The sequence below is a fragment of the Polaribacter sp. L3A8 genome (genome assembly GCF_009796785.1).
Taxonomy (GTDB): Bacteria; Bacteroidota; Bacteroidia; order Flavobacteriales; family Flavobacteriaceae; genus Polaribacter.
Map to the genome: position 1 here is coordinate 1,257,672 of NZ_CP047026.1, position 57,671 is coordinate 1,315,342.

Here is a 57,671-nt window from a genome sequence, read left to right on the forward strand (position 1 = left end):
CAAAGTGCTGCAGTTAATAGCGCAAAAGGAAACATCAAAGCATTGTTAGATGTTCGTCCTAAAGAAGCCAATGTTTTTAGAAATGGCAACATCGAAAGCGTAACTCCTGAAGAGGTTGGTATTGGAGAGAAAATTCAGGTTCGAGTAGGAGAAAAAATCCCGTTAGATGGAATTTTAATTTCAGCAAAAGCATCATTAAATACTGCCGCATTAACCGGAGAAAGCAAACCAAATACTATTGTAAAAGGCGATACTGTATTTGCTGGAAGTATTAATTTAGAAAACGTAATTGAAGTTGAAGTAACCAAAGAATTTAAAGATAGTTCTATTGCTAGAATCTTAGATTTGGTAGAAAATGCGACAGCTCGAAAATCTAAAACGGAGTTATTTATCAGAAAATTTGCACGAATTTATACGCCAATTGTGGTGTATCTTGCAATAGCAGTAACCTTATTACCCTACTTTTTTGTTGATAATTATGTGTTTGCAGATTGGTTATATAAAGCCTTAATATTCTTGGTAATTTCTTGTCCTTGTGCTTTGGTGATTTCTATTCCGTTAGGTTATTTTGGCGGATTAGGAGCAGCTTCTAAAAACGGAATCTTATTTAAAGGTGCTTCTTTTTTAGACACCATGACCAAAATAAATACGTTGGTTCTAGACAAAACAGGAACCGTGACGAAAGGTGTTTTTAAAATTAAAAACATTAAAACGATTGGTTGGGAAGAAAAGGAATTTATGAAATACCTCTTTGCCATAGAAGAACAATCTACACACCCAATTGCCAAAGCTATTTTAGAATATAAAGCAGGTGCTACACATTTTAAAGCAACTGAAGTCACTGAAATTGCAGGAAAAGGTTTAAAAGGAATCGTGAATGGAAAAACTGTTTTAGTTGGTAACAAAGCTTTAATGATGGCTAATAAAATTGAAGTTCCTCAAGAAGTTGAAACCATTGTAGAATCGATTGTTTTAGTTTCCATTGATAAAATATTTGCTGGCTATGTTGTTATTGCAGATGAATTAAAAGACGATGCAAAACAAACCATTATCAACCTACATAAAATCGGTATTGAAAACATTATAATGCTTTCTGGTGATAAAGATTCTATTACTCAAAAAATAGCATCAGAATTAGGTATTAAAATCGCCAAAGGCGGATTATTACCAGAAGACAAATTACATGAAGTAGAACTTTTAAAGCAAAATACTGCAAATAAAATTGCTTTTATAGGTGATGGAATTAATGATGCACCTGTTTTAGCTGCAAGTGATGTTGGTATTGCAATGGGCGGTTTAGGTAGTGATGTGGCTATTGAAACTGCAGATGTTATTATACAGACAGATCAACCCTCTAAAATTGTAAAAGCGATAAAAATAAGTCGTGCTACTCGTAAAATTATATGGCAAAATATAGCACTCGCTTTTGGTGTAAAATTAGTTGTAATGATTTTAGGAACTTTGGGATTAGCAACCATGTGGGGAGCTGTTTTTGCTGATGTAGGCGTAGCTTTATTAGCTATTTTAAATGCTGTTAGGTTACAAAAAATGCAGTACGATTAAGCATCGTAATTACTTATAAAAACAAGATAAAGGACACTATCCTAAAAACTGTGTAAGTTCAAAAAATCAGGGTTAACTTATTTATAGTTTAATCCTGTTTTCAAATATAGCTAAAAATTGGTTTAGAATAATTCCCCAATTTCTAATTGGCATTTTCCATTTTTTAGTGCTTTCTCTTACTGCTAAATATACAGATTTCATCACTGCATCATCAGTTGGAAAAGAGAGTTTATTTTTGGTGTATTTTCTAATTTTTCCGTTTAGATTTTCTATTAAATTTGTGGTATAAATAATAGTTCTAATTTCCACTGGAAAATCAAAGAATACGGTAAGTTCATCCCAGTTATTCTCCCAACTTCTAATGGCGTAAGAATATTTAGATTCCCATTTGGTTTTAAAGTCTTTTAAGGCAGCTCTTGCAGCTTCTTTTGTTGGAGCTGTATAGATTTGTTTCATATCTTTTGTAAAGGCTTTTTTATCTTTCCAAACAACATAGCGACAAGAGTTTCTAATTTGATGAACTACACAAATTTGAGTAGTTGAATTCGGGAAAATGGTTTTTATAGTGTCTGTAAAACCGTTTAAATTATCGGTTGCAGTAATCAGTATATCTTGAGTTCCTCTGGCTTTTATATCAGTTAAAACACTCATCCAGAAAGCAGAAGATTCATTTTTACCCAACCACAAACCTAAAACTTCTTTTTTGCCATCTGTTCTAAGCCCAACAGCAATGTAAATGGTTTTGTTAATTACTTTAGAGTTTTCTCGTACTTTAAAAACAATTCCATCCATCCAAACAATTAAATAAGTAGTCTCTAATGGTCTATTTTTCCAAGCGATAACATCAGTGGTGATAGCGTCAGTTATTCTTGAAATTGTGGAAGTAGATACATTAAAAATTATAGAGTTCTCGGATTTGTTCTTCGATATCAATATTGCTCATCCCTTTGGCATACAATGAGATAATAACATTTTCGACACCATCCGCAGTACTTTGTCTTTTCTTTATAATCATTGGATTAAAAGAACTATTACGATCTCTTGGCACTTGTATTTCTGTCTACCCTAAAGTAGTTTTTAGCTTCTTTTTAGTGTAGCCATTTCGTAAGTTATTTGCTTTACTTTTTTGATGTTTATCATAATCTAAATGAGCATCGAGTTCGCCTTCTAAAATCTTTTCAACTCCTCGTTTGTGAAGTTGTTCGATGAAGCTGGTTAGCTCTGATCCGTTGTTAAATTGTTTTAAAAAATCATCGTTTAATAAATCTTCTGGTCTCATAAGTATATAAAATTTAAAGTTAATAAAAATAAAAAACTCAGGATTTGAACAATCCTGAGTTTTTAAAACTTACACACTTTATGAGACAGTGCCAGATAAAGCCTCACTTAAACTGAAATGATTTCAACTTAAGTGAGGCTTTTTAACTTATTTACTCTTTAAGCAAGACTACTCTTCACTTCCCCAAGGAGCAGTTGGAGTTTCTATTTCTTTAGTTACATCAAACTTTACAGAAAAATATCTACCAGAACCTATTCTTCTTAAATTGTAGGTGAAACTTGTAGTATCTAATGTTACCCACCAAACATTAGTCGCAGCAGCAGGAATTAAATTTGTTGTTTGTTTATCCGCAGGAAAAACTTGAAGATTAAACAACCCAACATTCGAGCTCATACCTCCATATTGTGTAATCTTATATTCTGATCCATCTTTGTGCCTATGATCGTGTTTTAACTGAATCAAATTATCTTTACCCATTGTAAAAACCCATGTTCTAGATTTGTCTTCACCAACAAAAAAAGGAATTCTAATGGTATCATCTTCACAAGAACGAACATGCATAACCAATTTCTCTCCAGTAAATCCATCTCCTTCTTTACCTCCTTCAACAATTGTTCCTTGGTAAGACTTACCACAATGTTCTTTTAAAGAATTCCAAAATACTACTGAATTTGGTACCTCTTGCGCTATTAATGGCATTGAAAACAATAACAGCATACCTAATATCTTTTTCATGATTTTTAAATAATAATTCAGAGGTCAGTATTTAAATTCATATCTTTAAAGTCAATAAATAGAGTATTATTATGAATATATTTAAAGGACAAAATCTTCTAGAGTTTGCTGATCGGTTTAAAACGGATGAAGATTGCAAGAAATACTTGGCAGATATTAAATGGAAAGATGGATTTCAATGTGTTAAATGTGGTCATAACAAGGCTCAAATAAGAAAAGATTTTTCACGTACATGTAATATTTGTTCTCATCAAGAATCATCTACCTCAAACACACTTTTTCACAAGGTAAAGTTTGGTGTTAGAAAAGCTTTTTTTATTGTTTTTGAAATGAGTACAAGTACTAAAAGCCTTTCTGCTAGTTATGTTGCAGTTCGTTTTAGCGTAACAGAAAAGACAGCCCGTTTATTTATGCTCAAAATTAGAGAAGCAATGGAAAGTAGTGGAAATAGTCCTATGACTGGTATTGTTCATGTAGATGAATTTGTTTTGGGTGGACGAGAAAAAGACAAAGTAGGAAGAAGTTATAATGCTAAGAAAAAGAAAGCTATAACTGCTGTTGAACTAACTCAAGATGGAAAAGTTAAAAGAATGTATGCCATGAGAATCGAAGATTTTTCAGCTAGTTCTTTGCAATATATTTTTGTGAATCATATCAGTCGAAAAGCTAAAGTGATAACCGACAAATGGAGAGGTTACAGGCCTATTGCTAAAGTTTATAATATTACTCAAATAGAAAGTAATGGTGGTATGAATTTTAAAGCACTTCATACAATGATTCATCAAGTGAAATCTTGGATAAGAACAACGTATTCTTGGGTTAGTGACTTTAATCTAAATAGATATTTTAATGAATTTTGTTTTAGAATTAATCGATCACAAAGTAAAGCAACAATATTCAATAACTTAATAACTAAAATGGTTGAAAAGGAGAAAGTAGAACATCACAAAATTATATGTAACTAACTACTGACCTCTATAATAATTATTTAAAGATACATTTTATCACAAAAAAAACGCCTCATTTTCATGAGGCGTTTTTTTTGTGATAAAACTACTTATTTAGCAGCTTCTAAAACCGCTTGCACTTTATCAGCAGCTTCTTGAAATTCTGTAGCAGAAATAATTTCCATTCCAGAATTATCAATTAATTCTTTTGCTTCTTTAGCATTTGTACCTTGTAATCTACAAATAATTGGCACATTAATTTTGTCTCCCATACTTTTGTAAGCATCTACAACACCTTGTGCAACTCTGTCACAACGTACAATACCTCCAAAAATATTTACTAAAATTGCTTTTACATTCGGGTCTTTTAAGATAATTCCGAAAGCTGTTTCAACTCTAGCAGCGTCTGCAGTACCACCAACGTCTAAAAAGTTAGCAGGCTCTCCTCCAGATTCTTTAATTAAATCCATAGTTCCCATTGCTAAACCAGCTCCGTTTACCATACAACCAACATTTCCATCTAAATCTACATAGTTTAAACCTGCAGCTTTAGCTTCTACTTCAATTGGGTTTTCTTCACGTAAATCGCGCATTGCGGCATAATCTCTGTGTCTGTATAATGCATTTTCATCTAAAGAAACTTTAGCGTCTACAGCCATTATTTTAGAATCAGATGTTTTTAAAACAGGATTAATTTCAAACATAGAAGAATCAGAACCAATGTATGCTTTGTATAAATTAGTAACAAATTTTGTCATTTCTTTAAAAGCAACACCAGATAAACCTAAATTAAAAGCAACTTTACGTGCTTGAAAAGGCATGATACCTAATAAAGGATCTATTTCTTCTGTAAAAATTAAGTGCGGAGTTTCTTCTGCAACTGTTTCAATATCCATTCCACCTTCTGTAGAATACATAATCATATTTTTACCAGTAGCTCTGTTTAACAATACAGACATATAATATTCATCTGGCTCAGAATCTCCAGGATAATATACATCCTCACAAATTAAAACTTGATTTACTTTTTTACCTTCTGCAGAAGTTTGCGGTGTTACCAACATCATACCAATAATATCATTGGCAATACTTTCTACTTCAGCTAAGTTTTTTGCCAACTTAACTCCTCCACCTTTTCCACGTCCACCTGCATGAACTTGTGCTTTAATAACATGCCAACCGGTACCAGTTTCTGCAGTTAATTGTTTTGCTGCATCTACAGCCTCTTTATGGTTGCTTGCAACAATTCCACGTTGAATTCTAACGCCAAAACTGCTCAAAATTTCTTTTCCTTGATATTCGTGTAAGTTCATTTGTAAAATTTTATTAACGGTTTCAAAAATACAAATTCATATATAAAAAGGTGCATCTTTTCAATTAAAAAAAATCTTAAATAAATATATCAATTTTTCATTAAGAAAATTTCAACAATTTATTCAATAAATATCAAAGATACAAGTGCTCTAAACTTGTCTATTTAATAGATTAGAACAAACTTAAAATATTTTTAATTATACTTATTGCTTGTTAACCTATTGTAGTTTTTGATAAAACTTTGTCAATTACAGTGAATCATATTACTGAAATTGGTATCTAGAATCCAATTTTAAATTACGAAATTGTTCTCGATATCATTTTTCGTACCTCAGAATCACTCGAACTGAGATTTTAGAATTAAAAAGGTAAAAAAGCAGAATAGGTGTTAGTTAGAAAACGGATATTCTTCATTTATAAGGATATCCGTTTTTTTTTGATCAAAATACAAGTCTTTTTTATACATTCGTTACAAAGTTTTTAAGTATGATAATAGGTAAAAACATTCACAAATATTATGGGGATGTAGAAGTTTTAAAAGGAGTAGATTTACACATAAAAAAAGGAGAAATTGTTGCTATTGTTGGTCCATCTGGAGCAGGAAAAACAACCTTACTTCAAATTTTAGGTACTTTAGACAAACCTAAAAAGAATGAAAATTTCGAATTAAAATTAAACAATGTTTCTCTTAAAAACTTAGCAGACAAAGAACTGTCTTCGTTTAGAAACAAACATATTGGTTTTATTTTTCAATTTCATCAATTACTACCAGAATTTACCGCTTTAGAAAACGTTTGTATACCTGCATTTATTGCTAAAAAGCCAAAACAGGAAACGGAAAAAAGAGCGAATGAAATTCTTAATTTCTTAGGTTTATCTCATAGAATAAGCCATAAACCAAACGAACTTTCTGGAGGAGAACAACAAAGAGTAGCCGTTGCTAGAGCCTTAATTAACAAGCCTTCAGTTATTTTAGCTGATGAACCTAGTGGTAATTTAGATAGTGAATCTGCAAAGAATTTACATGAGCTATTTTTTAAACTACGTGATGAATTTGGACAAACCTTTGTTATTATTACACATAACGAAGAATTAGCCAATATGGCGGATAGAAAACTAACTATGATTGATGGTAAAATAGTAGAAAAAAACTAATTTTTTATGACTCAAAAAGAACTAAAAGAGTTTTTAGATGAAAAAGTAATTCTGTATAACAACCCAAAGTTTATTGAGTCTGACCCGATACAAATACCACATTTATTTTCTAAAAAAGAAGATATTGAAATTGCCGCTTTTTTAGCTGCAACCATTTCTTGGGGTAACAGAACCATGATTATTAGAAACGCAACTAAGATGATGGATCTTTTTGATAATGCTCCTTTTGATTTTGTAATGAATCATAAAGAAAGCGATTTATCATCTCTTGACGGTTTTGTACACAGAACTTTTAATGCAATCGACCTACAACAATTTGTTACGTCTTTAAAACACATTTACACCAACCATAAAGGATTAGAAAATGTCTTATTAGTAAATGAAAAAGAGACCGATTATAAGAACGCAATTCATCATTTAAAAGACGTTTTTTTTGAAGTTGATCATCAACAAAGAACACAAAAACACATTTCTGATCCGCTAAAAAATTCGGCTGCAAAAAGGATAAATATGTTCTTACGATGGATGGTTAGAGACGACCATAAAGGAGTTGATTTCGGACTTTGGAAAACACATAAACCTGCAAATTTATCTTGTCCTTTAGATGTACATTCTGGCAATGTTGCACGTAAATTAAAACTGCTTTTAAGAAAACAAAATGACTGGAAAGCACTTTCTGAATTGGATAAAAATTTAAGAAAACTAGACAAAAACGATCCTGTAAAATATGATTTCGCTTTGTTTGGATTAGGTGTTTTTGAGAAATTTTAACCCCAATATCACCTACAAAAAAAAAAGGAAACTGCAACAAATTAACCCCTTTTAAAATGTACTTTAAAACTTTCTACAGATGTTCTTATTCACACTTTAAATAGCTAAACAACACTTTAATTTCAAAAGATTATCTTACACCTTTCAAAGACAAATTTATAAAACAAACTATTTTTAAATCACATAGAAATTCCATAAATGCAATTTAAGAATCCAGAAATATTATACTTTTTAGCACTGTTAATCATCCCTATAATAGTGCATCTTTTTCAACTACAAAAATTTGTAAAAGTGCCTTTTACAAACGTTGCCTTTTTACAGAAACTAGTACAACAAACACGTAAGAGTTCTCGCATAAAAAAGTGGCTAATTTTAGCCACAAGAATGCTTTTATTTACCGCTCTAATTTTTGCTTTTTCTCAACCTTATTTCAGCAACAAAACAGCAAACAAAAAACAACATAATTATATCTATCTAGACAATTCTTTAAGTACAAATACTAAAGAAAAAAAAGGAAATTTACTACAAATAGCAGCGCAAGAAATTATAGAAAATGTATCAGAAAAAGATGTATATTCGTTGCAAACAAATTCTGAGTTCTACGATAAAATCACCAAAAAAGAACTAAAAAAAGTCTTACTACAAACAAAAGAAACTTCAAAAAAAGTAGATTTACCTACCGTTTTACTAAAATTTAACAACAACAAAAAAAATAAAACTAAAGATTTAAGTAAAACAATATTAATATCTGATTTTCAGAATACTTACATAAACGAGTTTACAAATGTAACACCCTCGTTTTCGGCTATAAAACTAACAGCAGCCATAAAAAACAACATTTCTATTGATAGTGTTTTTATCAACAATACAAATGCAACTAATTTCACTTTAAATGTTCTTGTAAAAAACCAAGGAGCCTCACAAAAAAATATTCCGATTGCTATTTACAATGATCAGAAATTAATTAGTAAACTCACCTCCTCTTTTGAAAAAGACTCTCAAAAAAATATTGAATTTAAAATTCAAAATCAGCAAGAATTTAATGGAAAAATAGTCATCACTTTTAGCGATGCTTTTTCGTTTGACAACACCTTTTATTTTACGTTTAAAAACGATCAAAAAATCAATATTTTATCGATAGGTAAACAGGCAGAATTTCTTTCTAAAATTTACACAGAAAATGAATTTAATCTCACACAAACCACAGCGCAAAACATCAACTATAATTCCGTTTTAAAACAACAATTAATTGTACTGAATGAAGTAGAAAATTTCTCTGAAATTTTATCAAAAAAGATTATTGAATTTTCTAAAAACGGAGGAAGTGTTGTAATCATTCCAAATAAAAATTTGAATATTGACTCTTATAATTCTTTGCTTCAAAATTTAAATTCAGGAAAAATTACTCCTAAAAAAATAGACAATTTAAAGATTACAAACATCAATTATAAACACCCCATTTTTAAGAATGTGTTTTCTAAAAAAGTAACCAATTTTCAAAATCCAACGGTTCAAAATTACTTTCCTATTTCATCAAAAAAAACCAGTACAATAATTTCTTTTGAAAATAATATTCCGTTTATTTCTCAAATTACAAATAACAAAAATAACCTCTTTTGGGTTGCAAGTTCTTTGGATAAAAAAAACAGCAATTTTATAAATTCTCCACTCATAGTTCCGGTGTTTTATAACTTTGGAAAATGGAGTTTTAGGCACCCAAAATTATTCTATAGAATTGCTACAGAAAACAAAATTGACATTGAAACAGCTATCGAAAAAGACAAGGTTTTAAGAATTGCTAATGCTGTAAATTCTTTTATTCCTTTACAACAAAAATTTCAAAATAAAGTACGCATTACTACCAAAGAGCAACCTTTAAAATCTGGTTTTTACAGCATCCTAAAAGGTGTCGATACTATTCAAAAATTAGCCTTTAATTATCCAAAAGAAGAAAGCTTACTAAATTTTATGGATATAAGTGAGCTACAAAAAACAAACAAAAACATTACTATTTCTAATTCAATTGCAGATGTTTTTAAAGAAATCAACAAAAAAAATGAAGTTCATTGGCTTTGGAAATGGTTTTTATCGTTGGCAATTGTATCTTTGCTTTTAGAAATTTTGATTTTAAAATTCTATAAACCATGACTACGCTTTTAAAATCGGCAACGATTATAGACTCTTCAAGCCCATATCATCATCAAAAAAAAGACATTTTAATTACCAACGGAATCATTGAGAAAATAGACGATTCTATAGAAAACAATAATTATAAAGTGGTAACACTAGATAATTTACATGTTTCTTGCGGATGGTTTGATACGAGTGTTTCTTTTGGAGAACCCGGTTTTGAAGAAAGAGAAAACATTAAAAACGGATTAAATGTTGCTGCAAAAAGCGGATTTACAGCAGTGGCAGTAAATGCCAACTCTAATCCCGTAATAGACAACAAGGCAGCTGTTGAATTTTTAATACACAAGGCAGCTGGATTTGCTACCAACCTATACCCTATTGCTGCGCTAACACAAAATAGCGAAGGGATAGACATGGCTGAATTATACGACATGCAACAATCTGGCGCCATTGCCTTTGCCGATTACAACCAACCAGTGGCAAACGATAATTTGATGAAAATTGCACTTTTGTACGCGCAAAATTTTAACGGATTAGTTTTTAGTTTTCCTAAAAACAATTCTATTGCCGGGGAAGGTATTGCTAATGAAGGTATTAATAGTACAAAATTAGGTCTAAAAGGAAGTCCTGCTTTAGCAGAACACATACAAATTGCAAGAGATTTATTTTTATTAGAATATACAGGAGGAAAACTACACATTCCAACAATTTCTACAACAAAATCTGTAGAACTAATTGCAGCTGCAAAAAAGAAAGGATTGCAAGTTACCTGTAGTGTTTCTGTACATCATTTAACCTTATCTGACGATGAATTACATGGTTTTGACAGTAACTATAAGGTAAACCCTCCTTTAAGAACCAAAGCTGACGTAAAAAGCTTACAAAAAGGAATTAAATCTGGAGTTATAGACATTATTACTTCTGACCACAACCCGATAGATATCGAACACAAAAAACTAGAGTTTAGTGAAGCTAAAGACGGAACTATAGGTTTAGAAAGTGCTTTTGGCGCCATCAATTCGGTTTTAGGTTTAGAAGATTTTATAGAAAACATCACACAAAACCCTAGAACTATTTTTGGGTTAGAGCATCATTCTATAAAAGAAAACAACAAAGCAGAAATTACTTTATTTAACCCAGAAAGTAACTATACATTTACAAAGGAACATATTTTATCAACATCAAAAAACAGTGCATTTCTTGATAAGAAGTTAAAAGGAAAAGCATACGGCATATATGCTAATAATCAATTAATACTAAATTAAAAACTATGGAAAACCAAACAGTAAATGAAGGAAAAACAATGGCAATTATCAGTCATTTATGGATAATTGGATTAATCATCGCTTTTTTTATGAACAACAGCAAAAAGAATTCTTTTGCTAGCTTTTATATCAAACAAATGATTGGCTTAAACTTAATTCAACTTTTAAATGGATGGATTATTTATAAATTTGTTGGAATGACAGCGGGTTCTATTGTTGGTATTCTTTTATTAGTTTTATGGGTTATTTCACTTATCGGAGCTGTTAAAGGAGAAGAAAAAACGATTCCTGTAGTTGGAGATCAGTTTCAAGAATGGTTTAAAAACATATAAGCACAACAAAATAAGCATACAAAATGAGCGATTTACATTATCTGGTAAGACAACCAAAAACACCTACAGAAAACCCACCTTTACTGGTTTTACTACATGGATACGGAAGTAACGAACAAGATTTATTTTCTTTTGCAGAAGAATTACCAGATAATTTATTAATAGTTAGTGCACAAGCTCCTTACGCAATGGGCGCTGGGGGTTACGCATGGTATGCTATAAATTTTGATGATAAAAATGGTAAATTCTCAGACTTAGAACAAGCCAAAGAATCTATTGATAAAATTGCTCTTTTTATTGACCAAATAAAAGTAAAATACAACACAAACCCAGATAAAACTTTTTTATTAGGTTTTAGTCAGGGTGCTATATTAAGTTATTCTTTAAGCTTCTTTTATCCTAATAAAGTACAAAATGTAATTGCTTTAAGCGGTTATATTAATACAGAATTATTACCAACTATTATTTCTAAAGATATTATAACCAATTATTACTGTTCTCACGGAACGGTAGACCAAGTTTTACCTATAGAATGGGCTAGAAAAAGCAAGCCTTTTTTAGATAATTTAGGTTTTAATAATGAGTACTCAGAATACCCTGTTGGACACGGTGTAGCACCACAAAACTTTTACAGTTTTAAAACTTGGATTGAAGAACGATTGTAGGTTTTATTAAAACTTAAAAAATATCTTATTACTTTGTTAAAAGTTAATAAGATTTTTTTTTGCTTTAAAAATTAACGCCAATAAAGGAAAAACCTAAAACCTATACCTGAATATATTAACTCTTGTAAAAAAAGAACTGAGCTAACTTTATACGTTATTAATTTCTTCTAGAACGTTTTCCACCACCACCTTTTCTACCTTGAACATTCATTTTTTGCCCCGCAAAACTTCCAAATTTATAAACAAAGGTTAGCATAAAATATTGTTCTAAAATTTTATTTTCAACATCTTGAATGTAGGTTTCTGTTACCGATCTTCTATACCCATTATTTTTTCCAAGCATATCATAAGCAACTAATGATAAAGTTGCTTGATTATCCCATAACTCAACCCCTAAACCTGCATTCCAAAAAATGGCATCACCATCAAACTCATCTCCCACTCTACTATTATAACGGTAAGAAACCTTATTAGATAAGAATGCATTTTTAAGAAAAAACACGTTAGTATCTACATCTACATTCTGAACAAAATAGTTATTATCATTAAACACATCTGTATCATACACATTTTTATTTTTAGAATAACTGTAGGTTGTATTTACATCAACCTTATTATCATAAGAATATCTAAAAGAAAACGAAGGTTTTAAAACTGTTGTTTTTGCAGCAAATTTTATATCGTTTTGAATAGACAAACTATTTTTATAACTCGCATTAAAACGCGCATTTAAATTAATGTTTGTCTTTCTGTTATAATAAGATTTAGAAATCGCAAAATTCCCTGTATATGAATAATCTCCATCTATATTACTATAGGTCGTGTATTTATTTAAATCGGCATCCGTAATCGTTGAATTAATTATTTTATCCTGAACAAATTGCGCTCTTACATTTCCAGAAATATTGATATTATTATAAGCCAAATTATTTTGATATTGAAAACGGATATTATGGCTTACTCCGGGATCTAAAAGAGGATTACCTACCACAACATGCGTAATATTACTCACATTTTCTACAGGTTGTAATTGACTTACAGAGGGTAAATCTACATTCTGACTATAATTTAAACTAATATTCTTATATCCATTTTGATCTCTATAACGAATTCTACCTGAATACGTTAAATATTCAAAATCTGCCTTAAAATTACGATCCGTTACCAACGCATCTTTATAATTTCTAGATGTATTAATAAAAGCACCTTCAAACTCAAAACGAATTTCTTTATATTGATATCTTAACTTTAATGCAGGTTTTAATGTGGTTGTTACATATTTACTATCAGAACTTAAAACATCATTAAAATCATTATAATCTGTTGTGTTTTCATCAAAATCGTAAATATAGTTTTCATTTTTTTGAGAATTTATCGTTGCACTATAACTAGGCATCAACCTAAAATTAGTAAACAATTCTTTACTCCAAAAAGCATTCAAATAAATAGTACTACTATTGCTATCTGAAGTATTTATCTGATCTTGCGTAATGGTTTCATTACGATTGATAAGCGTATTTTCTGAATATTTTTGACTATCTGATGCTCCTTTTGCAAAAGTTGTATTTAAGTTAAACTTTAAATAGTCACTTTTATTATTTAAAAGAGAAGTTACACTAAACTGATTTTTTAACTCATTGTTAGAAAATGTAGCCTCTTTTTTAGAATTATAATCACTCACTAAATCGCCATTTGTATAATACGACTCTCTATCCTCTACTGAGCCAGATTCTCCATTAGAACTTTTAAAATCTATTTCGTTAGACAACTGTACCTTTCTTTTCGAATTATTATTTTTAGGTTTTATCAGAAATTTTAAATCGGCTCCTGCAGTATGACTCTCTGAATCTGAAAAACTTTTACTATTAGAATCTGTAATATAATTGAAATCTGGTAAAAAGGTTTCTCTATGACTTTCTTGTTCAAAATCTCTATCTTGCGAACTATACCTATAATTACCATTTACCCTTGTTTCATTCCACTTTCCTTTTGTATAATTTGCACCAATAAAATCAGACTCAATATACCCATTACTCGTATCAGTATCTGGCAAGGAATTAAATCCCCTTGATAAATTTATATTGTTCGTTCCGGCAATAACACCTATTTGCTTTCCTTCTATTAATTTAAAAATATTGGCATTTACTTGATATTTATCATCAGTACCATACCCTAATTTAACATCGCCAAAAGTGGCTCTATTTTTACCTTTTTTAATTTTTAAATTAATTTCTTTAGTTCCAGAATCAGATTCTTCTCCCGTAAATTTCTGATTATCCGTTTTATAATCTGTAACCTGTACCTTACTAATTACATTACTAGGTAGATTTTTTAAAGCAATATCTCCATTCTTTTCACCAAAAAACCTCATTCCATCTACATTTATAGCCTCTACCTCTATCCCATTTACAGTAATGTTTCCATCTATATCGATATCTACACCTGGTAATTTCTTTAATAAATCTTCTGCCTTAGCATTTGGCAAGGTTTTAAAACTATCGGCATTATATTCTACGGTATCTTTTTTAATGATAACCGGAGGAGCTCTTGCTATAATTGTAATAACATCTAACTCTTCTATTAGATTATCTAGTACAATCTGCCCCATATTTAATTCACTGCCAGACGGTACATTTATATCTTTTATATAAGGCTCATAACCTAATGAAGCAATGTTAAATATAATTTTAGAATCTTCTCCAGAATTAACTCGTAAAGAAAATTCCCCTCTTTTATTTGTAATACCATAAGCAATAGGAATACTATCTTTTATGCTCTGTAAATATACCGTTGCCCCATTTAATGGAGCAGCATCTTGATCTTTAAGAACACCTTCTAAGGTAAATATCTGGGCAAATAATGATGAAGAAATAAATAACGAGAAAATTAGTAGTAGTTTTTTCAATTTCTATAGCTTTAATTTTGTTCAATTTTGACATAAAATTCCTTTTTAAGTTTAAATCACTAAACGTTAAATAAAAGTTAAAATTATTTTTTTCTTAAAGAACTATCATCCTAAAACACCTCATTTTAAAACACTAAATTCATCAAAAACTATAGATACAATTAAACTATCTTTGCATTAAAAATATATCAATGCAGTTTTCTGAATTACCTTTACATAAATCTATATTAAAAGCAGTTGCTGAAGAGCGCTTTCACACACCAACCAAAGTACAAGAAAAAGCAATTCCATTAGTTTTAGCTAAAAAAAATGTAATTGTTTCTGCACAAACAGGTACCGGAAAAACGGCGGCTTTTGCATTGCCAATCCTTCAACTTTTGTTAGAAAAAGAAGAGGTAGCTGTAAAAGACAAGAAAATAAAATCTTTAATTATTACGCCAACTCGTGAGTTAGCCATACAAATACTAGAAAACTTTGTAAGCTATGGCAAATACACAGATTTAACAACTACAGCTGTTTTTGGAGGAGTCTCTTTAGAGCCTCAAAAAGAAATATTAGCAAATGGTGTAGATGTTTTAGTAGCAACTCCTGGAAGATTAATTGATCTTCAAATGCAAGGAAACATAGACTTAAGCGCTATTGAAATATTTGTACTAGATGAAGCCGATTTAATGTTAGATATGGGCTTTATTGCTGATATTAAAAAAATAGAAGCTTTATGCCCTAAGAAAAAACAGACATTACTTTTTTCTGCTACAATTCCAGAAAAAATAGATGAATTAGCAAAAAGGATTCTAAAAAGTCCTGTTAAAGTAGAAATAAATCCTGAAGAAACAACGGCAAAAAACATTGGTCAGTTATTGTATTACCTTCCCAAAAAGAACAAGACCGATTTATGTTTACACTTGTTGAGAAATACCATAAATGGGAAAATAATCATTTTTAGACGTACTAAATTCGGTGTTGACAAATTAGAGGAATCTTTAAACAGAAACGGATACAAGGTTACCAGTATTCATGGTGATAAAACCCAAGCAATTAGAAATAAAGCGATTGAAGATTTTAAAAATAAAAAAGCAAATATTTTAATTGCTACTGATGTTGCCGCACGTGGAATTGACATTACAAATGTAGATGCTATTATTAATTTTGATATTCCTAACATACCAGAAACCTACATTCATAGAATTGGTAGAACGGGTAGAGCAGGAAAATCTGGAATTGCATTCTCTTTCTGTTCTCCTGATGAAAACGCATACATTAAATTAATTGAAACATTAATTGAAAAACCAATTAAGTTTATCGCAGAACATCCTTACCCAATTGCCCCACCAAAACACAAAAAGAAACAACCAAATACGGTTAGTAAACATAACAAAGGAAGAAAATCTGAAGCTTCTAAAAAGAATAAAAAACGCTGGTATTAAGTTTTAAAAAGTACTTTACAACACATATTAAAAAGATATATTATCAAAAAAACCCAAGTTTATACTTGGGTTTTTAAGTCTTTAGAAAAAAAGTTCAATTAATTATCTAAATCATTTATCTTACAATACTTTTATAGAACAACCTATCGCTCTTGTTGTTGTTTTCGAAGGTTTGTTACCTGCTAACAAAGCATCAATCACATTTTCTACATATTTTTCTGTTACAGCATCTTCATCTCTAGAGTTATTATCTATAGCTCCAATATATTCAACTTTCATAGTTGGTTTGCTAACAATAAATACATGTGGAGTTTTAGTTGCGCCAAACTTTGGATATACTTTCTGACCTTCATCATACAAATAAGGAAACGTAAATCCTTTTTCTTTAGCTCTAACCTGCATATCCTCAAAACTATCTCCTTTAGATGCCTTCGGATCATTAGGATTTATAGCAATTACAGGATATCCCAATTTTTTATATTTTTTATCTAAAGCAATAATTCTATCTTCATTAGCAATAGAATACGGACAATGATTACAGGTAAAAATAATAACAAACCCTTTTGCTTCTTTATAATCAGATAAAGAAACCATCTTATTATCGATGTTCTTCAACCTAAAATCGTCAACAGTATCTCCTACCTGATAACCTTCAGCCGTTTTTACAGTAAATGCACTCACTGCAACCACAACTAGTAACATTAAAATTGATTTTGTAAATTTCATAAAACTTCTATTTTAAATTTATAAAAATGATTGTAACTCGGTTTCTAACTTTTCATAATCAAATGATTGCTCATAAAACTTTCTACCTTTAGCATTGTAAATTAAGGTTGCAGGCAAAGCGCCAGACCAAGTAGCATCTATTGCTTTTATCCAAACATCTTCATTTACATCATTTAACAAAACTACCTTAGATTGTAAATTATTTTTATTGATAAAAGGAATTAATCTTTTATCTATTTGTTTCGGAAAATCTAAACTTACCAATATAACTTCTACATTTTTAGCCGCATATTCTTGGTTCAATTTCTCAAAAGCAGGCAATTCTTTTACACACGGCGCACACCAAGTTGCCCAAAAATTAACCACATAGGTTTTACCATCCTTTTTTTCTAACAAAGGTTTTAATTCTGTATAAGTATAAGACTTAACAGTAGTTATTTTCTGCGAAACCTCTTTTACTTCTTTGTTTTTACAAGAAAATAAAAGTGATAAAAATAATAAAGAATAAAAACTTTTTTTTAGCATACTATAAAATTACAAAGAAGATATGTTACTAAAAAACAATTAACTATTCATTAACAAAAAAACCTCATAAAAATAAATTTATGAGGTTTTTTTGTAAGTAAAGAAAGTTTCTAGCTAAAAATTTCGTTTAAAACTTTAGCCAAACGGATTCCTCCTTTTTGCAACTGAGTTCTTACAGTTCCAAAATAGTCATAAGAATATCTATATTTTAAATTTTCTCCTACTTTTACAGAGTTGTAAACTTCTTTTGTAACCTCATGTACTTCATCTACCCATTCTTCAATAGTTCCGTTTTCAATGGCTTTAATTTCTTTTTTTGACAAATCTTCTGCATTGTTAGCCAATTCTATATAACTCATATTCCATTCTTCAATCATTTTAGAATCCCAAACGGTATGCAAATTTGTTCCATTACCAAACCACTGAACCTGTATACCGTTTCCTCCTTTATCTTCTCTTTGCCCAATATGTAATGGCTGATGTAAATCTCCCATAAAATGAACCAGCATTTTTAAGTAAAACTCTTTACTTTCTTCAGTGCTATTTTTATCTTTTAAAACTTGAATGCATTTTTGAATTCCCGTAACTAAATCGCCTTTAGGATTTTTTTCTGCATCTGCATACTTTTCATCCAAATCCATATTTACATAATGCCAAGAATAAAACTCATTGTATTTTTTATCCGATTTTATCTCATCACCAAACGTAGCTACAAAGGCTAAACTTTGTCCTTTTAACAATTTATCAATTTTCCTTTTTGCTTTCTTCGTTAAATGATTTTCAGCAATCTTACCTGTAGTTCTATGACCTGTTGGTCCCCAAAACACCGTTTCTTCTGTTGTTGGTTTTGAGAAAAAAAATAACGATATCATTAAAAATATTTTAATATTCATCTTGAGATTTTAAAATTAAGTTGCAACAAATTTATAAAAATAATCATCAACAATTTTGGAAATAACAAAAAATATAGTATATCTTTGTGATATCATTTTAATATCATTATAAATAAAAACACATGAAAGAAGAAAAAATTATTAAACCAGCAAACGGTTATTTAATGTTATTAATCGTTTTATTATTATTTTTTGGAGGTATTGCTATGAGCATTATCAATGAAACAATTCTTTTTTTATTGGTTACTTTACTCGGTTTTATAGGCTTTTTTGGTTTTATATTGGTAAACCCAAACACGTCTAAAGTAATTTTATTATTTGGTAAATATGTGGGGACTATAAAAGACAATGGTTTGTATTGGGCGAATCCGCTATTTAGAAAAAAAACAATTTCATTAAGAGCTAGTAATTTTGATAGCGAACGTTTAAAAGTAAATGACAAGTTAGGAAACCCAATTATGATTTCTACAATTTTGGTTTGGAGAGTTACAGACACTTACAAAGCGGCTTTTGATGTTGATAATTATGAAAACTTTGTACGTGTACAAACCGACGCAGCCGTTAGAAAATTAGCAAGTATGTATCCTTATGATAATTTTGCTGATGAAGGTCATGATGAAGACATCACTTTAAGATCTAGTGTAAACGAAGTTTCGGAAGCTTTAGAAAAAGAAATCGACGAACGCTTATCGATTGCAGGAATAGAGGTTTTAGAAGCACGAATTGGGTATTTAGCCTATGCACAAGAAATTGCATCTGCCATGTTAAAAAGACAACAAGCTACTGCAATAGTTGCTGCAAGACACAAAATTGTTCAAGGTGCCGTAGAAATGGTAGAAATGGCTTTAAACGAATTAAACAGAAAACAAATTGTTGAGTTAGATGATGAACGCAAAGCAGCAATGGTTAGTAATTTATTAGTTATTTTGTGTGGAGATAAAGAGGCCTCTCCTGTTGTGAATGCAGGAACTTTAAGTCATTAAGTAGTGGTTGGTGGAGTTAAAAAAAATGACAACTCCACAACTTTATTCACTTTAAACCTTTGTGACTTTGCAGACCAAAAGTTCAGAAACAAAAAATAAAATACATGAAAGAATATAAATTTTTAAAACAAAAAGTAAGTTGGTCTAATAGCCAAAATAATTTTGAGGACGCAATTAACGCCCATGCTAAACAAGGTTGGCGTGTAATTAATGTATACGCGAATACCAATGGTCGTGTTTATGCACTTCTAGAAAAAGACAAAAACAGCTAAAAATGAAAATTTTTAAAGAAGAACAACGTTTTAGACAAACTTGGTTGATTATCTTGTTAGTTATTAGTTCAATTGCCCCTATAGCAATGATGCTAAAAAAATATTTACAAAAAAACGCTACATTAACCACTAAAGAGTTTATAATAACAATTGCAGTAATTTTGGTTTCAGTTACCACAATATTCTTCTTTAAACTAACAACAAGAATAGATGAAAAAGGAATTCATTACCAATTTTTTCCACTTCATTTTTCTTTTAGAACCATTCCTTGGAATGAAATTTCTAAAGTAGGTACTAGAACCTATCTTCCTATTAGTGAATTTGGTGGTTGGGGAATAAGAGGAGGATTTTTCTTTAATAAAGGAAAAGAGAAAGCGATAAATGTTTCTGGTGATATCGGCATTCAATTAATTCTTAAAAATGGAGAGAAATTATTAATTGGTACACAAAAAAAAGAGGAAGCTACAAGAGTATTAGAAACTTATAAAAATAAATTAATATGATTCGTTTCATCAGCTATTTAGTAATTACATTTTTTGGGACCTTTATTTCTGTTGCTCAGATAAAATCTGAAGAAATATTGATAAAAAATGAATCCATAGAACTACCAGGAACATTAACTTATACAAAAACAAAGGTTCCTTTAATAATTTGGGTGCATGGATCTGGTAATGTAGATAGAAACGGAAATCAATTTCCATCTATTAAGGCCAATTATATTAAACAATTTAGAGATGCCGTCAATAAAGAAGATATTGCTTTTTTTAGTTATGATAAAAGAACCGCTATTAAAAACAACACAGCTTTTTTAAAAGGCACCAAAATTGTAGATTTTTCACTTGATGTAGAAAAGGTAATCTCTCATTTTAAAAATGACAAACGTTTTTCTAAAATTATTTTAATAGGCCATAGTCAAGGTTCTTTAATTGCAATGATGGCTTCTAAACATATAGATAAATACATATCTATTGCAGGCGCAGGAGAAACAATTGATAAAACCATAATAAAACAGATTTCAAAGAATAATGCAAACTTGGGTATCGCTGCTAAAAAACAGTTTGATACTTTAAGAGTAAAAGGAAAAATTGAAGTTGTAAATCCATTTTTAATGAGTGTATTTGCAAAACAAAATCAAGATTTCCTGTACTCTTGGATGCAAATAAATCCTTTAGAAGAAATAAAAAAACTAACTATGCCTACTTTAATCCTTAATGGTGATAAGGATTTACAAGTACAAATTGAAGACGCAGAAGCGTTGCAGGCAGCAAGTTTAAATTCTAAATTAGTTATTATAAAAAACATGAATCATGTTTTAAAAGACATCAAAAAAGAAGAAGACAACCTAAAATCTTATTATTCATCAGAATACCCAATATCAGAACAATTAATTAAAACAATCGTTTTATTTATAAAAAAGTAACATGGCTAAGAAAAAAGCATTCGCATTGCGAGTTAATGAAGACATGATAAAAGCTATTGAAAAATGGGCTGCAGATGAATTTCGTTCTACAAACGGACAAATAGAATGGATGCTAATGCAGGCTCTTAAAAATGCAAAAAGAGAACCTAAGAAAAAAGAAGACTAAACGCTACAATCTTCTTACTTTTAATAAAACCGATTACTTCTATTTAAAACTACAAAAACATAAATTGTAAAAATAAACGCTCATTTTTTATGGAGCATTTTCTATTTTGTATATTGCCTACTTGATAAAAATTAATGTAAAAATCATTTTAAAAATAATTCATGAGTAAAAAAATAATTATCATTTGTTTGCTATTTTTATGCTGCAAACTACAAGCACAATCTTCTGCAGAAAGCAAATTAGGAACCTGGTATATGTATAATGGATCTCATAAGGTTTCAGATAAATTCTCTTTAAAAACAATGGCGCATTTTAGATACTATGAGGTAACTAGTGAGTTTCAACAAGAAATTTATAGATTAGGTGTTAATTATTCTTTTAATCCAAAAACAAACCTAACGTTAGGATTTTCTTACGCTACTGGAGATTTAGAACATGATGTTCCTTCTATTCACTTATATGAATATCGATTTTATGAAGACTTAAATATAAAATCTAAATGGGGTAAATTTAACGCTGCTCATCGTATTCGTTTAGAGCATCGTTTTATTCATAAAAACAACACACAAGACGTAACACAAAGTTGGGTACGCTATAACTTAAATGTTGCTTATCCGCTGTCTAAAAAATGGAGTGTATATGCTTTTAATGAAATCTTTTTAAATCTAGACAGAGGTAAAAGATTTGTACAAAACTGGACAGGTGCTGGTTTTCTTCATAAATTAAACAAAAATCTAAAATTAAAAATGGGATATTTTCAAATAAAAGCACCTACAACCGTACTTAAGAGATTACAATTAGGTGTTATTTTAAATACAGATTTTACTAAAAAAACAATTTAAACATGACAGCTCCTACTTTTACAAATGATGCAATTGTTTTTGGAATTTTAATGATATCTCTTGGTTTTGTTTTTTACACAGAAAGCAAAACAACTGGGTTTTGGCCAAAATTTTATAAAATTGTACCTGGTTTATTTATGGCCTATTTTATCCCTGCCATCTTTACAACTGCCGGAATTATATCCCCAGCATGGGAAACCTTAAGTACAGCAAGCGAAGTTATAAAAGGAAAATCGCAATTATATTATATTTCTAGTCGATTTTTATTGCCTGCAGCTTTGGTTTTAATGACATTAAGTATAGATTTAAAAGCAATTTTTAATCTAGGTTCTAAAGCATTAATTATGTTTTTTACAGGAACCGTAGGTATTATAATTGGTGGTCCTTTGGCTATTTTACTAATCTCTGCTTTCTCTCCAGAAACTGTTGGTGGCGCAGATTTTGATGCTGTTTGGCGTGGTTTATCTACACTTGCAGGAAGCTGGATTGGTGGTGGAGCAAACCAAACTGCCATGTTAGAAATTTATCAATACAACCCTCAAAAATATGGAGGAATGGTTTTTGTTGATATTGTAGTTGCAAATATTTGGATGGCTATTTTGTTAATAGGAATTGGTAAAAAAGACAAAATTGATAAATGGCTCGGTGCAGATACTTCTGCTATAGAAGACTTAAAAGAAAAAATGTCTAAATTTAGTGAAAAGGTAAATAGAAACCCTTCTCTTACAGATCTAATGATTATTCTTACCATTGCTTTTGGTACTGTTGGTTTTGGTCATTTTGCTTCGGGATATTTAAGTGACTTCTTTACTAATTTTGTAAATTCGATAGCATCTCAGACTTGGCGAAATATATTTTCTTTTCTAGGTTCTAGTTTCTTTTGGTTGATTAGTGTTTCTACAATTACAGCCATAATTTTATCTTTTACAAAAGCAAAAAATTACGAAGGTGCGGGAGCTAGTAAAATTGGAAGTGTTTTTATTTACATTTTGGTTGCCACAATTGGTATGAAAATGGATTTAGCAATGATTTTTGATAATGTAGGCTTAATTGCTATTGGTCTTGTTTGGATGTCTATACACGCTGGTTTACTAATTTTAGTTGCCAAATTAATAAAAGCTCCATATTTCTTTTTAGCTGTAGGTAGTCAAGCAAATGTTGGTGGCGCAGCCTCTGCTCCTATTGTAGCCCAAGCATTTCATCCTTCTTTAGCAACTGTTGGTGTTTTGTTGGCTGTATTTGGGTATGCCATAGGTACAATTGGTGCCATTTTATGTACCATTTTAATGGAATTATCAGCGACTCTTTAAATAAAAATAAGCATATTTGCAGACGAAAAACATCAAATTTATGAAGAAAATTATTACACTTTTAGTCCTATCTATTTTAATAGTAGCTTGTTCTTCTAAGAAAGAAGGAAACATGATTGTAAAAGGGCAAATTAAAGGTCTTAAAAAAGGAACTTTATACCTTCAGAAAATGAAAGACACCCTTTTAGTTTCTGTAGACTCTGTAAACCTATTAGGAAGTGATAAATTTATATTGACAGATAACGTAGAATCTCCTGTGTTATATTATTTAACTTTTGATGGAAATACAACAAACAAAAGAATTCTATTTTTTGGAGAAAAAGGAACCATCACCATTAATGATAATGTTGCAGAATTTGGCTTTAACCCAGAAATTTCTGGATCTAAAAACCAAGAAATTTTAGATAAATACAATAAAATTAAAAGACAGTTTCAAGATCAACGTTTAGAATTTATTCAAAAAGATTTTAACGCAAAGAAAGAGAATGATGAAGCTTTAGTGTTGCAATTAGAAAAAGACTATCAGAAACTAACAAAAAGAAGAGTTTTATTTACCACCAACTTTGCAATTAACAATGCAGATACAGAAGTGGCTCCTTATATTGCCTTAACAGAAATGTATGACGCAAGTTTAAAAATGTTAGATACTGTAAATAATTCTTTATCAGAAAACGTAAAAAATTCTGATTATGGAAAACGCTTTCAGGAATATCTAACTAAAATTAAACAAAAATAATTAAGAAATTATTTTTGTTTCTTTAAAAGTGGTTATTGTTAGTTTATGGAAGAAAATGAAGAATTTTACTTTAAAAATGATATAGAGTGGCGCAATTGGCTGTCTAAAAATCATGATTCTTCTAACGGAATACATCTTATTTTTTATAAGGTAGCTCATAAAAATGAATCGATGCGTTGGGAAGAAGCTGTAAAGGTTGCCCTATGTTTTGGTTGGATAGATGCTACCGTAAGAAGTTTAGGAGATGGAAAACGCAAACAATATTTTTGTCAAAGAAAACCTAAAAGTGTTTGGAGTGCTGTAAATAAAAAGCATATTAAAAATTTAATGGCTGATGATTTAATGCATCAGAAAGGTTTAGAGATTATTAAAATTGCGAAACAAAACGGATCTTGGGCAGCTTTAGATGATGTTGAAAAAGGAATCATCCCAGAAGACCTACAAAATGAATTTGATGCTAATAAAACCGCATTTGCTAATTTTAAAAACTTTGCACCTAGTTATAGAAAGAGCTATTTGTATTGGTTAAAACAAGCAAAAAGAGAAACTACAAGACAAAACCGAATTATAGAAATAATTCGGTTTTGTAATAGTAATACTAAATCTCGTAGCAACTGGTAATCTCTTATAATCCGCTTATAAAATTACCATAAGGATCTTTAAATTGTGTGCCTTCTGCAAACCTGTATTTGCTTAGTTTTTTAAATTCTACCAAAGCCCATAATACAAATTCTTTCATAAAATAAGTATCGGCTTCATTTAAGTTTGGTTGGTATTCTTTAATAAAAGCATCTAAAGGCTTTACTTTATCTAATTCTGCTTTGTATTCTTGTTCTGTATATTCATCTAACAATTCAAAATCTTCGTCGGCATTAAAGAACCAAGAAATAATGTCATCGTAAGGACTTTCGGCCTCTTGCTTTTCTAACTTTTTTATTTCAGGAAAATAGCTTGGAAACAATGTTTTAATTGCATTCTTAATTAATGTTTCTGCAACTACATGTGCGCCTTCTTGCTCGCCTTCATACACCAACTCTACCTTACCTGTAATAGCTGGTATAATTCCGTCAAAATCATTTAAACGAACCATTGTTTTTTCATCACCAGAAAACAACGCTCTTCTTTCTGCAGTGCTTAATAAATTTTCAAAAGCAGAAATACTTAAACGTGCACTTACACCACTTTTAGCATCTATATATTCACTTTCTCTCGCTTCAAAAACAATTTGCTCTAATAAATCTTTTGCTAATTCGGGTACTGCAATAAACTCTTTTTGAGAACTTGTTTTATTAGCTTCTTGTTGTGTAATCGCTTTTGCGGTTTTTATATCTTCTGGATAATGCGTTAAAATCTGCGAACCAATTCTATCTTTTAAAGGCGTAACAATACTCCCTCTATTGGTATAATCTTCTGGGTTTGCCGTAAACACAAATTGCATATCTAAAGGCAAACGTAATTTAAAACCTCTAATTTGAATATCGCCTTCTTGTAAAATATTAAATAACGCAACCTGAATTCTAGCTTGTAAATCTGGCAACTCATTAATTACAAAAATACATCTGTTTGCTCGTGGAATCATTCCGTAATGAATTACTCTGTCATCTGCATAAGATAATTTTAGATTTGCCGCTTTTATAGGATCTACATCACCAATAATATCTGCAACAGTTACATCTGGCGTAGCCAATTTCTCTGCAAAACGCTCATCTCTGTGCATCCAATAAATAGGCGTATCATCTCCTTTTTCTTTAATGATTTCTACTGCAAATCTAGAAATAGGATTTAACGGATCATCATTAATTTCAGAACCTTCTACAACGGGAATATATTCATCTAACAAATTAACCATCAATCTGGCCAAACGTGTTTTTGCTTGCCCTCTTAATCCTAATAAATTAATATTGTGTTTGCTTAAAATAGCACGTTCTAATTCTGGAATTACGGTATTTTCATACCCATGAACTCCTTTAAAAACGGTTTCTTTACTCTTTATTTTACTAATAAGGTTTTCTCTTAACTCATCTTTAATAGATCTAGATTTGTAACCCGATTTTATTAATTCTCCTAATGTTTTTATATTTTCTAAATTCATGTTTTTGTTTTAGATGCAAGAAAAAAGGTACAAGAAAAGAGATATCACTCATCTTCTTTTATCTTTATTCTAGTTTCTTTTGTCTTTTTTAACCTTTAATTCTCTTTTTTCTGTTTGTTTCATAATCTTCAAAAATCATTTCTCCCAAACCTTTTAAACCTGTATAAAATGCTTTTCCTTGGTTTGCTTTTGTAAAAGCTCTTACAAATTGCATTAAATACGGATCTTGCGCAATCATAAAAGTGGTAATAGGAATGTGTAATTTTCTAGCTTGTTGTGCCATTGCATAACATTTGTTTACAATATGCCTATCTAAACCATTACTATTTTTATAATATTGACCATCTGGTAAACGCAAACAACTTGGTTTTCCATCGGTAATCATAAAAATTTGCTTGTTCGTATTTCTTTTTCTTCGCAATAAATCCATCGCTAAATTTAAACCTGCTACCGTATTTGTATGATAAGGACCAACTTGTAAATAGGGTAAATCTTTAATTTTGATAGACCAAGCATCGTTACCAAAAACAATAATATCTAACGTATCTTTTGGGTAACGTGTGGTAATTAATTCTGCCAACGCCATGGCAACTTTTTTGGCAGGTGTAATTCTGTCTTCTCCATATAAAATCATAGAATGACTAATATCTATCATTAAAACAGTACTCATCTGACTTTTATGCATCGTTTCTTCTACCACCAAATCGTTTTCGGTTAGGTTAAAGTTATCAATGCCATTGTTTATTTGAGCATTTCTAATGCTTTCGGTCATTGATACTTTGTCTAACGAATCTCCAAATTGATAATTTCTAAAGTCTCCTGTATGTTCATCTCCAATTCCGGGAGATTTACTTTTATGATTTCCAGAACCACTTCTTTTTATGTTACCAAAAATTTGATTCAACGCTTGCTGTCGAATTGCACGTTCTGTTTTCGGAGTAATTTTTGTTCCTCCAGTTCCATCACCTTTTATTTCTTCTTTTATATACCCTTTCTTCTTTAAATCTTCAATAAAATCATCAATGGTGTACTTCTCATCCGTTAATTTATACTCTTTATCTAAAGAACGTAACCAATCGATGGCTTCATCAAAATCACCAGAAGTATGGGTAATCAATTCCTTAAAAATATCGAATAATTTTTCGAAAGGAGATTGATGTTCTGCTTCGTAACTTTGAAAGACAAAACCTTTTCGTTTTTTATTATTTTTCATCACTATAAAAATACGCTTTTAAGCAATGCCTAAAAAAGGATTAACATTAGTTTAATATATCTTGCCATAAGTTTGTTTTATAAAACACCAAAAAGATTCAACAAAATTTAAGTATCTTTACCTTATGTCAAGAATTTTAATCACAGGAGGAACAGGACTTGTAGGAACAAAATTAACAGAAATGTTGATTGCAAAAAAGCATGAAGTTGTAATTCTTAGCCGAAATCCTAAAAACAAAAATGAATATAAATGGGATGTTTCCTCTAATTATATTGATGAAAAAGCACTCATAGACACCGACTATATTATTCATTTGGCGGGTGCAGGAATTGCAGATAAACGCTGGACTGAAACAAGAAAACAAATACTTATTGATAGCCGAGTTAAAACGGCTAATTTACTTTTTGATAAAGTAACAGCATTAAACATCCCTTTAAAAGGTTTTATTTCTGCTTCTGGAGTTGGTTATTATGGGGCTATTACTAAAGAAATTATTTTTGAAGAAACAGATAATGCAGGCACTGATTTTTTAGGTGATGTTTGCCAAAAATGGGAAAATGCAGCACATCAATTTTCAACAAAAGATATTCCAGTAACTATTTTAAGAACAGGTGTTGTTTTAGCTAAAAAAGGAGGTGCATTAGAAAAAATGAAAACACCCATTATATCTCCCTTAGGTTCTGGTAAACAATTTTTACCTTGGATTCATATAGAAGATTTATGTTTAATTTACATCAAAGCCGTAGAAGAGAACTTTACAGGAATTTTTAATACTGTTGCACCAGAACATCATACAAGTAAAACCTTTTCTAAAGCATTGGCCAAAAGTATAAAAAGACCTTATTTAGTCATTAGTGTTCCTGCTTTTATATTAAAGTTACTATTCGGAGAAATGGCAAATATCCTTTTAGAAGGCAGTAAAATTTCGGCAAAAAAAATCGAAAAGAATGGTTATTCTTTTCGATTTAAAACACTTAAAAAAGCGTTAGATAATTTATAGTTTTCCTTAAAAAGTACTTGTAATGTTTAAAGCAACATCGCTCCATGTTTTAGAAACACCATCTGCACCTTTATGTAAATCGTTACAAGCTGTATTTAAAGAAGCTAAAGCAGCACCTGCATTCCATTTTGTAATATCCATGGTACCTGTCATATTAAAAACATTCTCTACAATTGTATATGTAAAAGCTACTTTTTCTGTAACACCATTCATTTTAATTTCTGCAACTCCATTGGTATCATCAGTTAATAATAACTTACCAGAAAGTAATTTTGTGTTCTCCATAATACCAAAAAAGAATTTTTTAACCTTAAAATCTCTACTGGTATCTTTTGTAAAAACACTACTTACAGGAATTGAAAACGCTGTATTGTTAATCGCTTCTTTAATAGAATTTCCTTCTCCTCCAGAAATAATATCAACCTTTTTAAACTGACCTCCTACTGGCACTTTATCTGTAGTTTTATAGGCTACAAAATTAATTTCGTTTTGAGCATTCTCTAAAGAAAAAGCTGCTGTACTTTTTTTAGCTTCAATTTTTTCTTCCGTTTTATTATCAGATTTTTTTTCTGATTTACAAGAAGAAAAATTAAATGCGGCAATCATTATTAATGATAAAATTACTACTTTTTTCATGACGTCTTTATTTATTATTATTTAAAACTACTTTTGCTAATTCTATATATTCTTTTTTTGCTTCCTCAGATTTCATTCCGTTTAATTGCATCCAAGCATTCAGTTTAAATGCACTGACAACATTATGTTCATCATTAAAAGAAAACTTATTTCCAAAGTTTGCTTGCTTATTGTAAGCATAGAACTTTAACTTTATATCTGGAGCAATGGCTTTTCCTAATTTAGAAATTTTATAGAAAGCTTCATTAAACTCTTTGTCTAAATCAGATTCCATACTACTATTTTTCTGCTATTACCTGAACTCCACCTTTAACTTTATCACCTATAGCTACATTTAACTTTGTACCTAACGGAAGAAAAAGGTCTACTCTAGAACCAAACTTAATAAAACCTGCATCAGCACCCTGTACCGCTACATCTCCTACCTTTGCATAATTAACAATCCTTTTTGCTAATGCTCCGGCTATCTGCCTATACAATACATCTCCAAAAGCTGAATTATTAACAACTACAGTAGTTCTTTCATTCTCTGTAGAAGCCTTTGGATGCCATGCAACTAAATATTTTCCTGGATGATATTTACTATATTTTACAACTCCACTCATGGCATATCTTGTAACATGTACGTTAATTGGAGACATAAAAATAGATACTTGTAACCTTTTCCCTTTAAAGTACTCTGGTTCTTCCACCTCTTCTATTACAACAACCTTGCCATCTACTGGCGCAACTAATAAATTATCATTTAAAGGAGCAACTCTTTTAGGATTTCTAAAAAATTGTAGCACAATAACTAAAAAAGCAATAATTAGAATTTGAATAGCCTTAACTAACCAAGCAATTTCTAAAAAATAATCTGCTAATAAAATACCTACAATTGATATTATAAAAGTAATAACAATTATTTTATATCCCTCTTTGTGAAAACGAATCATACTTAAATTATAAAATTAATATACAAATATACAAATGGTGCTGCAAACAACAAACTATCTAATCTATCTAAAATACCACCATGACCAGGCATAATAGTACCACTATCTTTGATGTTGGCATACCTTTTAAATTTAGACTCTACTAAATCTCCTATAGTACCAATTACACTTACAATAACAGCAATTACTAACCAGTTTACTAAAGTAAAGTCTAAACAAAACTTACTAATAATAAAGGCTGCAATTAATGAAAAAATCAAACCTCCCAAAAATCCTTCTTGCGTTTTTTTAGGGGATACAGAAACAAATAATTTTCTTTTTCCGAAATTTTTACCCACCAAGAAAGCAAAGCTATCATTTACCCATATCATAACGAGAATAGCTATTATTAACTGAGGATTGTAAACTCCTTTATGAATCGGTAAAAGCGTTAAAAATACCATAGAAAATACAGCATACCTTATTAGTAGGCCTAACTTAGAGCGATCATCAGAAAAAGAGATTTCTTTTTTGGTAAATAAATTATAAATAAGAGATAAAGAAGAAATTATTGTAATTCCTAAAACGAATACAATTGCATAACTCTCTGGTCTTTTTAACATTAAAAATAATGCTAAACAAAAGAAAATATACCCAACAATACCTTTAAATTTAATTAGTTTAGAAAACTCCCAAACACATAATAAACCAAATATGGCAGTTAAAATAACATACGATTCCTTTGAAAAAAGAATCGCTGATAAAAAAATTAAAACGTAAATTATGCCTGAAAGACTCCTTCTTAAAAGGTTACTCATATTATAAATCTTCTAATAGCAGCAAATATAAGTTTTTTGAGTTACTGTTGCCGTAGTTTAAGAAATTATCATCACTTTTATTGAGGTTATAATTTTTAACAGAAGAGATATTTGTAGGCAAATCTCCCTTGTGATGTATATTAATGCCCGTTAAACCTTGCCTTCTATCTTTAACCAACTGACTTGTAGTTGCGTAAACAATAAAATTTTGTGGCATCTCAGATATTTTTGTACTTTTTAACTGTTTAGATGAAAATAAAATGTCTCCAGTATCAGCAATTAAATGTTCGCAATTTAAGAAAACAGGTACGTCTATATGAAAGTTTTTATCTATTACCGCATCTTCTCTATCAAAAAAAGACGCTAGATGATTATCTAAGAGCGTTATTTGTTTCCAATTATTTTCTCTTAGAATATTTTTTAAGTTTTCTACAACTTCATTTTCTTTTAAACAATATAAAAACTTCCCTCCTTTTTCTACAAAATTATGCACGAACAAGTCGTCCAAAGAAAGATCTACTTCTTGTTTTTGGATTTCCTTATCTTCCGTAACCGGTATATTGAATAACTTTTTAAAAAAATTCATTTCATAAATATTTTATTTAAACCAACTATCCTCGAGGCATCGCTTCGAGGATAATTAATTTTATTTTGATATTAAGATCAAAATCAAAAAACTGCTTTTTAAATTATCTTTTACAGTAATTCTATATAACAGAAACATCGATATATTATAACTACAAGTGTTTTTTGATTAAAGACATTTATTTTTCAGTAGTAGTTTCTACTGGAGAAATATCTTTCTTTTCTTCAATTATTTCAGCTTGTACCTCATCAAAAGGTCTTTTTCCAAATATTTTTTCTAAATCATCTTTAAAGATCACTTCTTTCTCTAATAATAATTCGGCCAAAGTTGTTAACTTATCTCTATTATCCCCTAATATCTGAATAGCTCTTTCGTATTGAGCTTCAATCATTTTAGAAATTTCTTTGTCTATTTTCTTACCTGTTTCTTCACTATAAGGTTTTACAAAACCATCATTTCCAGAAGAATCATAATAAGTAATGTTTCCTAGCTCTTCATTTAATCCATAAACGGTAACCATAGCCCTTGCTTGTTTGGTTACTTTTTCTAAATCACTTAAAGCTCCAGTAGAAATCTTATCAAACATTACTTTTTCTGCAGCTCTACCTCCCATGGTAGCACACATTTCATCTAACATTTGTTCTGTTTGCACAATCATTCTTTCTGCTGGCAAATACCAAGCAGCTCCTAAAGATTGACCTCTTGGAACAATCGTTACTTTTACCAATGGTGCAGCGTGTTCTAGCATCCAACTAATCGTTGCATGCCCCGCTTCATGAAAAGCAATCACTTTTTTCTCACTAGGCGTAATTACTTTATTTTTCTTCTCTAAACCACCTACAATTCTATCTACAGCGTCTAAGAAATCTTGATGATGCACAGCTTTTTTACCATTTCGGGCAGCAATTAAGGCAGCTTCATTACACATATTAGCAATATCTGCTCCAGAAAAACCAGGAGTTTGTTGCGCTAAGAAACCAATTTTAACATCTTCTGCTAATTTTAATGGTTTAATATGAACTTCAAAAATTTCTTTTCTTTCGTTGATATTAGGTAAGTCTACATAAATTTGTCTATCAAAACGACCTGCACGCATTAACGCACTATCTAAAACATCTGCTCTATTGGTTGCTGCTAATACAATAACATTTACATCGGTACCAAAACCATCCATTTCTGTTAGTAACTGATTCAACGTGTTTTCACGTTCATCATTACCACCCGTCATACTATTTTTACCACGCGCTCTACCAATAGCATCAATTTCATCAATAAAAATAATAGAAGGCGATTTTTGAGCCGCTTGCTTAAACAAATCTCTTACACGAGAAGCACCTACACCTACAAACATTTCAACAAAATCTGAACCAGATAAAGAAAAGAAAGGAACATCTGCTTCACCTGCAACCGCCTTAGCTAATAATGTTTTTCCTGTTCCTGGAGGTCCTACTAATAAAGCTCCTTTTGGAATCTTACCACCTAGCGAAGTATATTTTTCTGGATTTTTTAAGAAGTCTACAATTTCTTGTACTTCTTCTTTAGCACCTTCTAAACCTGCTACATTTGCAAACGTAGTTTTTACTTTAGTGTCTTTATCAAATAATTTAGCTTTCGATTTTCCGATACTAAAAATTTGACCTCCGCCACCAGATCCACCAGCACCACCAGACATTCTTTTCATAAAAAACAACCAAACTCCTATTAATATAATAAATGGTAAAAAGCCTAAAATAGTATCAAAAATACTTGTCTTATTCTCATTTTTTATATCAAAGTCTAAACCATTGGTTTGTCTAGATTTTTCTATGTTATTTTCAAAATTTTGTAAATCACCAAAATTGTAATCATAAAAAGACGATCCCTGCGTATAAAAAGCTGAATTGATCATCTTTCTGTATCGCTCTTTCTTCTGAGCTTCTTTTTTGATATAAATTTGAGCGATATTGTTATTTAAAACAACAATTTTAGAAATATCATTTTCTTTTAATATCTCATTAAACTCATTTTTCGAAATGCTTTTAGTAGCTAAATCTCCGCTACTAAAAAACTGAAATGCCATTATTATAACAAATATTGCACCATATATCCAATATGCATTAAACTTAAATTTAGGCATATTCGAATTACTATCTTTTTTTGAATCACTCATTTACTTATAAAATAAAAAAATTAAACTGATTTTATCTCTGTAATTTTTGCATCACCCCAAAGACTTTCTATATCATAATACTCTCTAATGTGTTTTTGAAAAATATGAACAGCAACGTTTACATAATCCATTAAAACCCACTCAGAGTTGGTTTGGCCTTCTATGTGCCAAGGTTTGTCTTTAAGCTCTTTGCTAACTATTTTTTGAATAGAACCAGAAATTGCATTTACTTGTGTATTTGAGTTACCAGAGCAAATTATAAAATAATCGCATACAGTATTCTCTATATCTCGTAAGTCTAATAATTGAATATTTTCCCCTTTAACTTCATCAATCCCTTTAATAATTAAAGCAATTAAATCATCTGTACTTACTTGTTTTTTTGTCATTAACTTTTTTCTATATTTAACGCAAAGTTATTATTTTTTTGCGAGTATTTTGTGTATTATTACAGTTGTTTACACTTTATTTAACACTTGAAAATAATCAAACTTAGTGCCACCGATTCTACAAATTCTTTTTTAAAGGATTTATCACGCAATTCTCCCTTAGAGAATTACACTACTGTTGTTGCTATAAACCAAACAAAAGGTAGAGGTCAGCAACAAAGCAAATGGGTCTCAGAGCCTTATAAAAACCTAACATTCAGTATATTTACTTCTTTTAACGATTTAAAAATAATTCATAAAAAATATTTAAATTTTGCCATTTCTTTGTCTATTTATGATGTTTTATTGGCGAACACTTTATCTAAAATTGCTATAAAATGGCCTAACGACATTCTGTCAGCAAACCATAAAATTTGTGGAATTTTAATAGAAAATACTTTTTTTGGAGATAAAATTAAGAATTCTTTCATAGGAATTGGCCTTAATGTGAATCAAGAGATTTTTCCAGAGCATTTAACTAATGCTACTTCTTTAAAATTAGAAACAGCAATCGAGTATAATTTAGACACTTTACTAGATACTATTTTGGTAGCATTACAAAAGAACATAAAACTACTAGATGCTAAAGAATTTAATGTACTAGAAGAAAGATATTTAAGTGTTTTATATAAAAGAAACATCCCTACTATGTTTAAAAATAGTAAGGATGAAATTTTTATGGGAATGATTTCTGGAGTTTCTGATTTCGGAAAATTACAAGTTCTTTTAGATGATGATGTTATAAAAGAATTCGGAATTAAAGAAATTTCTTTCCTTTAAAGCTTCCCTATATTTTCTGTAAGTGTATCTACAAATTTTGTCAATGGTTTTTTAATCATCATAGACATCATTGCATTAAAATCACCATTAAATTTTAAAGATACTTCTGTTTTATTTTCTGATACCTCATTAATATCTGCCGCTAAAGTAAAAGGTAATTTACTACTTGCTGCACCTAATGTAATGTTAGAAAACTCAGTTTTTTCTTTTAACACCAATCTAATTTCTGGCATGCCTGGTAATCCAAAGATAAAAGAATCTCCATCTACTTCAAACTTTTGAATATTCTCAGGCATTAATCCTTCAAAATTCTTTAAATCTGTAAAAAAAGTAAATACTTCTTCGGTAGGTTTTTCTATGGTAACTGTATTTCCGTTAATATTCATTTTTTCATTTTATTGTTTCCAGGTACTTGGGCTCTTTCTCCAATCGTTTAATGTTATCAACTCTTTATCTGTAATATAATTACTATCTAAAGCTTGTTCTAACAAGTTTTCGTAATTACTTAAAGTAGTTAATCGCACGTTTTTGTCTTCAAAATTCTTTGTAGCCACATCAAATCCATAAGAAAAAATTGCAACCATACCTTTAACAACTGCACCCGCTTCTTTTAAAGCTTCTACCGAGTTTAAGCTACTATTACCAGTACTTATTAAATCTTCAATAACCACAACATTTTGCCCGCTGTCTAAATGCCCTTCAATTTGGTTCTTTCTACCATGTTTTTTTGGCTCTGGCCTTACATAAATAAAAGGAACTCCTAATTCTTGAGCAACTAAAACTCCAATTGCAATTGCACCTGTAGCAACACCAGCAATTACATCTGGTTTACCGTATTCTAACTCTACAATCTTTGCTATTTCTTCTTTTAAAAAAACACGAACTGGAGGATAGGATAGCGTTATTCTGTTATCACAATAAATTGGAGATTTCCAACCTGACGCCCAATTAAAGGGATCATTTGGACTTAACTTTATTGCTTTTATTTGCAATAAAAGTTCAGCTGTTTTTTTTGCCGTATCTTTGTTTAAAATCATATCGCAAATGTATAAAGTTTTTGTAAATGATAGCCCAATAATTATCACTTCTTCTACAAAAAAAGAAAATATTTTTCCTGTTTACAGTTTTAAGAATATTGTTTTTGATGAAATCATTCAACAATTAAGCAATAAAGAACTACAAGGTATTAACTTATATTCAACTGACTTAGAGAATGATTGGAAATCTTTTTTAAGTAATATCAAGGTAATTCCCGCCGCAGGCGGATTAGTACTAAATCCCAAAAATGAAATCTTATTTATTTTTAGAAATGGTGTTTGGGATTTACCAAAAGGTTGGATTGAAAAAGGCGAAACTATAGAAATAGCTGCTATTAGAGAGGTTAAAGAAGAATGTGGTATTGCTAACCTACACATTACAAAGCCCTTAATTACTACCTATCATATTTATTTTCATAAAGGGATGAAGCTAAAACAAACCTATTGGTTTTTAATGACTTCTAAGTATAAGAAAGAATTAATACCGCAAACAGAAGAAGGAATTACCCAAGTTGCCTTTAAAAACGAAGCAGAAACCAAAGATGCTCTAACAAATTCTTACGCCAATATTCAATTAGTGTACGATACTTACAAAGAAGGATAGTTTTTTAAAAAAACCTACTATCTTTGCCGACTCGAAAAAATCAACCAATTATGACTGAGTTTATTAGAAAAATATTACCAAATGCAAAAGATGATGTCCTTGCAGGAATAACCGTTTCCCTAGCAATGATACCAGAAGTTGTGGCTTTTGCCTTTGTAGCGCAAATAAGCCCAATAGTTGCTTTGTTTGGTGCTTTTGTAGTGGGAATTATTTCTGCTAGTTTTGGAGGAAGACCTGGTTTAATCTCTGGAGCAGCAGGTGCAGTGGCTGTTATTTTTGTACATATGATACAAGAAGGACACGCAAAAGGCTTGTTATTTGACAATCCTGTAGAAAACATGGGGTACTTTTATCTCTTAGCTGCCGTAGTGTTAATGGGAATTATACAAATATTTGCAGGTGTCTTTAAACTAGGAAAATTTGTACGTTTAATTCCGCACCCAGTAATGATGGGCTTTGTAAACGGTTTGGCCATTGTTATTTTTATGGCACAATTAGGAATGTTTAAAGAGAATAAGAAAGATTTCTTCGGACAAAATATGCGTAAAACCGAATCGAAAGAATTGGTCTATAATGTATCTAACAACCAAGTAAAAGACTTAATGTCTGATACCGTTTTATTTACTATTGATGGAAAATCCGTAAAAAATAGTGCTACAAACCAAGAAGTATTTTTTGTTTCTGATGGACAAGTTTTTGACGTTAAAACTAAAAAAGTAGTTTTTAATGCTTCGGATGAAGGCTTTTATGCTGTAAAAGATAGTGGTGTTGTAAAAACTACCATGCAAGGAGAATCCTTATATATAATGATTGGTTTGGTGTTATTAACCATGTTCATTGTTTGGGGCTTACCTAAATTAACTACAAAAATACCTGCTGCATTAACAGCTATTTTAATTGTTACTTTAATTTCAATCTTTACCGGATTGGGCTCTATTAATGTTGGCGATTTTATTAGAGATGGTGGTGGCGCAGGTTTAAACGGAATTGCAGAACTTTCTAAAAATTTAAACGTTTTAGAATTGTGGAGCAACCTTCCTTTTAATTTAGATACCTTAAAGTTTATTGCTCCTTATGCCTTTTTAGCGGCATCAGTTGGTTTAATAGAAACCTTGATGACCATGAATTTAGTGGACGAATTAACAGAATCTAGAGGTAACGGAAACAAGGAATGTATTGCGCAAGGTGCCGGAAACATTGTTAGTGGTGCTTTTGGTGGAACTGGTGGTTGTGGTATGATCGGACAAACCGTAATTAATATTAATGCTGGCGGACGTGGACGTTTATCGGGTATTATGATGGCATTAACACTATTAACTTTTATTTTATTTGCTGATAAATATATAGAACAAGTACCCATTGCAGCGCTTGTTGGTGTTATGTTTATGATGGTTATAGAAACTTTTGCTTGGTCTAGTTTTAGAATTTTAAAGAAAATACCAATGTCTGATGCTGCGGTTTTAATCATTGTTTCTGCAGTAACCGTTTTCTTTGATTTAGCCATTGCAGTATTTGTAGGGGTTATTATTTCTGCTTTATCTTTTGCTTGGACAAGTGCTAAGAAAATTAGAGCTAGAAAACGTTTTAAAGCCGACGGAACAAAAATTTACGAAATTTGGGGACCTCTTTTCTTTGGAAGTATTACTGCTTTTAATGAGAAGTTTGATATAAAAAATGATCCTGAAGTAGTAGAAATAGATTTTGTAGAAGCTCGTGTAACAGATCATTCTGCCATAGAAGCTATTTTTAATTTGGTTGAAAAATACCAAGCTGCAGGTAAAAAGATTACGCTAAAACATTTAAGTGAAGATTGTAAACTTATTTTATACAAATCGAGTCCTGTTTTTACGGATGTTATTTTAGAAGATATCGATGATCCGCGTTATCATTTAGCAGCGAATCCTGAAGATTTTCCTAAACCATTAGGTGAGTATAAGTTTTAGTGGGAATAATAAATACAACATAAAAAAAAAGCTCAACTTTTAAAAGTTGAGCTTTTTTAATTTAAACTAAGTTGATACTAACTGTATGTTGACAAGACTTCTTTTAAGTTCTATTTTTGTCTAAAAAAATTATATTATGAAACCAAATAAAAGAGGAAAAATTGTAAAATTTCACACACCAAATCATGATAAATATTCAGAGATATTACTCACCCTTTGTTATGAATAATGTAGATTTTTAATAGCAACTTTTCCGCTATAAAAAGATACAAACTCTATATCATTTAACGATTTGTCATATAAAGACGCAATAAGATACTTTCTAATTGCATCATCAACATTTCCCCCTCTTTCATTTCCCAAATGAATTCCATTTTTAAATATTGCAAAAAGTTTTTTTCCTTCGTTATTCATAACTTAAATATGTTTTGATTATGGTATTCTAAAAAATGTACATTTGGAATAAATCTTTTAGGAAGTACAAGTGCTTTTCCTTCTAATTTATGAAAATAAATTTTCACTTTCTCACTTTTACTATCCTTTAATTCACTTGATAATATCAGTTTAAAATTTGAATCAAAAGTAATAAGGCCTTTATCAAATGCATTGTCATGTAAATTATTAAGACATAAACCATTCTGAGGGTTCAATCTGTTTTTTGTATCTATTGACCAAGGAATAATATGGCTCGCAACTAATAATTCAGGTATATCTATTCCTGTTAAGCAACATTTAAAATCATAAGAAGATAAAACTGTACTTCTAAAGAAGGATTGATTTACACGTACTTTTACCTTTCTTTCTTTTTCCACCCCTGCTTTTAATTCAAATGATTCTTCTTCAATAGGTATTTTTATTTCTTCTTGTAAAAATTTAGATAATAAAACTTCACTTTCATATGCTAAATCTTCCCAATTATTCGTGAATTCTTCAAAAATTATTTTATCTAATTTACCTGTGTTAGTTGCTCCTTTTACACCTCTTTAGGTAAGCGAAGGATCGAGGCTAGCAAAATTAACTAATTTCCAAGCAACTGCCGAAGGTGTTCTTCCGATGGCTTCTGCCAATTTAATTATTAAATAATGTCGATAATTTATTTTACTAAATGATATTTTACAGTATAAATTAAAAGCAACAATTAATTCCTCTCTTGTCCAATTTCTTCTTTTTTGTGCCATAGTTTAATTTCCGTTAAGGATATTAAAGATAAAAAACTATTTTCAACCTCTAATAAAAATATCATTAAAAATAAAAGCTGTGTTACTTAAAACAAACTCCTACTTTCTCTAAATTAAACCATCCCAAAATCCACCAAAGGCAAACTTCTAACACGTTTTCCTGTGGCATTAAAAATAGCGTTACAAATTGCAGGTGCCATAACAGGTACTCCAGGTTCCCCTACTCCAGTTGGTGGCTCGTGCATTTTATCTAAAATATCAATATGTATATTAGGCGCATCTTTCATTCTTGTCATTGGGTAATCGAAGAAATTGTGTTGCTCTACAGCACCTTTTTTTGCTGAAATTTTCCCATATAAAGCTAACGACATTCCAAAAATAGCGGCACCTTCTAATTGGTTTTTAATATTGTTTTTATTTAAAGCCAAACCACAATCTATGGTAGTCCAAACATTTTCTATTTTCACTTTTCCGGCATTTACAGAAACTTCTACAATGGTTGCCACATAACTATAAAAACTATACTGAATAGCAACTCCCAATCCATGGTTTTTAGCCAACGATTTTCCCCAATCAGCCATTTTAGCTGTGTTTTTTAGCACATCTTTCATTCGTTTAGAGTTATAAGGAGACTGAGACTTACCTGCTATAATTCTATCTTTACCAATTAAATCTAAATGAAATTGTATGGGATCTTTTTTTGCTGCAAAAGCCAATTCATCTACAAAAGAATTATTACCAAAACCACTATGAATATTCACAACAGAACGCAACCAACCAATTCTTACATTGGCTTCTGCTTTTACGTTTTCTAATCTAAAATCAGGTAAATTATAGGCATTATTTGTAAACCCTTGGTTGAGTTCTAAACCAGAAGCATAGTCTGACATTGGTTTAAATGAAGATACAATAGAAGGCAAACCAACACGTTGCAACCAACCTGTAACCTCTCCGTTTGTATCTAAACCAGCTTTTAAATATTGTGCACTTGCAGCGTGATAAAAACTATGCTGAATATCATCTTCACGCGTCCAAACAACTTGTACAGGTGCGTTTATTTTTTTAGAAATAGCAACTGCTTCTACCACAAAATCAGATTTAGATTTTCTACCAAAACCTCCACCTAAAAAAGTAACATTTATAGTTACTTTTTCTAAAGCGATATTAAAGAAATGTGCTATTTCTGCTCTTGCCGTTTGCGGATCTTGTAAAGGTGCCCAAACTTCTATTTTATCCTCCTGAAACCAAGCCGTAGCATTAGGCACTTCCATGGGCGCATGCACCAAAAAAGGAACGTGATACGTAGCTTCTACAATTTCTGTAGCGTCTTTAAAAGCGGCATCTACATTACCACTACTTCCAGGAACTAATTTTCCTTTTTCTAGTAATCTTTCTGTTAGTTTTTCTTTGAATTTCTCGGTATCAAAAGAATGATTATCTCCGTAATTCCATTCAATATTTAAGTTTAATTTTCCTTGAAAGGCAGACCACGTATTATCTGCAATAACCGCAACACCTCCTAAAGTTCCAAAAAACTGACCTGTTGGCGGCACTATTCTAGGTATTTCGAAAATAGTTTCTACGCCTGCTGTTTTTTCTGCGCTTGATGCATCGAAACTTTTTACGGTTCCGAAAGTTACGGGACATCTGGCAATGGCAGCAAATTTCATATTCGGAATTCTAACATCAATTCCGTAAGTTGCTGTTCCGTGTGTAAAATCGTTTAAATCGACACTTTTTAAGTTTTTTCCTATAAATTTAAAATCTTCAACTTTTTTAAGTTTGATGTTTTCATCCGAAGGAATTGCAACATTAGCAGCTTCGTCTACCAAATCTCCAAAGAAAATTTTGTCGTTGGTTTTTGTATTGATGATAAAATGATTTTCTGCTTTACAATCTGTTTCTGCAACCTTCCATTTAGTAGCGGCAGCAGTAATTAACATGGCTTTTGCTGCAGCCCCCATTTTTCTCATAGGTTCTAACAAAGTTCTTACACTTCTAGATCCATCTGTATTTTGATTGCCATATTTGGCATCTCCAGTTGCCTGTTTTATAGTAATATATTTCCAATCGGCTTCTAATTCATCTGCAATTGCAGAAGCCAAAGAAGTTCTAATTCCTTGTCCCATTTCCGAACGAGAAGCTATTAAAGTAATGTTTCCGTCTTTTTTAATGTGTACAAATAAGTTGGGTGTAAAAGTCTCATCCGCTTGCGGTATAAATTCTTTTTTATCAGAAGAAACCGTGCAACCTAAAAGGATTCCTCCAGAAGCCAAACCAAATAATTTTACAAAATCTCTACGGTTTATTTGTTGTATTTTACTCATATCGCTTCGTTTTTAAGTGCCACTGCTTTATGAATTGCTGTTCTAATTCTTGTGTACGTTCCGCATCTACAAATGTTGCCACTCATAGCATCGTCTATATCTTTATCTGTAGGATTTGCTGTTTTATCTAACAAAGAAGTTGCTGCAATTAATTGCCCAGACTGACAAAAACCACATTGTGGCACATTACCCTCTTGCCATGCTTCTCGTAAAAATTCTAAGTTTGGTGAAGTTCCTTCTATCGTAAAAATTTCTTTTCCTACTGCGTAGGATACTGGCATTCCGCAAGACTTAATCAATCTTCCATCAACCAAAACAGAACAGGCTCCGCATTCGCTTACGCCACACCCAAATTTAGTTCCTGTTAAACCTACAATATCTCTAATTGCCCATAACAAAGGCATATCATCTTGCACTTTAACAGCGTGAGATTTACCGTTAATTGATAAAATTGTATCCATGTTTCTTATTTAAAAAACACAATATAAACCTTTCAATCGAAGAACAACAACTATTTAATGTTAATGCTCTTAAAACCGTCTTTTAAATTATTGGTTCTTAAAGCAGGAACAATTTTATAATGCTTTTTAATAAAGGCCACTTGTTTTGCATTAACCGCAGGTAAAGGCACAATTCCTACTGACCAAAAAAAACTATCTTTTGTGGGAGAATTATAAGCAAAACCATCTTCTATATGTTGGTCATATTCTAAACTCATGCTCGAGTTTACATTTGGTTGTACAATGTTTTTAAGCTTTAAAAGACTAGTTTTTGTATTCGTTTTTTTTATGGTGGTGTAGTTACTCAATTTTAATTCGGTTAAAAAAGGAACCAAACTTAACAATAAACTTATATAGGTAAATAACACAATTATTTTTTCTTTTTTAAAAAACCAAACGCAAATTTGCATGGAAAAGAACAACATGTAAAAAAAGAAGAATCGGTATTGAGGAGAAAAAATCCACGCCAATACAAAATGTAAAACGCCAATTAAATACAAGATAAAAACGGATTTTTCTTTACTTTTTAAATACCATAAAAAAGGAAAAGAAAGTAATAAAGTTGTAAAAATAATATTAATGATTCCATTGAATTTAAATGAAGTTATCCAAGCAATAAACAATTGATAGGTAGAAAGGTTTTCTAATGCTTGATAATCAAAAGCAGCACTATATGTACCTACTTTAAATAAATAGATTAACTCTTTTGGTACTTTCCAATCTACATTAAGAACATCTATAATTTCTAATGGATATAATAAATACCCTGTAAGAATTACATTCTTCATCAAAAAAAGCGCTAACACAAAAATTGAGAAAACGATTGGTTTTACAAGATTTTCTTTTAAGGTTTTGTAATTCTTAATAACTAAAATTAACGGTAATAGTATTAAAACACAAGTGGTGATTTTGATGACACACAAAAAAATTGTGAGCAATAAAATAATGATAAAATTAGAAAAATCGACCTTTTTGTAATGCTTAATAAAAAGGAACAACAACAACTGACTTATCAAAAATACCGGTAAATCTGGTGATGGTGCATTGATAAAAAAAATAAGAAAAGGCAAACTAATTAAAACACTACCAATATACAATTGGTTTCTTTTTTTACTTGTTTTAAAATGATGTAATTGCTGAAAGCAGTAAAAAGAAAAAATGACTAAAAAGTAACCGTTTAAATCATTAAAAGAGGTTTCTAAAAACGGAAAAGAAAACGCCGCTTGTAAAATATGCCAACTAGAGGTTTGTGCAAAAAAGATGTGTAAATTTCCCAATCCTTTTACAAAACCGTATTCATTTAACCATTTTATGGTTTGTATATAATAACTTTCATTATCAAAAATAGAAGGCGTAACCGATGACATTGCCAACGCAACAATACCAATAAAAAAAATGCCTAATTTATAGGTTTTACTAAACGAGAACCAATTCTCTTTAAATTGATAAAAATGTCTTTGAACTTCTTTTCTAAATACCCAAATTCCTGCAATTGTTACACTAACCATTATTCCATAAAAAACAATGTCTAAGGCAAAGAAAAAAGCATACAACCAACTAAATAATGTTATTGAAAACAGTCCTAAAATATGGTGAATGGTAAAGTTTTGATTCTCAATTTTAAAGAGTTTTTTTAATAAAAAACCAAAGCTTAAGGAGGATATAAAAATATAAATCCAATTTATTAAAATTAAAAGCATGTGTTTTTTAAAATTGATTTTAGAGATTACAAGTTACGAATAATATAATTTTCTACTTCGTTAAATATCCAATTGTTCTCAACTACACTAGAACTAACAAATCTTAAAAAAGTTGAACACATAAGCACATAGTAAACATAGTTCTGTATTTAAAAAATGAAATCAATTTACATGTACAAGCTAATTTATGAATATTCACTAACATGAGCGTAACGATGGCGTAAACATGATAAAGTACGAGCGAGATGCTCGCACTAGCATTGCATTGGATTTGAAATTAAAGTAATTGTAAATATTAAAAACCTAAAACAAAATACAAACTGGCATTGGCGCAGCAACTTCACTAACAAAAGTTAATGTACCGGTTGCAGCATCTCTTTTAAAAGAAACAATATTATTGGTGTCTTGATTGGCAACTAATAAAAACTGTTCATCTGGAGACAATGAAAAATTACGAGGGTGTTTCCCTAAAACAGGCTCGTAACCAATTGTTTTTAAGGTTCCGTTTTCTGAATTTACGGCATACATCACAATAGACTCGTGTCCGCGGTTAGAAGCATATAAAAACTTACCATCTTTGGTAATATGAATATCTGCTGCCTTGCTAAACGCTGTAAAGTCTGATGGTAAAGTAGCAATTGAAAAATCTACAAAATATTTTCCGTCTTTTTCTTTTACCAAAGAAACTGTATTGTCTAACTCATTTAATACATAAATCCATTTATTATTTGGATGAAAGGTTAAATGTCTTGGGCCTGCTCCATCTTCCATTTTTAAAGATTTTTGAGCCGTAGCAACTAGTTGGTTTGTAGTAGTATCAATTGTAGAAAATAACAATTCGTTCGTTCCTAAATCTACAGAAATCACTTCTTTTTTAGTTGGATGAAACCAAGCAGAATGTGCATGAGGCCCTTTTTGTCTTTCTGTGGTACCTTTGCCAACATGTTGTTGCACATCTAATAATGTAGATAATTTACCAGAAGCATCTGCTTTTAGCAAACCTACGCTTCCGGCTCTGTAATTTGCAGTTACTACATAATTATCATTATTTATAGCCACAAAACAAGGTCCAGAACCACCACTTTTTTCATTACTAATAAGTTGTAAAGCATCTTTTGTTATCTTAAAAGACTTTACATACCCAACTCCATTTACATCTGTTTCGCCAATAGAAAAAAGTGTTTTTTTGTCTTTAGATTTTGCTAAAAAAGTAGGATTTATAGTTTCTGCAACCAAGCCAATTTTTGTTAATTTTCCTTCTTCAGAAATTTGATATTTATAAATTCCTTTAGAATCTTTTTTGGTATAAGTACCTACATAAAAAGAAGTTTTCATAGTGTTTTTCTTTACGGTTCCTGTTTTACATCCGAATAAAAATATTGATACTAAAAATATAGGTAGAAATTTCATGAATTAAAATAGTTTAAAAATTGGCAAACGTAAGTGTGCCAATTCGTAATGAGGTGATTTTTTGTAAATAAAGTTTAATTGTGCTTTTGCGTTTTCTGCAAAAGCTGTATCCGTTTTTAGTTTTTCTTCAAACTCCTTTTTTATAGATGGATTCTCTGCTAAAAATTGTGCTGCAATATCTTCGAAAACATAGGCCGAAAAACCTTCTTTTTGTTGTAAAACGGTATCAAAAAAATTCCAATTAAAAAAAGAATCTGTTGCAGCTGCTTCTAAGGTTTCTAACAAATAACGAACACCTTTCTGATTTGTATCTATATAAATATCTCCTTTTCTAAATTGAAAATTCTGAGTGGATGTTTTTACAGAAGTATTATAATGTAAATAATGCCCTTCGTAAGCAGTTTTACTGGTTTCAAAAGTATCTATATGATTTACTTCAACAGAAATTATAGTGTCGTTTTTAAAACGTGTAAATTCAATTTTATTGTTTATTAAGCGTTCTAACACTTTATGCCAACCTTGTTGTAAAACATACGCTTTCGGAATTTTTACAGTCTTTGTGGCTACAAAATTATTGTAATATTTTACAGGCTCGGTATACGGTTTTGATCTATCGTAAAACAAGCGTTTCCCTGTAGTTACTTTGCTTTCTATATATTCGCCTTCGTATCCTTTAAATTGTAATTCCGTAGCATTTTCTGTATCAACCTTAAAAGCTATCGGGTATGTTTCTTGTGCCAATATCTCAGCAACAGCATTGGCTCTTAATTCTTTAATTTTTACCGAATTTTTTTCTGTAAAATCTAACGCAGAAAATAGCAATTCATAGGTTTGTTCTACTCGTGTTTTATAAGGCTTTAACATGTGCGTTTCTACCATTAAACCTAAGGTATTAAATAAACTTGTGTAGCCTGTAGAATATCTTGGCGAGTCGAAAAACTGAAACCAACCTTCTTTTGGAGTTGTGCCCCAAACATTTACATAAGGCGTAATTGCAATTCCTTTTTGCTCTAGCGAACTCTCTAAACTCTTACGCATATTCTCTTCTATAAAAGTCCCTAAATTACCGCCTAATTTATTGTGTTGTGTAAATAAATGAGTAATGGCATATTGATAATCGGCTCCGTTACTTACGTGGTTATCAATAAAAACATCAGGATTTACAGTATGGAAAATATCAGCAAAAGCTGCCGCATTTTTAGAGTCTTGTTTGATAAAATCTCTATTTAAATCGTAGTTTCTAGCATTTCCTCTAAAACCATATGCTGTTGGTCCATTTTGATTTGCTCTTGTGTGCGAATTTCTATTTAAAGAACCACCAACATTATAAACGGGAATAACACAAATAATAGAATTTTTATACTTTTCTTTTAAAGAATCGTTTTGTACAATATCTCTAAGCAACAACATAGAAGCATCAATTCCGTCGGATTCTCCGGGATGAATTCCGTTGTTTATTAAAATTCTGTTTTTGGGTGATTTCTTAATTTCATCAACATTAAATATACCTTCTCTACTATAAACCACCAAATGCAAAGGTTTTCCGGCATCTGTTTGTCCGAAAGAAAATAATGAAATTGTACTATATTCTTCTGCTAAATCTTTATAATAAGAAATTACCTCTTTGTATTCTGGAGTTTCAGTTCCTTTAGATTTCTCGAAAAGTGTTGTAAAATCTTTCTGTTCTTTGGATGAATTATTACAAGAAATTATCAAAAATAAAAAAAGAACTAAAAATATCGCTTTAAAATAATTACTCATATTTACTTAACTCTTACCGGTTTGGGTACTAACTTTGTGTAATCTCCATTATTTCTAATTACATCTCTAACAATAGATGATGAAATGTAAGAAGTACTTGCTGCGGTTAGTAAAAACACGGTTTCTATAGGTGCTAAATCTCTATTGGTGTGTGCAATTGCTTTTTCGAATTCAAAATCTGCCGGATTTCTTAAGCCTCTAAAAATAAAATCTACATTGTTTTCTTGACAAAAATGAACAGTTAAACCTTTGTAAGTGACTACTTTTATTTTTGGATTGTCTTTAAAACAGTCTTCAATAAATTTTTTACGTTCTTCTAAACTAAACATGTAATTTTTATCGGCATTGATACCAATGGCAATAATAAGTTCATCGAACAATTTTACACCTCGCTCTATAATATCATAATGACCTAATGTGATTGGATCAAAAGATCCTGGAAAAATTGCTCTTTTCATTCTATTGTATTTGACTTTTTTGATGTTTTAGACACATGAAACACGACTGACAACGTATACTTTAAAATTCTTATCTTAAAATAGTATCACTTGTCTAATGAATCTATGAAATTTGATATTTTTTGTTGTAATTTTTGGATTCTTTTTTCAAAATCGATAAAAGTTTCATTAGAAATAAAGTTTAAATTATTACAAATTATAATTTGAGTTTCCCATTCAAAAGCAGAACCTAAACTATGCTCTAAAAAAGTAACAAAATGTTTATTTGTTCTTTTACTTGTCCCTTCAGATATATTTGAAGGAATAGAAACAGCACATCTATTTAATTGACTAATCAAACCAAACCTCTCGTAATCTGGCAATGTTGAGGTGAATTTATAATTTAAAGTAACTAATTCTATTGCCTCTTGCCAAATTTGTAACTTTTTAAAATTATGTCTTTTCATAGCTTTATTATTTTAACATTATAAATATTTTTGTCTCTTACTGTTAAAACATCCTGACTCAAAACATCCTGACTCAAATCCACAACAGTGATCATCATCTTGTTTCATGGTTCAAAAACATCCTGACTCAAATCCACAACAGTGATCATCATCTTGTCTCATGGTTCAAAAACATCCTGACTCAAATCCACAACAGTGATCATCATCATCTTGTCTCAAATCCACAACAGATATCATCATCTTGTTTCTAAAAACGCTATTTTAATGCCGATTCTATAGCGTTATCAAATAATTCTTCTAATGATATTCCTGCTGCTTGTGCTTGTTGTGGTAAAATACTATTTTCTGTTAAACCTGGTACCGTATTCATTTCTAAGAAATGTGGTTCTCCTTTTACTAAAATATACTCTGAACGCGAAAAACCAGACATGTTTAAAATTGCATATACTTTTTTAGCAATTTCTTCTACTTTTATCTTTGTACTTTCTGATATTCTTGCAGGAGTTATCTCTTGCGATTTCCCTTCATACTTTGCTTCGTAATCAAAGAAATCATTTTCTGTAACTATTTCTGTAATTGGTAGCACTTTAATTGCTCCTTTATATTGAATAACACCCACAGAAACTTCTGGTCCGTCTAAAAAAGATTCAATTAAAATTTCTGAATCTTCTTGATACGCTTTTTCTAAAGCAGGCAACATTTCTGCTTTTGTATGCGCTTTAGAAATACCGTAACTAGAACCTGCATTATTGGGTTTTACAAAACAAGGCAAACCAACTTTACTAATAATAGCATCTACATCTACAACATCTCCTTTATTTAAATACACAGATACAGCTGTTTTAACGCCATATTCTTTTACCACACTTAACGTATCTCTTTTATTAAAAGTTAAGGCCATTTGGTAAAAAGGTGCCGAAGTATGTTTTAAATTAATCAACTTAAAATAGGCTAATAAAGTTCCGTTTTCTCCGGGCGCACCATGAATTGCATTAAAAACACAATCGAAAGTTATTTTTTGATCACCTAACATAAAAGTAAAATCGTCTTTATTAATAGGATACTCATTATTCGCGGCATCTAAAGCAACCCATTTCTCTTTTAAAATATGGACTCTATAAGGGCTGTACTTCTCTTTGTTTAAATGGTTGTACACTACATTTCCGCTGGTAAGCGAAATATTAACTTCGGATGAATAACCACCCATAACAATGGCAATGTTCTTTTTCATGGATTATAAAATAATAAAACAAATTTATCAAAATAATTATAGAAATAGCAACGTTTAGTTTTTATATCTTTGTGCGTTCTAAAAATCAAAAAATGAGTGTTTTTCAATTTCTTAAAAGTAAATCTTTCTTTATACAAGTTGCTATTGCAATTGTAGGTTTGTTAGTCTTTATTTTTGCTTTAAAATATTGGTTAGGGTATTCTACCAATCACGATCAAAAAATTCAGGTTCCTAATTTACATAAAATGTCTTTAGAGAATGTAGAGCAAAAATTAAAAGAACTTAATTTAGACTTTATTGTTATAGACAGTGCAAGTTACAACCCAGACTATCCGAAAAAATCTGTAATTGAACAATCGCCAGAATCTGGAGATTTTGTAAAAGAAAAACGTAAAATTTATTTAACCTTAAATCCATCTAAATATAGAGATGTTACCATACCAGATTTAAACGGAAGAACTAAAAGACAAGCAACTTCTCATTTAAGATCTATCGGTTTTAATATTGGTACCAACCCTGTTTCTGTTAGAGATATAGGTAAAGATGTTGTACGTGGATTGCGTTACAAAGGGAAAATTTTAAATCAAGGAGATAAATTGCCACTAAATTCTATTGTAGATTTAGTTTTAGGTGATGGAGAAGGGAATTAAATCAGTATTCAGTATTCAGTATTCAGTATTCAGTATTCAAAAATTAAACAGTTGAAGTTTGATTATCTTAACAGAGGTCACTTTAAAACTTAAAAAATAAACTTTGCAAGAAAATCAACCTCAAGATCAAGAAAACGACGATTTATACGAACATCACAGATTTACAGCTAGTGAAGGTCAAGAACCTTTAAGAGTAGATAAATTTTTAATGAACTTTGTAGAAAACGCAACCAGAAATAAAATTCAGCAAGCTGCAAAAGCAGGTAATATTTTGGTGAATGAAATGGTTGTAAAATCGAATCATAAAGTAAAGCCAAACGATGTTGTTAGAGTTGTTTTAGCATATCCACCAGCAGAAAACTTATTAGTTGCAGAAGATATTCCTTTAGATATTGTTTATGAAGATGATACTGTAATTGTAGTAAATAAACCAGCAGGAATGGTGGTGCACCCAGGACACGGAAATTATTCTGGAACGTTGGTAAATGGCTTAATTCATCATATAGAAAACTTACCAACCAACTCTAACGAAAGACCAGGTTTGGTGCATAGAATTGACAAAGACACCAGTGGATTATTAGTAGTTGCAAAAACAGAATTTGCTATGGCTAATTTATCGAAACAGTTTTTTGATAGAACTACAGAGCGTTTATACTATGCCTTAGTTTGGGGAAATATGGAAGACGATGAAGGTAGAATTGAAGGTAATATTGGGCGTAGTTTAAAAAATCGTTTGCAAATGGCTGTTTTTCCTGATGGAGATTTTGGTAAACACGCGGTTACACATTATAAAGTTTTAGAAAGGTTAACTTATGTAACTTTAGTACAATGTAAATTAGAAACAGGTAGAACACACCAAATTAGAGCGCATTTTAAACATATTGGTCATACTCTTTTTAATGACGAGCGTTATGGTGGAGATGATATTTTAAAAGGTACAACGTTTACCAAATACAAGCAATTTGTAAACAACTGTTTTAAAGTATTACCAAGACAAGCGCTACATGCTAAAACATTAGGATTTACGCACCCAAAAACGGGAGAATTTATGCGATTTAATTCTGAAGTTCCTCAAGATATTACGGAGTGTTTAGAAAAATGGAGAACATATTCTGAGAATTCCAAAGATGTAGAATTAGACTAGAGTATTTTACTTTCTTATATAAAATAAAACAGCGATTTGTATTTAAATACAAGTCGCTGTTTTTTATTTGGTACTTATTTAATTTTACAACTTATTATATAGCACTCTTAGATTTTAAGAATTCATATAATTTATCAATTCCTTTTGCAACATCTTTTTTTAGCACCTTTTTTACAACTAAGAAAATAGCTAACTTTTTAATAGGAGATTTTGCTTCTAAATACGTTTCTAAAACTAATTTACATTTTCCAGAACCTAATGGAGTTATCACATAAAACTGATACAATTTATCTACAGGAATTGGACTCTCCGTCATTTCTCCGTAAACCAATTGCCCTGATTTTGCTTCTTTTGTAACCACCACAAAATCTAAATGCTTTTGATTTACAACACAAACATGTTCTGACCCTAACCTTGTAACCTCATTTACATGATACTTAATTTCATTAACATCCTCTTTCCACGCTCTTCTATATGTGTAATTAGTTAATGCCTCTAACAATTCTACTGCAGCAACAGGAAATTCTTTTTCTATAATAAAACTCGGTGGTTTGTTAAAAACAACTTTACTCGGAGTAAGAAATGATTTTAATTTTAAATGACTGTTATCTATTACAGAAAACAAATAGTCTAATTGGTTGCCATCATAACGATCATTTCCTTTTTTAAAATTATATAATTTTGATTGATAATTGCCAGACAAACCAATCGTATCAGTTAACTCTTTACTAAACAACACATAATTGTCGCTATCAACAGAATTTTTCATGAGTCGATGCGCTTCAATAACTTGTTTCCCAAAAGGTTTTCTATTATTCTGAACAGTTAAAAATTGTAACTCCCCACAATGTGCAATAATTTTCAACTGCAATTTAGGAGCCGTAGAACAGGCATTACACGGACAAATTCTGTTTTTTTCTAACAGTTTTAAATGACTGTAAAATGCCGTAAAGATATGTTCTGATAAAGCCAACAACTTTTCTAAAGAAGGAATCTCATTTTCTTTATAGAAAAACAAAGCATCTCCTTCTATTTCTGCTAATTGCAACTCTTCTGTATTTGCTGCGATTAAAACTTCTAATAATTCTGAAATTACATGCTGACTGTGTTCTACTTCTGTAGTTTGAACAAATTCTGTGAATCCAGAAATATCTGGTAAAAAAAGTAAAGATTTGCCCATGCCCTATTTGTCGATTTTAAAACTTAAAACTAACTAAAAATTAGATACAAACAATTATTATTTAAGTATTCGTTCTTCCTTTTCTAAATTGTAAAAAAATAACCTCGAAGATTCTCCTCGAGGTTATTTTTTTATAAAAACATTTCTTATTTTATCTGTAAATGCTGTCCTATAGAAATTACATTATCTTTTAAAGTATTCACTTCTTTAATGGCAGCAACCGTTGTGTTAAATTTTCTAGCAATAGAATACAGTGTATCTCCTTTTTGCACTTCGTAATACTTAACAACAGTATTGTTTGGGTTTGCAGCTGCTTTTAAAACTGCTTCCGTTTTAGGATCTACTTTAAAGTCTTTCTTTTTTACATTATCAAACTCATGTAACTTATAATCTTCAATAATTTTAATCAGTTTATCTGGGTATTTCTTATCCGTTGCATACCCTGCTTTTTTTAAACCTCTTGCCCATCTTTTATAGTCATTAGACCTATAATCAAACAAAAAAGCATATCGTTTTCTTTGGGTTAAAAATGCCGAATGATCATCGTAAGAAGTTTCTACATATTGGTATTTTCTAAAACACTCTCCTTTTTCATCATCATCATGATATACACGTTCTCCTTGCCATTGTGTATGACATTTAATTCCAAAATGATTGTTAGATTTTAAGGCTAATTCACTTCTACCTCTACCAGATTCTAAAATTCCTTGTGCTAAAGTAATACTAGCAGGTATTTTATTTTCATGCATTTCTTTCACAGAAATAGGTGCATATTTTCTAATATAATCTAAAGTCTGTTTGTTTAAATTTGAGTTTTTCTTTATTAATTTTTTGGTAAGTTCTTTTTCATTTACAGAGGGTAATTTTACTGGTTTTGGCTCATTTAAAACAACGCCAGCACTTTTACTACCTTTACTCCGACTCGCTTTTTTACTAGAACCACAACTTGCAAACACCAATAAACTAACACAAAATACTAAAACTCTTAACTTCATACACTTTTAATTATCTGCTCATTTTTATTTTCTAAAACCTGATTAAAACCTGCTATTCCCTGAATACCTCCGGTATGAATTGCTAAGATTTTAGTTCCTTCAGAAAAAGTATCTTTTTTAATTAAATCTAGAATACCAAACATCATTTTTCCGGTATAAATAGGATCTAACAAAATACCCGTTTTCTCTGTAAAATCGTTGATAAAAGTAATTAATTCTTCTGTATGTTTTGCATAACCACCAAAATGATACCCTTTTTGTAATTTCCAATTATCATTTTTAATGGTATATTTTTTAATTTCTTCGGATAAAAAATTTCCTTTTAAAGCAGGGAAACCTAATACTTTCTGACGTCTTTTTAACGATTTTATCAATCCAGCCAATGTTCCTCCTGTTCCTACAGCAGCACAAACATAATCGAATGTACCATCTTCTTTTGTTAAAATTTCTTCACAACCGTTTACGGCTAAAAAATTGGTACCTCCTTCCGGAATTAAATAAAAATCGCCCCATTTGTTTTTCATTTTTTCAATGAAACCAAAAGACGTTTTTTGTCGGTATAATTCTCTAGACACAAAGTGAAATTTCATTCCATGCTCGTGTGCTTCTCTTAATGTAGGGTTTTCTTCTAAAGTCTGTGTAAGATTTTTACCCAACTCTTCGCCTCTAATAATTCCAAAAGTTTTTAAACCTTCTAATTTACCAGCAACTGCAGTTGCCAAAATGTGATTAGAATACGCACCACCAAATGTAAGTATTGCTTTCTTTTTAAGCTTTTTAGCTTCTTCTAAATTGTATTTTAATTTTCTAAATTTATTACCCGAAACAAAAGGGTGTATTAAATCTTCTCTTTTTATAAAGAGTTCTATCTTTTTTTCTTCTAAGATTGGGAGAAAAACTTGTTGGTTTTGAGCGATAAAATCACTCTCGAAAAAAGTATTGTTTGTGTTACTCAATGTTAAGAATTTGTTAGCACAAAAATAACAGATATTATTTTGTTACCTACAAAATATTTACTTTTTAAAGTTAAAATTACAACTTAAGGCTCTTTTCTCAAAAAAAACACTTAAAACACCTAAAAACAACAAATTAAAACACAATAACTATTAAAAACCTCCAATGAATTTGCCAAGTAATCACGTAGAAATCTCTAAATACTACCAAAAACAAAGAAATAACGAACTTGATTTTAAGATTCGTCTTCTTACCGTTTTCAATCCACTCACTTTTAAAGACACAAATAAGTTTATTTTCTTCTAATTAAATTGGTCTTTCTTTACAGTACATTAATACCATGCAAAAAATAAATTTACACCCCAAATTGAAATTGCTACAGGCACAATCTAACTTACAAATGATAAAGATTTTAAAGTTTTGAAATAAACACTTTGAAGACTATCTTTTTTCTTTTCTAAAACCATCAACACGAGTGTTTTGACCCCTATAAAACATTTTTTAATTAGAAGGTTTCAAAAACAAATACGGTCCTTAAAAACAAAAAAACACGAAAAAATTATATCAAAATAAGGTAAAATAAAATATTATTTAAAAAACCACACCCACCATAAGCTACTACTATAAAGAAACTTAACTTAAAACATGCAATTCTAAAACTTTTTAAAAAAAACACAATTTATTTTTCAACTTATGTAATTACAATCAAAAAAAAGTATAATTTTACTTAAAATATATATCGCGATTATGCTTCTTAAATGAACAAATACATTGTTGCCAATCAACCAGAAAAATGGCTTTTTTCGATTGATAATATTACCGTAATTTCCTCACAAGAATATCTTACCAATCCAAAATATTCTACTATAAAAAAAGCTAGAATATTTAATCTTTGTAAAAACTACAGTTACCAATCTAAAGGATACTATGTTTCTCTTTTAGCAGAAGCGAGAGGTCATTTAGCTATACCTACTGTAAAAAACATTGTAGATTTAAAAACGCTGAAACTCGTAAAAATAGTTTCAGAAGAGTTTGATGATGAAATTCAGCAAAGCTTAAAAAACATCAAATCTAGATCCTTTACTTTAAGTATTTATTTTGGTCAAAATGTTGCTCAGAAATACAAAGGACTCAGTAGTTTGTTTTACAAACATTTTCAAGTTCCGTTTTTACGTGTTCATTTTAGTTTTAATAACAAATGGAACATCCAAAGTATTGAAGCTATTTCTGAATCTGAAATACCAAACGAACATCTAGAGTGTGTATATGAATTTGCAAATCAATATTTTTCTAAAAAACGATATGATACACCAAAACTAACGACTTCAGATTTTGATTTAGCCATCTTAGTAGATCCAAATGATCCTGCGCCACCAAGCAATGCCAAAGCGCTAAAAAAGTTTGTGGATATTGCTGAAAAAATGAACATCTATGCCGAAATTATTGAACCAAAAGACCTTAGTAGATTGTCGTCTTTTGATGCTTTATTTATTCGCCAAAGTACAGAAGTAAATAACGAAGCGTACGCATTTGCACGTAAAGCACAACAAGGAGGAATTGCTATTATTGATTATCCGGATGCAATTTTAAAATGCTGCAATAAAGTATTTATGGCAGAAGCTTTAAACAACGCCAATATAGCAACTCCAAAAACAATTATTGTACATAGAGATAATGTAGAGGCAGTTCTTGCCAAAGTTGGTTTACCATGTGTGCTTAAAGCACCCGATTCTACCTTTTCTTTTGGTGTAAAAAAAGCAAAAACAGAAAGCGAATATCATGTTTTAGTAAATGAAATGCTCAAAGAGTCTGATCTTATTATTGCGCAAGAATTTTGCCCTTCTGATTACGATTGGAGAATTGGTATTATAGATGATAAACCCTTTTTTGCTTGTAAATACTACATGGCAAAAGGGCATTGGCAAATATACAATTGGAATGCAAAAAAGAAAAAAGACCAAGATGGAGACGCAGATTGTTTACCGATAGAAAAAGTACCTAAAAAAGTTTTAGACATGGCTTTAAAATCGGCAAGAATTATGGGAAAAGGACTTTACGGAATAGACATTAAAGTTGTAAATAATAAACCAATGGTGATTGAAATTAACGACAACCCAAATGTAGATTTTGGTGTAGAAGATGCCTTTTATGGCGATTTAGTGTACACAGAAATTCTATTAGCATTAAAAAAACGTTTAGAATAAAATGGGAACAAAATATAAATTGTTTGAGGTTTTTGGTATCGAGTTAGAATACATGCTCATTAATAACACCTCCTTTAAAGTTGCGCCAATTGTTGATGTATTATTGACCAAAAAAAATGGAGCGCTTACTTCTGATATCGAAAACGGAACCATTGCTTCTGATATAGAAAACGGAACCATTGCTTGGAGCAACGAATTGGTTGCACATGTTGTGGAGTTAAAAACAAACGGACCTACAGCAGATCTTACCAACTTATCGGAAGAATTTCATAAAAATATTTTAGAAATTAATGCTATTTTAAAACCGCTAAACACCAAATTATTACCAACGGCTTGCCATCCTTTAATGAATCCTTTGCAAGACACACAACTATGGAAACATAGTTATAGTGAGGTTTACGAGTTATACAATAGAATTTTTAACTGTAAAGGTCACGGTTGGTCTAATGTACAAAGCACACATATTAATTTACCTTTTTATGATGATGTTGAGTTTAAAAAACTACATGCTGCCATTCGTGTTATTTTACCATTAATTCCGGGTTTAAGCGCAAGTTCGCCTATTTTAGAAGGTAAATTTACTGGTTTTAAAGATACCCGACTAGAGTACTACAAAACCAACCAAAAAGAGATTCCGGAAATGACAGGAAGTATGATTCCTGAGCAAGTGTTTTCTAAATCGGATTATCATAAAACGATCTTTGATCCTATTAAGAAACAGATTAAAAAACACGATACCCATAATATTTTAGACCATCATTTTTTAAATTCTAGAGGTGCCATTGCTCGTTTTGATAGAAATGCCATCGAAATTAGATTGGTAGATATACAAGAATGCCCAAAGGCAGATATTGCTATTTGTGTGTTCATTATTGAAGTTTTAAAACAATTCGTCAACGGAAAATTAGCGAGTTTAGAAATGCAAAAAAGCTGGAACGAGCAAGATTTATTCGATATTTTAAACCCAAT

57 protein-coding genes and 1 pseudogene (2 of these 58 cut by a window edge) are annotated in these 57,671 nt (G+C 30.5%); 26 read left to right on the top strand and 32 right to left on the bottom strand.

The window, feature by feature from the left end; all coding sequences use genetic code 11:
- Nucleotides 1-1,563, top strand: the 3' portion of a protein-coding gene (locus tag GQR92_RS04950) for a heavy metal translocating P-type ATPase (protein ID WP_158838073.1). The gene continues 387 nt to the left of window position 1, outside the view; 1,563 of the gene's 1,950 nt are visible here — the last part of the coding sequence; its start codon lies off the left edge, out of view; its stop codon occupies nucleotides 1,561-1,563.
- A gap of 81 nt (nucleotides 1,564-1,644) precedes the next feature.
- Here GQR92_RS04950 and GQR92_RS04955 read toward each other — a convergent pair.
- Nucleotides 1,645-2,842 (bottom strand): annotated as a pseudogene (locus GQR92_RS04955) (IS256 family transposase).
- A 168-nt stretch (nucleotides 2,843-3,010) separates the two neighbouring features.
- On the bottom strand, nucleotides 3,011-3,577 hold the full coding sequence (locus GQR92_RS04960) for a hypothetical protein (protein ID WP_158838074.1): 567 nt from the start codon (nucleotides 3,575-3,577) through the stop codon (nucleotides 3,011-3,013).
- 71 nt (nucleotides 3,578-3,648) lie between these two features.
- On the opposite strand from GQR92_RS04960, the gene GQR92_RS04965 reads away from it, so the two are divergent.
- Nucleotides 3,649-4,542, top strand: a complete 894-nt coding sequence (locus GQR92_RS04965; RefSeq protein ID WP_158838075.1) for an IS1595 family transposase — start codon at nucleotides 3,649-3,651, stop codon at nucleotides 4,540-4,542.
- 92 nt (nucleotides 4,543-4,634) lie between these two features.
- Here the strand turns inward: GQR92_RS04965 and sucC are convergent, their stop codons facing one another.
- Nucleotides 4,635-5,837 carry an ADP-forming succinate--CoA ligase subunit beta gene (gene sucC / locus GQR92_RS04970; RefSeq protein WP_158838076.1) on the bottom strand — a complete coding sequence of 401 codons (1,203 nt, stop codon included), beginning with the start codon at nucleotides 5,835-5,837 and terminating at the stop codon, nucleotides 4,635-4,637.
- A 487-nt stretch (nucleotides 5,838-6,324) separates the two neighbouring features.
- On the opposite strand from sucC, the gene GQR92_RS04975 reads away from it, so the two are divergent.
- The 6 genes from GQR92_RS04975 (at nucleotide 6,325) to GQR92_RS05000 (ending at nucleotide 12,159) form a co-directional block, all read left to right on the top strand.
- Nucleotides 6,325-6,993, top strand: a complete 669-nt coding sequence (locus GQR92_RS04975; protein ID WP_158838077.1) for an ABC transporter ATP-binding protein — start codon at nucleotides 6,325-6,327, stop codon at nucleotides 6,991-6,993.
- A 6-nt stretch (nucleotides 6,994-6,999) separates the two neighbouring features.
- The gene (locus GQR92_RS04980; protein WP_158838078.1) at nucleotides 7,000-7,764 is read left to right on the top strand and encodes a TIGR02757 family protein; all 765 of its coding nucleotides are present in this window, start codon (nucleotides 7,000-7,002) and stop codon (nucleotides 7,762-7,764) included.
- A 198-nt stretch (nucleotides 7,765-7,962) separates the two neighbouring features.
- Nucleotides 7,963-9,912 (top strand): BatA domain-containing protein, encoded by a 1,950-nt coding sequence (locus tag GQR92_RS04985; RefSeq protein WP_158838079.1) that lies wholly within the window; start codon nucleotides 7,963-7,965, stop codon nucleotides 9,910-9,912.
- Nucleotides 9,909-11,162, top strand: coding sequence for a dihydroorotase (locus GQR92_RS04990; protein WP_158838080.1), 1,254 nt, complete (start codon nucleotides 9,909-9,911; stop codon nucleotides 11,160-11,162). The genes GQR92_RS04985 and GQR92_RS04990 overlap by 4 nt, the downstream gene beginning before the upstream one ends.
- 5 nt (nucleotides 11,163-11,167) lie before the next feature.
- Entirely contained in the window at nucleotides 11,168-11,494 is a 327-nt protein-coding gene (locus tag GQR92_RS04995) for a DUF4870 domain-containing protein (RefSeq protein WP_158838081.1), read from the top strand.
- Nucleotides 11,495-11,517: 23 nt separating this feature from the next.
- On the top strand, nucleotides 11,518-12,159 hold the full coding sequence (locus GQR92_RS05000) for an alpha/beta hydrolase (protein ID WP_158838082.1): 642 nt from the start codon (nucleotides 11,518-11,520) through the stop codon (nucleotides 12,157-12,159).
- A gap of 157 nt (nucleotides 12,160-12,316) precedes the next feature.
- On the opposite strand, the gene GQR92_RS05005 is transcribed toward GQR92_RS05000, so the two are convergent.
- Nucleotides 12,317-15,064 carry an outer membrane beta-barrel protein gene (locus GQR92_RS05005; protein ID WP_158838083.1) on the bottom strand — a complete coding sequence of 916 codons (2,748 nt, stop codon included), beginning with the start codon at nucleotides 15,062-15,064 and terminating at the stop codon, nucleotides 12,317-12,319.
- Between the two features lie 191 nt (nucleotides 15,065-15,255).
- On the opposite strand from GQR92_RS05005, the gene GQR92_RS05010 reads away from it, so the two are divergent.
- Complete coding sequence (locus GQR92_RS05010; protein WP_158838084.1) at nucleotides 15,256-16,491, top strand: DEAD/DEAH box helicase; 1,236 nt, start codon at nucleotides 15,256-15,258, stop codon at nucleotides 16,489-16,491.
- A 120-nt stretch (nucleotides 16,492-16,611) separates the two neighbouring features.
- Here the strand turns inward: GQR92_RS05010 and GQR92_RS05015 are convergent, their stop codons facing one another.
- The 3 genes from GQR92_RS05015 to GQR92_RS05025 all read right to left on the bottom strand — a co-directional run bounded on the left by GQR92_RS05015 (nucleotide 16,612) and on the right by GQR92_RS05025 (nucleotide 18,614).
- Entirely contained in the window at nucleotides 16,612-17,217 is a 606-nt protein-coding gene (locus GQR92_RS05015; protein ID WP_158838085.1) for a thioredoxin family protein, read from the bottom strand.
- Between the two features lie 18 nt (nucleotides 17,218-17,235).
- Entirely contained in the window at nucleotides 17,236-17,742 is a 507-nt protein-coding gene (locus tag GQR92_RS05020) for a TlpA disulfide reductase family protein (protein ID WP_158838086.1), read from the bottom strand.
- Between the two features lie 110 nt (nucleotides 17,743-17,852).
- Complete coding sequence (locus GQR92_RS05025) at nucleotides 17,853-18,614, bottom strand: S1/P1 nuclease (RefSeq protein WP_233270013.1); 762 nt, start codon at nucleotides 18,612-18,614, stop codon at nucleotides 17,853-17,855.
- Nucleotides 18,615-18,757: 143 nt separating this feature from the next.
- Here GQR92_RS05025 and GQR92_RS05030 point away from each other — a divergent pair, with 143 nt between their 5' ends.
- From GQR92_RS05030 to GQR92_RS05070, 9 genes are all read left to right on the top strand, one after another.
- A complete protein-coding gene (locus GQR92_RS05030) occupies nucleotides 18,758-19,618 on the top strand; it encodes an SPFH domain-containing protein (RefSeq protein ID WP_158838088.1) in 861 nt (286 codons plus the stop codon).
- Between the two features lie 104 nt (nucleotides 19,619-19,722).
- Nucleotides 19,723-19,890, top strand: coding sequence for a DUF4177 domain-containing protein (locus GQR92_RS05035; RefSeq protein ID WP_158838089.1), 168 nt, complete (start codon nucleotides 19,723-19,725; stop codon nucleotides 19,888-19,890).
- 2 nt (nucleotides 19,891-19,892) lie between these two features.
- Nucleotides 19,893-20,393, top strand: coding sequence for a hypothetical protein (locus tag GQR92_RS17775; protein ID WP_199269183.1), 501 nt, complete (start codon nucleotides 19,893-19,895; stop codon nucleotides 20,391-20,393).
- The gene (locus tag GQR92_RS05045; RefSeq protein WP_158838090.1) at nucleotides 20,390-21,310 is read left to right on the top strand and encodes an alpha/beta hydrolase family protein; all 921 of its coding nucleotides are present in this window, start codon (nucleotides 20,390-20,392) and stop codon (nucleotides 21,308-21,310) included. The genes GQR92_RS17775 and GQR92_RS05045 overlap by 4 nt, the downstream gene beginning before the upstream one ends.
- A 1-nt stretch (nucleotide 21,311) precedes the next feature.
- On the top strand, nucleotides 21,312-21,476 hold the full coding sequence (locus tag GQR92_RS05050; protein WP_158838091.1) for an Arc family DNA binding domain-containing protein: 165 nt from the start codon (nucleotides 21,312-21,314) through the stop codon (nucleotides 21,474-21,476).
- A gap of 161 nt (nucleotides 21,477-21,637) precedes the next feature.
- Nucleotides 21,638-22,318: a DUF2490 domain-containing protein gene (locus GQR92_RS05055; RefSeq protein WP_158838092.1), complete on the top strand. Its 681-nt coding sequence runs from the start codon at nucleotides 21,638-21,640 to the stop codon at nucleotides 22,316-22,318.
- A 2-nt stretch (nucleotides 22,319-22,320) separates the two neighbouring features.
- Nucleotides 22,321-23,628 (top strand): DUF819 family protein, encoded by a 1,308-nt coding sequence (locus tag GQR92_RS05060; RefSeq protein WP_158838093.1) that lies wholly within the window; start codon nucleotides 22,321-22,323, stop codon nucleotides 23,626-23,628.
- Between the two features lie 40 nt (nucleotides 23,629-23,668).
- The gene (locus GQR92_RS05065) at nucleotides 23,669-24,364 is read left to right on the top strand and encodes a DUF4369 domain-containing protein (RefSeq protein ID WP_158838094.1); all 696 of its coding nucleotides are present in this window, start codon (nucleotides 23,669-23,671) and stop codon (nucleotides 24,362-24,364) included.
- A 45-nt stretch (nucleotides 24,365-24,409) separates the two neighbouring features.
- Nucleotides 24,410-24,985: a YdeI/OmpD-associated family protein gene (locus GQR92_RS05070; RefSeq protein ID WP_158838095.1), complete on the top strand. Its 576-nt coding sequence runs from the start codon at nucleotides 24,410-24,412 to the stop codon at nucleotides 24,983-24,985.
- A 4-nt stretch (nucleotides 24,986-24,989) separates the two neighbouring features.
- On the opposite strand, the gene GQR92_RS05075 is transcribed toward GQR92_RS05070, so the two are convergent.
- The gene (locus tag GQR92_RS05075; RefSeq protein WP_158838096.1) at nucleotides 24,990-26,456 is read right to left on the bottom strand and encodes a magnesium chelatase; all 1,467 of its coding nucleotides are present in this window, start codon (nucleotides 26,454-26,456) and stop codon (nucleotides 24,990-24,992) included.
- 88 nt (nucleotides 26,457-26,544) lie between these two features.
- Nucleotides 26,545-27,669 (bottom strand): vWA domain-containing protein, encoded by a 1,125-nt coding sequence (locus tag GQR92_RS05080; RefSeq protein ID WP_158838097.1) that lies wholly within the window; start codon nucleotides 27,667-27,669, stop codon nucleotides 26,545-26,547.
- 124 nt (nucleotides 27,670-27,793) lie between these two features.
- Between GQR92_RS05080 and GQR92_RS05085 the strand changes: the two genes are divergently transcribed.
- Nucleotides 27,794-28,669 carry a TIGR01777 family oxidoreductase gene (locus GQR92_RS05085; protein WP_158838098.1) on the top strand — a complete coding sequence of 292 codons (876 nt, stop codon included), beginning with the start codon at nucleotides 27,794-27,796 and terminating at the stop codon, nucleotides 28,667-28,669.
- Nucleotides 28,670-28,675: 6 nt separating this feature from the next.
- On the opposite strand, the gene GQR92_RS05090 is transcribed toward GQR92_RS05085, so the two are convergent.
- The 7 genes from GQR92_RS05090 to rsfS all read right to left on the bottom strand — a co-directional run bounded on the left by GQR92_RS05090 (nucleotide 28,676) and on the right by rsfS (nucleotide 34,161).
- Nucleotides 28,676-29,305: a YceI family protein gene (locus tag GQR92_RS05090; RefSeq protein WP_158838099.1), complete on the bottom strand. Its 630-nt coding sequence runs from the start codon at nucleotides 29,303-29,305 to the stop codon at nucleotides 28,676-28,678.
- Between the two features lie 7 nt (nucleotides 29,306-29,312).
- Nucleotides 29,313-29,579: an acyl-CoA-binding protein gene (locus tag GQR92_RS05095; protein ID WP_158838100.1), complete on the bottom strand. Its 267-nt coding sequence runs from the start codon at nucleotides 29,577-29,579 to the stop codon at nucleotides 29,313-29,315.
- Between the two features lie 4 nt (nucleotides 29,580-29,583).
- The gene (locus tag GQR92_RS05100) at nucleotides 29,584-30,240 is read right to left on the bottom strand and encodes a phosphatidylserine decarboxylase family protein (RefSeq protein ID WP_158838101.1); all 657 of its coding nucleotides are present in this window, start codon (nucleotides 30,238-30,240) and stop codon (nucleotides 29,584-29,586) included.
- Nucleotides 30,241-30,242: 2 nt separating this feature from the next.
- Nucleotides 30,243-31,037 (bottom strand): phosphatidate cytidylyltransferase, encoded by a 795-nt coding sequence (locus tag GQR92_RS05105; RefSeq protein WP_158838102.1) that lies wholly within the window; start codon nucleotides 31,035-31,037, stop codon nucleotides 30,243-30,245.
- Between the two features lies 1 nt (nucleotide 31,038).
- On the bottom strand, nucleotides 31,039-31,623 hold the full coding sequence (locus tag GQR92_RS05110; RefSeq protein WP_158838103.1) for a hypothetical protein: 585 nt from the start codon (nucleotides 31,621-31,623) through the stop codon (nucleotides 31,039-31,041).
- A gap of 178 nt (nucleotides 31,624-31,801) precedes the next feature.
- Nucleotides 31,802-33,772, bottom strand: coding sequence for an ATP-dependent zinc metalloprotease FtsH (gene ftsH / locus GQR92_RS05115; protein ID WP_158838104.1), 1,971 nt, complete (start codon nucleotides 33,770-33,772; stop codon nucleotides 31,802-31,804).
- A gap of 20 nt (nucleotides 33,773-33,792) precedes the next feature.
- Entirely contained in the window at nucleotides 33,793-34,161 is a 369-nt protein-coding gene (rsfS, locus tag GQR92_RS05120) for a ribosome silencing factor (protein WP_158838105.1), read from the bottom strand.
- An 87-nt stretch (nucleotides 34,162-34,248) separates the two neighbouring features.
- Here rsfS and GQR92_RS05125 point away from each other — a divergent pair, with 87 nt between their 5' ends.
- Nucleotides 34,249-34,980 (top strand): biotin--[acetyl-CoA-carboxylase] ligase, encoded by a 732-nt coding sequence (locus GQR92_RS05125; RefSeq protein WP_158838106.1) that lies wholly within the window; start codon nucleotides 34,249-34,251, stop codon nucleotides 34,978-34,980.
- On the opposite strand, the gene GQR92_RS05130 is transcribed toward GQR92_RS05125, so the two are convergent.
- The gene (locus GQR92_RS05130) at nucleotides 34,977-35,366 is read right to left on the bottom strand and encodes an SRPBCC family protein (protein WP_158838107.1); all 390 of its coding nucleotides are present in this window, start codon (nucleotides 35,364-35,366) and stop codon (nucleotides 34,977-34,979) included. The genes GQR92_RS05125 and GQR92_RS05130 overlap by 4 nt on opposite strands.
- Before the next feature lie 9 nt (nucleotides 35,367-35,375).
- Complete coding sequence (gene pyrE / locus GQR92_RS05135; RefSeq protein ID WP_158838108.1) at nucleotides 35,376-36,017, bottom strand: orotate phosphoribosyltransferase; 642 nt, start codon at nucleotides 36,015-36,017, stop codon at nucleotides 35,376-35,378.
- Between the two features lie 7 nt (nucleotides 36,018-36,024).
- Here pyrE and GQR92_RS05140 point away from each other — a divergent pair, with 7 nt between their 5' ends.
- Together GQR92_RS05140 and GQR92_RS05145 are read left to right on the top strand one after the other, a co-directional pair.
- Nucleotides 36,025-36,621, top strand: a complete 597-nt coding sequence (locus tag GQR92_RS05140) for an NUDIX hydrolase (RefSeq protein WP_158838109.1) — start codon at nucleotides 36,025-36,027, stop codon at nucleotides 36,619-36,621.
- A gap of 50 nt (nucleotides 36,622-36,671) precedes the next feature.
- The gene (locus tag GQR92_RS05145; RefSeq protein WP_158838110.1) at nucleotides 36,672-38,564 is read left to right on the top strand and encodes a SulP family inorganic anion transporter; all 1,893 of its coding nucleotides are present in this window, start codon (nucleotides 36,672-36,674) and stop codon (nucleotides 38,562-38,564) included.
- 219 nt (nucleotides 38,565-38,783) lie between these two features.
- On the opposite strand, the gene GQR92_RS05150 is transcribed toward GQR92_RS05145, so the two are convergent.
- The 11 genes from GQR92_RS05150 to GQR92_RS05195 all read right to left on the bottom strand — a co-directional run bounded on the left by GQR92_RS05150 (nucleotide 38,784) and on the right by GQR92_RS05195 (nucleotide 49,575).
- Nucleotides 38,784-38,978, bottom strand: coding sequence for a hypothetical protein (locus GQR92_RS05150; protein WP_158838111.1), 195 nt, complete (start codon nucleotides 38,976-38,978; stop codon nucleotides 38,784-38,786).
- Complete coding sequence (locus GQR92_RS17780) at nucleotides 38,975-39,376, bottom strand: HNH endonuclease (RefSeq protein WP_199269184.1); 402 nt, start codon at nucleotides 39,374-39,376, stop codon at nucleotides 38,975-38,977. The genes GQR92_RS05150 and GQR92_RS17780 overlap by 4 nt, the downstream gene beginning before the upstream one ends.
- 171 nt (nucleotides 39,377-39,547) lie before the next feature.
- On the bottom strand, nucleotides 39,548-39,742 hold the full coding sequence (locus GQR92_RS17785; protein ID WP_199269185.1) for a hypothetical protein: 195 nt from the start codon (nucleotides 39,740-39,742) through the stop codon (nucleotides 39,548-39,550).
- 113 nt (nucleotides 39,743-39,855) lie between these two features.
- The gene (locus tag GQR92_RS05160) at nucleotides 39,856-42,069 is read right to left on the bottom strand and encodes a xanthine dehydrogenase family protein molybdopterin-binding subunit (protein WP_158838112.1); all 2,214 of its coding nucleotides are present in this window, start codon (nucleotides 42,067-42,069) and stop codon (nucleotides 39,856-39,858) included.
- A complete protein-coding gene (locus GQR92_RS05165) occupies nucleotides 42,066-42,530 on the bottom strand; it encodes a (2Fe-2S)-binding protein (protein ID WP_158838113.1) in 465 nt (154 codons plus the stop codon). The genes GQR92_RS05160 and GQR92_RS05165 overlap by 4 nt, the downstream gene beginning before the upstream one ends.
- 50 nt (nucleotides 42,531-42,580) lie before the next feature.
- Nucleotides 42,581-44,269: an LIC_10190 family membrane protein gene (locus GQR92_RS05170; RefSeq protein ID WP_158838114.1), complete on the bottom strand. Its 1,689-nt coding sequence runs from the start codon at nucleotides 44,267-44,269 to the stop codon at nucleotides 42,581-42,583.
- 303 nt (nucleotides 44,270-44,572) lie between these two features.
- A complete protein-coding gene (locus GQR92_RS05175; RefSeq protein ID WP_158838115.1) occupies nucleotides 44,573-45,679 on the bottom strand; it encodes a lactonase family protein in 1,107 nt (368 codons plus the stop codon).
- Nucleotides 45,680-45,682: 3 nt separating this feature from the next.
- Nucleotides 45,683-47,440 (bottom strand): M14 family metallopeptidase, encoded by a 1,758-nt coding sequence (locus tag GQR92_RS05180; protein WP_158838116.1) that lies wholly within the window; start codon nucleotides 47,438-47,440, stop codon nucleotides 45,683-45,685.
- 2 nt (nucleotides 47,441-47,442) lie between these two features.
- Nucleotides 47,443-47,898 carry a pantetheine-phosphate adenylyltransferase gene (gene coaD, locus GQR92_RS05185; protein WP_158838117.1) on the bottom strand — a complete coding sequence of 152 codons (456 nt, stop codon included), beginning with the start codon at nucleotides 47,896-47,898 and terminating at the stop codon, nucleotides 47,443-47,445.
- Nucleotides 47,899-47,984: 86 nt separating this feature from the next.
- The gene (locus tag GQR92_RS05190) at nucleotides 47,985-48,344 is read right to left on the bottom strand and encodes a four helix bundle protein (RefSeq protein ID WP_158838118.1); all 360 of its coding nucleotides are present in this window, start codon (nucleotides 48,342-48,344) and stop codon (nucleotides 47,985-47,987) included.
- Between the two features lie 256 nt (nucleotides 48,345-48,600).
- Nucleotides 48,601-49,575 (bottom strand): D-alanine--D-alanine ligase, encoded by a 975-nt coding sequence (locus GQR92_RS05195; protein WP_158838119.1) that lies wholly within the window; start codon nucleotides 49,573-49,575, stop codon nucleotides 48,601-48,603.
- Nucleotides 49,576-49,667: 92 nt separating this feature from the next.
- On the opposite strand from GQR92_RS05195, the gene GQR92_RS05200 reads away from it, so the two are divergent.
- Both GQR92_RS05200 and GQR92_RS05205 read left to right on the top strand, forming a co-directional pair.
- The gene (locus GQR92_RS05200) at nucleotides 49,668-50,225 is read left to right on the top strand and encodes a PASTA domain-containing protein (protein ID WP_158838120.1); all 558 of its coding nucleotides are present in this window, start codon (nucleotides 49,668-49,670) and stop codon (nucleotides 50,223-50,225) included.
- A 103-nt stretch (nucleotides 50,226-50,328) separates the two neighbouring features.
- On the top strand, nucleotides 50,329-51,369 hold the full coding sequence (locus GQR92_RS05205; protein WP_158838121.1) for an RluA family pseudouridine synthase: 1,041 nt from the start codon (nucleotides 50,329-50,331) through the stop codon (nucleotides 51,367-51,369).
- A gap of 94 nt (nucleotides 51,370-51,463) precedes the next feature.
- Here GQR92_RS05205 and GQR92_RS05210 read toward each other — a convergent pair whose 3' ends face one another.
- From GQR92_RS05210 to GQR92_RS05220, 3 genes are all read right to left on the bottom strand, one after another.
- A complete protein-coding gene (locus GQR92_RS05210; protein WP_158838122.1) occupies nucleotides 51,464-52,549 on the bottom strand; it encodes a DUF2652 domain-containing protein in 1,086 nt (361 codons plus the stop codon).
- Between the two features lie 146 nt (nucleotides 52,550-52,695).
- Nucleotides 52,696-53,544: a glucosaminidase domain-containing protein gene (locus GQR92_RS05215; RefSeq protein WP_158838123.1), complete on the bottom strand. Its 849-nt coding sequence runs from the start codon at nucleotides 53,542-53,544 to the stop codon at nucleotides 52,696-52,698.
- The gene (locus GQR92_RS05220) at nucleotides 53,541-54,500 is read right to left on the bottom strand and encodes a 1-aminocyclopropane-1-carboxylate deaminase/D-cysteine desulfhydrase (RefSeq protein WP_199269186.1); all 960 of its coding nucleotides are present in this window, start codon (nucleotides 54,498-54,500) and stop codon (nucleotides 53,541-53,543) included. The genes GQR92_RS05215 and GQR92_RS05220 overlap by 4 nt, the downstream gene beginning before the upstream one ends.
- A gap of 756 nt (nucleotides 54,501-55,256) precedes the next feature.
- Between GQR92_RS05220 and GQR92_RS05225 the strand changes: the two genes are divergently transcribed.
- Nucleotides 55,257-56,702, top strand: a complete 1,446-nt coding sequence (locus GQR92_RS05225) for a RimK family protein (protein WP_158838124.1) — start codon at nucleotides 55,257-55,259, stop codon at nucleotides 56,700-56,702.
- Between the two features lies 1 nt (nucleotide 56,703).
- A protein-coding gene (locus GQR92_RS05230) for a glutamate-cysteine ligase family protein (RefSeq protein ID WP_158838125.1) crosses the window boundary here: on the top strand, nucleotides 56,704-57,671 show its 5' portion. It continues 292 nt past the right edge of the window; 968 of the gene's 1,260 nt are visible here — the first part of the coding sequence; it begins with the start codon at nucleotides 56,704-56,706; its stop codon lies beyond the right edge, outside the window.

What these genes read in the sequence shown, in the direction of transcription:
- GQR92_RS04960 (WP_158838074.1), bottom strand. Translation starts at nt 3,577, where the DNA reads ATGAAAAAGATATTAGGTATGCTGTTATTGTTTTCAATGCCATTAATA.
- GQR92_RS04965 (WP_158838075.1), top strand. Translation starts at nt 3,649, where the DNA reads ATGAATATATTTAAAGGACAAAATCTTCTAGAGTTTGCTGATCGGTTT.
- sucC (WP_158838076.1), bottom strand. Translation starts at nt 5,837, where the DNA reads ATGAACTTACACGAATATCAAGGAAAAGAAATTTTGAGCAGTTTTGGC.
- GQR92_RS04975 (WP_158838077.1), top strand. Translation starts at nt 6,325, where the DNA reads ATGATAATAGGTAAAAACATTCACAAATATTATGGGGATGTAGAAGTT.
- GQR92_RS04980 (WP_158838078.1), top strand. Translation starts at nt 7,000, where the DNA reads ATGACTCAAAAAGAACTAAAAGAGTTTTTAGATGAAAAAGTAATTCTG.
- GQR92_RS04985 (WP_158838079.1), top strand. Translation starts at nt 7,963, where the DNA reads ATGCAATTTAAGAATCCAGAAATATTATACTTTTTAGCACTGTTAATC.
- GQR92_RS04990 (WP_158838080.1), top strand. Translation starts at nt 9,909, where the DNA reads ATGACTACGCTTTTAAAATCGGCAACGATTATAGACTCTTCAAGCCCA.
- GQR92_RS04995 (WP_158838081.1), top strand. Translation starts at nt 11,168, where the DNA reads ATGGAAAACCAAACAGTAAATGAAGGAAAAACAATGGCAATTATCAGT.
- GQR92_RS05000 (WP_158838082.1), top strand. Translation starts at nt 11,518, where the DNA reads ATGAGCGATTTACATTATCTGGTAAGACAACCAAAAACACCTACAGAA.
- GQR92_RS05010 (WP_158838084.1), top strand. Translation starts at nt 15,256, where the DNA reads ATGCAGTTTTCTGAATTACCTTTACATAAATCTATATTAAAAGCAGTT.
- GQR92_RS05015 (WP_158838085.1), bottom strand. Translation starts at nt 17,217, where the DNA reads ATGAAATTTACAAAATCAATTTTAATGTTACTAGTTGTGGTTGCAGTG.
- GQR92_RS05020 (WP_158838086.1), bottom strand. Translation starts at nt 17,742, where the DNA reads ATGCTAAAAAAAAGTTTTTATTCTTTATTATTTTTATCACTTTTATTT.
- GQR92_RS05025 (WP_233270013.1), bottom strand. Translation starts at nt 18,614, where the DNA reads ATGATATCGTTATTTTTTTTCTCAAAACCAACAACAGAAGAAACGGTG.
- GQR92_RS05030 (WP_158838088.1), top strand. Translation starts at nt 18,758, where the DNA reads ATGAAAGAAGAAAAAATTATTAAACCAGCAAACGGTTATTTAATGTTA.
- GQR92_RS05035 (WP_158838089.1), top strand. Translation starts at nt 19,723, where the DNA reads ATGAAAGAATATAAATTTTTAAAACAAAAAGTAAGTTGGTCTAATAGC.
- GQR92_RS17775 (WP_199269183.1), top strand. Translation starts at nt 19,893, where the DNA reads ATGAAAATTTTTAAAGAAGAACAACGTTTTAGACAAACTTGGTTGATT.
- GQR92_RS05045 (WP_158838090.1), top strand. Translation starts at nt 20,390, where the DNA reads ATGATTCGTTTCATCAGCTATTTAGTAATTACATTTTTTGGGACCTTT.
- GQR92_RS05050 (WP_158838091.1), top strand. Translation starts at nt 21,312, where the DNA reads ATGGCTAAGAAAAAAGCATTCGCATTGCGAGTTAATGAAGACATGATA.
- GQR92_RS05055 (WP_158838092.1), top strand. Translation starts at nt 21,638, where the DNA reads ATGAGTAAAAAAATAATTATCATTTGTTTGCTATTTTTATGCTGCAAA.
- GQR92_RS05060 (WP_158838093.1), top strand. Translation starts at nt 22,321, where the DNA reads ATGACAGCTCCTACTTTTACAAATGATGCAATTGTTTTTGGAATTTTA.
- GQR92_RS05065 (WP_158838094.1), top strand. Translation starts at nt 23,669, where the DNA reads ATGAAGAAAATTATTACACTTTTAGTCCTATCTATTTTAATAGTAGCT.
- GQR92_RS05070 (WP_158838095.1), top strand. Translation starts at nt 24,410, where the DNA reads ATGGAAGAAAATGAAGAATTTTACTTTAAAAATGATATAGAGTGGCGC.
- GQR92_RS05075 (WP_158838096.1), bottom strand. Translation starts at nt 26,456, where the DNA reads ATGAATTTAGAAAATATAAAAACATTAGGAGAATTAATAAAATCGGGT.
- GQR92_RS05080 (WP_158838097.1), bottom strand. Translation starts at nt 27,669, where the DNA reads ATGAAAAATAATAAAAAACGAAAAGGTTTTGTCTTTCAAAGTTACGAA.
- GQR92_RS05085 (WP_158838098.1), top strand. Translation starts at nt 27,794, where the DNA reads ATGTCAAGAATTTTAATCACAGGAGGAACAGGACTTGTAGGAACAAAA.
- GQR92_RS05090 (WP_158838099.1), bottom strand. Translation starts at nt 29,305, where the DNA reads ATGAAAAAAGTAGTAATTTTATCATTAATAATGATTGCCGCATTTAAT.
- GQR92_RS05095 (WP_158838100.1), bottom strand. Translation starts at nt 29,579, where the DNA reads ATGGAATCTGATTTAGACAAAGAGTTTAATGAAGCTTTCTATAAAATT.
- GQR92_RS05100 (WP_158838101.1), bottom strand. Translation starts at nt 30,240, where the DNA reads ATGATTCGTTTTCACAAAGAGGGATATAAAATAATTGTTATTACTTTT.
- GQR92_RS05105 (WP_158838102.1), bottom strand. Translation starts at nt 31,037, where the DNA reads ATGAGTAACCTTTTAAGAAGGAGTCTTTCAGGCATAATTTACGTTTTA.
- GQR92_RS05110 (WP_158838103.1), bottom strand. Translation starts at nt 31,623, where the DNA reads ATGAATTTTTTTAAAAAGTTATTCAATATACCGGTTACGGAAGATAAG.
- ftsH (WP_158838104.1), bottom strand. Translation starts at nt 33,772, where the DNA reads ATGAGTGATTCAAAAAAAGATAGTAATTCGAATATGCCTAAATTTAAG.
- rsfS (WP_158838105.1), bottom strand. Translation starts at nt 34,161, where the DNA reads ATGACAAAAAAACAAGTAAGTACAGATGATTTAATTGCTTTAATTATT.
- GQR92_RS05130 (WP_158838107.1), bottom strand. Translation starts at nt 35,366, where the DNA reads ATGAATATTAACGGAAATACAGTTACCATAGAAAAACCTACCGAAGAA.
- pyrE (WP_158838108.1), bottom strand. Translation starts at nt 36,017, where the DNA reads ATGATTTTAAACAAAGATACGGCAAAAAAAACAGCTGAACTTTTATTG.
- GQR92_RS05140 (WP_158838109.1), top strand. Translation starts at nt 36,025, where the DNA reads ATGTATAAAGTTTTTGTAAATGATAGCCCAATAATTATCACTTCTTCT.
- GQR92_RS05145 (WP_158838110.1), top strand. Translation starts at nt 36,672, where the DNA reads ATGACTGAGTTTATTAGAAAAATATTACCAAATGCAAAAGATGATGTC.
- GQR92_RS05150 (WP_158838111.1), bottom strand. Translation starts at nt 38,978, where the DNA reads ATGAATAACGAAGGAAAAAAACTTTTTGCAATATTTAAAAATGGAATT.
- GQR92_RS17785 (WP_199269185.1), bottom strand. Translation starts at nt 39,742, where the DNA reads ATGGCACAAAAAAGAAGAAATTGGACAAGAGAGGAATTAATTGTTGCT.
- GQR92_RS05160 (WP_158838112.1), bottom strand. Translation starts at nt 42,069, where the DNA reads ATGAGTAAAATACAACAAATAAACCGTAGAGATTTTGTAAAATTATTT.
- GQR92_RS05165 (WP_158838113.1), bottom strand. Translation starts at nt 42,530, where the DNA reads ATGGATACAATTTTATCAATTAACGGTAAATCTCACGCTGTTAAAGTG.
- GQR92_RS05170 (WP_158838114.1), bottom strand. Translation starts at nt 44,269, where the DNA reads ATGCTTTTAATTTTAATAAATTGGATTTATATTTTTATATCCTCCTTA.
- GQR92_RS05175 (WP_158838115.1), bottom strand. Translation starts at nt 45,679, where the DNA reads ATGAAATTTCTACCTATATTTTTAGTATCAATATTTTTATTCGGATGT.
- GQR92_RS05180 (WP_158838116.1), bottom strand. Translation starts at nt 47,440, where the DNA reads ATGAGTAATTATTTTAAAGCGATATTTTTAGTTCTTTTTTTATTTTTG.
- coaD (WP_158838117.1), bottom strand. Translation starts at nt 47,898, where the DNA reads ATGAAAAGAGCAATTTTTCCAGGATCTTTTGATCCAATCACATTAGGT.
- GQR92_RS05190 (WP_158838118.1), bottom strand. Translation starts at nt 48,344, where the DNA reads ATGAAAAGACATAATTTTAAAAAGTTACAAATTTGGCAAGAGGCAATA.
- GQR92_RS05195 (WP_158838119.1), bottom strand. Translation starts at nt 49,575, where the DNA reads ATGAAAAAGAACATTGCCATTGTTATGGGTGGTTATTCATCCGAAGTT.
- GQR92_RS05200 (WP_158838120.1), top strand. Translation starts at nt 49,668, where the DNA reads ATGAGTGTTTTTCAATTTCTTAAAAGTAAATCTTTCTTTATACAAGTT.
- GQR92_RS05210 (WP_158838122.1), bottom strand. Translation starts at nt 52,549, where the DNA reads ATGGGCAAATCTTTACTTTTTTTACCAGATATTTCTGGATTCACAGAA.
- GQR92_RS05215 (WP_158838123.1), bottom strand. Translation starts at nt 53,544, where the DNA reads ATGAAGTTAAGAGTTTTAGTATTTTGTGTTAGTTTATTGGTGTTTGCA.
- GQR92_RS05225 (WP_158838124.1), top strand. Translation starts at nt 55,257, where the DNA reads ATGAACAAATACATTGTTGCCAATCAACCAGAAAAATGGCTTTTTTCG.